Origin of the sequence: Streptomyces sp. NPDC088812 (assembly GCF_044750285.1) — a bacterium.
Classification (GTDB): Bacteria; Actinomycetota; Actinomycetes; order Streptomycetales; family Streptomycetaceae; genus Streptomyces.
On record NZ_JBIVJP010000017.1, the window covers coordinates 57,102 to 113,607 of the forward strand.

Below are 56,506 nucleotides of genomic sequence, written 5' to 3' on the forward strand. Positions count from 1 at the left end.
CCCGCGAACTCCCTGCCGCGGAACTCCGCGCCGCACGCGCCCCTCGCCTCGCCTCCCGGTCGTCCCTCCCGCGTCGTCCCACGGCACCGGGGTACTCGGGGCGCTCGACGCGGACGCGGTGAGAGGAGCGGACGGTGGGCAACGGGTCGGGCAGGAAGGTCGTGGTCACGGGCGCGACCGGCAATGTCGGCACCAGCGTGGTGCGGCGGCTGGCGGAGGATCCCGAGGTCGGGTCGGTCGTGGGGCTGGCCCGGCGCATCCCGGACTGGTCGCCGCCGAAGACGCGGTGGTCGGCGGTCGACCTGGCGTCGGAGGAGGCCGAACTGGACGGCCTGTTCGAGGGCGCCGACGCGGTGGTGCACCTGGCGTGGGCGTTCCAGCCGACGCACGATCCGGCGGTGACCTGGCGGACGAACGTGCTGGGGAGCATCCGGGTCTTCGAGGCGGTGGCCGCCGCACGGGTGCCCGCACTGGTGCACGCCTCGTCCGTGGGCGCGTACTCACCGGGGCCGAAGGACCACGCGGTGGACGAGTCCTGGCCGACCCACGGGTGGCCGGACGCCGCGTACTGCCGGGAGAAGGCCTACCTGGAGCGGACCCTGGACACCTTCGAGCGGGACCATCCGACCCTCCGGGTGGTGCGGATGCGCCCGGGCTTCCTGTTCCAGCGGGAGTCCGCCAGCGAGCAGCGCCGCATCTTCGGCGGCCGGTTCCTGCCCGGGCCGGCCGTCCGCCCCGGGCTGCTGCCCTTCCTGCCGGACGTCCCGGGGCTGCGGGTGCAGGTGCTGCACACCGACGACGCGGCCGAGGCGTACCGGCTCGCCGTGCGCACCGATGTGCGCGGCGCGTTCAACCTGGCCGCCGATCCGCCGGTCGACGCCGGGCTCCTGGGCGAGATGTTCGACGCCCGCCCGGTGCGCCTGCCCCGTACGGCCGCCCGTTCGGCGATCGCCGCCGCCTGGAACCTCCACCTGCTCCCCGCCTCCCCCCACCTCTTCGACGCGGTCCTGCGCCTGCCCCTGATGGACTGCACCCGCGCCCGCGTCGAACTCGGCTGGCGCCCCGAGCGGGCGGCGACGGACGTCCTGGAGGAGTTCCTGCGCGGGATGCGGGCCGGAGCGGGCGCGCCGACCGAGCCGATGCGCGGGCGGAAGGTGGGCTGACGGGCCTGGAACGGGCTCCTGGACCGCAGCGCACGCAGCGCTGATCCGGCGCCTGGCGTACACGGGGAGGACGTGTACGCCAGGCGTCGGATCAGGGGCCGTGGGCGTGAGGCTCTGGAGGTACCGGGGGCGGACGGGCCGCTCAGCCGGTCGGCTCGTCCGGGACCGGGTGTTCGGGGTGGACGGTGGCCGCCCGGGGGGCGCCCTTGCGGCCCGTGCCCGCTTCGTCCGTGTCGGGGACGTCGGCGGCGGATTCCTCGTCCGTCCCCTCGTCCTCGCCGGGAGCGACCTCCCAGGGGTCCTCGCCCTCGGAGGCCTGCTGGTCGGGCAGGTCGCGCGGGACCGGTGGGCCGTTCTCGCCGGGTCCTTCGAGACGGTGGTCGGTCACGGGAGCTCCCTTCGGGGTCGTAGGGCGGGGCTCACGCGAGTACCTCCGGCCCCGGCGGCGAAACGTCAGTGCGGGGCGCGTTCCGCCAGGGCCGTGCGCCAGGCGGGCGGCGGGCCGCCGGGCAGCGGCTCGGGCCGTCGGCCGCCCCGCGCGAAGAAGTCGGCGAGCGGCAGGATGGCGGCTCCCACCGTGACCGCGTCGGGGCCGAGCCGGCCCAGCTCGACGGTGACCTTCTCCGCCGGGTGGCGCAGGGCGTACGCGGTGGCGTGGCGGCGTACGGCGGGCAGGAAGCGGGTGCCGAGCCGGAGGCCGGCCCAGCCACCGACGAGGATGCGCTCCGGCTGGAAGAGGTTGATCAGGTCGGAGAGCCCCGCGCCCAGGTACTCGGCGGTCTCCTCCAGGACCGCGAGGGCGACGGGGTCGGGGGCGGCGCCGTCGGCCGGGTAGGCGGCGGCGAGCATCGCGGTCAGCGCGGTCTCCTCGTCGGCGCCCTCGGGCGGCCGGCCGCCCTCCTCGCGCCAGCGGGCCAGCAGCGCCTCGGCGCCCGCGTAGGCCTCCAGGCAGCCGAGTGCCCCGCAGCGGCAGCGGCGCCCCCGCACCCGGACGGTCAGGTGCCCCCACTCGACGGCCCGGCCGTGCTCGACGTCGGGGGTGACGAGGCAGGCGCCGACGCCGGAGCCGAAGAGGACGACGCAGGCGGTGCGGGCGCCGCGCCCGCCGCCGAACCACATCTCGGCCTGCCCGAGGGTCCGGGCGCCGTTGTCGATGAGGTACGGCACGGTGCCGGGCAGCGGGGAGCCCTCGCGGAGCAGTTCCTCCAGGGGGACGGCGTCCCAGCCGATCGTCTGGCCGTGCACGACGGCGCCCCGGTCGGGGGTGCGTTCGACGATGCCCGGGACGCCGATGCCGACGCCCAGGAGCCGCTCGGCCGCGATCCCCGCGGCGTCCAGCACCTCGGCGACACCGTCGCGGACGTGGCCGACGATGCCGTCGACCTCGTACCGCCGCTGCTCCAGGGGGCGTTCGGCGCGGGCCAGTTCGGTGAGGGTCAGGTCGAACAGCTCGATCCGCACGCGGGTCTCGCCGATGTCGACACCGATCATGTGTCCACTGCCGGGGGCGACGCGCAGGAGCGTGCGGGGCCGGCCGCCGTCGGAGTCGACGCTGCCGGCCTCCTCCACCAGTCCGTCGGCGACCAGGTCGGCCACGACGTTGCTGACGGAGCCGGAACTCAGGCCGGTGGCCGGACCGAGTTCGAACCGGCTCAGGGGCCCGTCGAAGTAGAGCCGTTGCAGGACGGCCGTACGGTTGGCCCGCCTGAGATCGCGTACCGTACGCCCGTTGCGCCCTGCCATGTGGCTCCTTTCACACCCTGCCCGACCTGCAACCTACCGCCGGCAGGGCTCGTCGCGACATTCACCCACCCCTTAGTTCACGCTGTGAGCCAAGGGGTCGAACGCCCTCTGCGACACCCGAGAAAACCATTGGCCCCTCTGTGGATCTACGATTACCGTAGGCACCTGCCTAGCATCCCTAGGTTTGCCCGGACCGCACCCCAGGAGGGTTCCCGATGAGGCCACTCACCGAGAAGGACATCCGCGACTCGTTCGTGAACTGCTCGAAAGGCGAGGCCAAACGGCTGGCCGTGCCGCGCGACCTCGACGAGCGCCCCTGGGACGACCTGGACTTCCTCGGCTGGCGAGATCCGGGCGCTCCCGACCGCAGTTATCTCGTCACCGAGCGGAGCGGCGGGCTCGTGGGCGTGACCCTGCGCTCCCCGTCCTCGCAGCGCGGCTTCCTGCACCGCAGCATGTGCTCGTTGTGCCTGACCACGCACCCCGGCGGCGGCGTCTCGCTGATGACGGCGCGCAAGGCGGGCACGGCGGGCCGCGAGGGCAACTCGGTGGGGCTGTACATGTGCACCGACCTGGCCTGTTCGCTGTACGTCCGGGGCAGGAAGAAGCCGGACGCGGGAGGCCGCTTCGAGGAGAGCCTCACCCTTGCGGAGCAGATCGCCCGGACCACCGGCAACCTGTCCGCCTTCCTCGACAAGCTCGACGCCCGACCCACCCGACCCGCCTGACCCACCCGACCCGCCTGACCCGCCAGGCCCGCCAGGCCCGCCAGGCCCGCCCTACGGTCCCCGCCCGGTGCGGCTGGTGCTCCCCGCAGTGGTACGGCAACCTGGCGAGGGTGGCCGGAAAACGCTCACACGGGCGTGCCGCTTCCCGCCGATGAGCCCTCACCGGGCGACGAATGAGACGTTCGAGGCACCTGAGGAACGGGAACTGGCCAAAGAATGGCAGACGTACGAGAACGTGCCGCACCGCTCGTGCGGCTGGTCAAGCGGCACCGGGAACCCGTGGTCGTGCAGGCGCTGCGATCCGCCGCGGCGGCGACGATCGCCTACGTCATCGCGCTGCGTCTGAGTCCCGAGGCCGCTCCGCTCACCGCGCCGCTGACCGCGCTGCTCGTCGTCCAGGTCACCCTGTACGCGACGCTCACCAACAGTGTGCGGCGGGTCAACGCGGTGGTCGCGGGGGTGCTCGTCGCCATCGCGTTCAGCCTGCTGGTGGGCCTGACGTGGTGGAGTCTCGCGCTGGTGATCGTGGCCGCACTGGCCGTCGGTCACCTGGTGCGCGTCGACGAGTACGTGCAGGAGGTGGCGATCAGCGCCATGCTGGTGCTGGGCGTCACCACGGTCGGGGACACGGCCTGGGCGCGCGTGCTGGAGACGGTGATCGGGGCCGTGGTCGGACTCGGCATCAACCTGCTGCTGCCGCCCCCGGTGTGGGTGGAGGAGGCCGGCGAGTCCATCGAGGGGCTGGCCCGCCGGGTGCGGCAGATGATGCTGCGGATCGGCGACCAGGCCTCCGGGCACACGCCGTTCGTGGAGGCGGCCGCCCGGCTGCACGAGGCGCGCCGCCTGGACCACGACATCGTCCAGGTGGACGCGGCCCTGCGGCAGGCCGAGGACAGTCTGCGGCTCAATCCCCGGGTGCGCGAGGGCGTGCTGCACCGGGTGGTGCTGCGCACCGGTCTCGACACGCTGGAGATCTGCACCGTGGTGCTGCGGGTGCTCGCCCGCACCCTCACCGACCTCGCCAAGGAACGCGAGCCCAAGCCGCTGTTCCCGGAGGAGACGGGCAACACCCTGGAGCGGCTGCTGTCGGAGATCGCCGACGCCGTGGTCAGCTTCGCGGTCCTGGTCACCACCCACGTCAGCCACGACGCGGACGCCGCCGAGGAGCGGCTCTCCGCCGAGCTGCGGCAGGCCGCCGCCACCCGGGACAAACTGGCCCAGCTGCTGCTGGAGGGGCTCCAGCACGACGCCCGTCAGTGGCAGCTGCACGGCGCGGTGCTCACCGAGGTCAACCGCATGATCGACGAGCTCGACACCGAGCACCGCACCCGCCGTCTCCTGGAGGAACTGGACAGCGCGACCCGCGAGCAGCGCGGCCGCCTGCCGTGGCTGGCCCGGCTGCGCGAGCGGATCCACTCCTACCTGCGCGTTCCCGACCGGCTGCGGCGGAAGCGGTCGAAAGCGACCCAGCGCTCCGGCTGACGACACGGCCTTCGGACGCGGGGCGGCGAGGGGCCGCCCCGGCTGCGAGGCGGTGACAGCCCGCCGCGACCGCGAGACGGTGGGAAGCCGCCCCGGCTACGAGGCGGTGACAGCCCGCCGCGACCGCGAGACGGTGGGAAGCCGCCCCGGCTACGAGGCGGTGACAGCCCGCCGCAACCGCGAGACGGTGGGAAGCCGCCCCGGCTACGAGGCGGTGACAGCCCGCCGCAACCGCGAGACGGTGGGAAGCCGCCCCAGCTGCGAGGCGGTGAGAGCCCGCCGCAACCGCGAGACGGTGGGAAGCCGCCCCAGCTGCGAGGCGGTGACAGCCCGCCGCAACCGCGAGACGGTGGGAAGCCGCCCCGGCTACGGGGCGGTGACAGCCCGCCGCAACCGCGAGACGGTGGGAAGCCGCCCCGGCTACGGGGCGGTGAGAGCCCGCCGCAACCGCGAGACGGTGGGAAGCCGCCCCGGCTACGGGGCGGTGAGAGCCCGCCGCAACCGGGGACCGGGAGAGGCCGCCCTGCCCACGAGGCGGTGAGCGGCATCCCGGGCCGCGGGCCGTGCCCGGGATTTTGCGCTCGGCGCTCCCGGCACGCCAGGGTGGTCGTCACCGGAGGGGACAACCGTGGCCCACGACGACCTCAAGGTGCGGAGCATGGGCAGTGGGACGGGAGCGGCGCGCGGCGGCCTGGGCAGGCGCCGTTTCTTCGCAGCGCTCGGGGCGTTCGGAGCGGCCACCGCGGGCCCGGCCGCCCTGACCGCCCTGACCGCCCTGGCCTCGCTGACCGGCTGCGCGCGCGACGCCTCCGGCGCCCCACGGGGCGAGGGGGAGACTCCGGGCGCCGCACCGCCCGGGTCGTCCCCCTCGCCCCGTGCCCCGGAGTCCGCAGCCACGGACTCCGGGGCCTCGCGGCGGTCTGTCGGCCTCCGCCCGCTGTACCTCGGCACCTACACGTCCGTCGAGGGCGGCGGCCGGGGCGTCGGGGTCGCCGCGTACGACCCCGCGTCGGGCCGGATCACCGGCCGGGGCACGGTCACGGGCGTCCGGGACCCGTCGTACCTCGCGGTGCACCCGGACGGCCGGACGCTGTACGCGGTCCAGGAGCGCGAGCGCGGCGCCGTGACCGCCGTACGCCTGTCGGACCGCACGGTGCTGGGCACCCGGTCGACGGGCGGGGCGCATCCCTGCCATCTGTCCGTGCATCCGGGCGGGCGCTGGCTGCTGAGCGCGGACTACGGCTCGGGCAGCGTCACCGTGCACCCGATCGACACCACGGGGGCGCTCGGCGCGCGCACCGACCGGGTCGTCCACGACCGTCCGGAACCGGGCCCCGGCCAGGACGGACCGCACGCGCACCAGATCCTCACCGCGCCGGACGGCGGTCACGTCCTCGCCGTCGACCTCGGCACCGACACGGTCCACACCTACCGTCTCGACGACGGGTCCGGCACGCTCGGCGAGGTCGCGCAGGCGCACACCCGGCCGGGCGCCGGCCCGCGCCACCTCGCCTTCCACCCCGGGGGCCGGTACGCCTACCTGGCCAACGAGACGGACGACACGGTCGCGGTCTGCGCCTACGAGCCGTCCACCGGCCGGCTGACGATCGGCGGGCCGCAGTCCACCGGGTCGACCACGGGCACCAACTACCCGGCGCAGTTCGCCGTGACGCCGGACGGCGCGTACGCCTACCTCGCCAACCGGGGCGACGACACGCTGGCGCGGTACGCCGTGGAGGCGGCCGGGGCCCGGCTGCGGCTGCTCGGCACGGTGCCGGTGGGCGGGGACTTCCCCCGGCAGATCGCCCTCTCGCCGGACGGGAGCCTGCTGTTCGCCGCGAACCAGCGCTCCGGCACGGTCAGCGTCTTCCGGGTGGACGCCGCCACCGGGGAGCTCCGGCGCGCGGGCGAGCCGTTCGCCTCACCCGTCGCCGTCTGTGCGCTGCCGCTGTAGGGCGCGCGTGCAGGAGGCCGAGCTCGCCTGGGAGAGCAGCACGTGCATGCGCTCGGTGAGCTGGCCGACGTCGTCGGCGGGGGCGTGGAAGGGCAGGCGTACGTCGCCGTGGGCGCGGGCCCGTTCGATGCGCAGCGTGAGGCCGTGCCGGTCGACGGCGAGCGGCTGGACGCGGACGGCACCGTGCAGGCTGTCGTGCCGGACGAGCCGGGTGAGCCGCTCCACGGCGTCGGGGTGGGCGTCCGCGAGGTGCGTGAGCAGGTGCGCCTCGGCGGTGGCCAGCGGGTCGGGCGCGGCGGCGGCGAACTCGTCGAGGTCGACGACGACCGCCCCGGAGGGTTGTTTCAGGACGACCCGGGTTGCGTGGAAGGCGAGAGCGCCGTCCTCCGGGGCGAACCAGCCCGCGAGCCAGAGCCGGGCGCGGATGCGGCTGCGGACCGGGACGGGCGCGACGTCCGCGAACTCCAGTACCGCGGACGGCTCGCCGCGCGGGGCGCAGATCGCCGCCGTGACCAGGGCGCTGTCCTCGGGCACGTCCAGGTGGACCCGCCCGTCCTCGCCGACGGTGTGCGCGCCGACGAACTCCTCGCGGCCGCCGTCCGCGGTCACCGCGCACGACCACGAGGCGGCGAGCACCGACCGGGCTCGCTCGGCCGCGGCGGGCGCGGCGAACCAGCTGTGGCTGTCATCCATCCCAGAACCTCCTTAGGTAAGCCTTGCCTAACCTATCGAAGATCCGCGAGAACGCCAACCGTGCGGGCCGCACCCGTCCCCTTCGTCACGTCGTCGGCACACCACGCCGGGCGTCATCCGGCCGGCGACACGACCCCCAGCAGCGCCCGCGCGCACAGCTCCCGCACCTGCTCCCGCGACAGCGCCGCGTCCGTCCCCCGGAGCCACTCCAGGCACACCGCCGTGATGAACGCCAGCCAGCCGCGCACCGCCAGCCGGACGTCGGCCCGCTCCCCGAGCAGTGGGCCGAACTCGGGGTCGGCGGCCAGGGCCGTGAGGATCTGGCGCTCCTGGGCCGCGAGGGCGCGCCGGTACACCCGGCGCACCGCCTGGTCGCCGGCCGCGTCGGCCCGGTGGAAGGCCCGGTAGCCGTGGGCATGGGCGTGGACGTACTCGAGGTAGGCGTCCAGCCCGGCGGTGAGCTGCTCGCGGACGGGGACGCCGGGGACCGCCGCCGTCATGCGCAGCATCCGCTCGCTCTCCCGCTCGACGACCGCGGCGAAGAAGTCCCGCTTGGTCGGGAAGTAGTGGTACAGCAGCCCCCGGGAGACCCCGGCGATCTCGGCGACCTGCTCGATCCACACCTCGTCGTACGGACTGTCCGAGAACAGGCGCGCCCCGACCGAGAGGAGCTGTTCCCGGCGCTCTGCGGTGCTGAGACGGCGCCGTGCGCGCTCCCCCTGGTTCGCGGCCATGCCCGCACCTTACTTGACGCCGGTTCAACAACCGGACGAGACTGGCCGCGCTATTGAACTGACGTACAACACGCTCAACTGCCGCTGGATCAAGGGAGATCGCGTCATGGCGGAGACGACGGCCGGCACCGGGACCGGGGCGACGGCCGGGAGGGAGGGGGGCGGCAGGACGGCCGGGGACGCACTGCCCAGGGGGTTCCGCGGCGCCGAGGCCGGGTGGCCGGAACTGCACCGCATCCCGCACCCGCCGTACCGGGTCCCGCTCCTCGGTGACGTGCTGGGCGCGAACCCGCGGACGCCCCTCCAGGACTCCCTGCGGCACGCCCGGCGACTGGGTCCGGTCTTCCGGCGCCGCGCCCTCGGGCGGGAGGTCGTCTTCGTGTGGGGCGCGCGGCACGCGGCCGACCTGGCGGACGAGACGCGGTTCGCCAAGCACGTGGGACTGGGCGTGGCCAACCTGCGGCCGGTGGTCGGCGACGCCCTGTTCACGGCGTACAACCACGAACCCAACTGGCAGTTGGCGCACGACGTGCTCGCTCCCGGGTTCAGCCGGGAGGCGATGGGCGCCTACCACCCGATGATGCTGGACGTGGCGGAGCGGCTGACCGCGCACTGGGACGGCGCGGCGCTCGCGGGGCGGGCGGTGGACGTGCCCGGCGACATGACCAAGCTGACCCTGGAGACCATCGCCCGCACCGGATTCGGGCACGACTTCGGCTCCTTCGAGCGCTCCCGGCCGCATCCCTTCGTGACCGCCATGGTGGGCACGCTCGGCTACGCGCAGCGGCTGAACACCGTTCCCTCGCCCAGGCTGTTGTGGCGCGCGGCGCGGCGCAACGAGGCCGACCGGGCCTGCCTCGACCGGACCGTGGACGACCTGGTGCGGGCCCGCCGCGCGGGCGGGCGCGGTGAGGGCGACCTGCTCGACCGGATGCTGGAGACCGCCCACCCCGACACCGGGGAACGGCTGTCGGCCGAGAACGTGCGGCGCCAGGTCATCACGTTCCTGGTCGCGGGCCACGAGACCACCTCGGGCGCGCTCTCGTTCGCCCTCCACCACCTCGCCCGGCACCCGGACGTCGCCGCCCGCGCCCGCGCCGAGGTGGACCGGGTGTGGGGGGACGCGGCGGCGCCCGGATACGACCAGGTCGCCCGTCTGCGGTACGTCCGCCGGGTGCTGGACGAGTCGCTGCGGCTGTGGCCGACGGCGCCCGCGTTCGCACGGGAGGCCCGTGAGGACACCGTGCTGGCCGGGGAGCATCCGATGCGCCGCGGGGCGTGGGCACTGGTGCTGACGCCGATGCTGCACCGCGATCCCGAGGTGTGGGGCGACGACGCCGAGCGGTTCGACCCGGACCGCTTCGAGGCGGGGGCGGTCCGCGCCCGTCCCCCGCACACCTACAAGCCGTTCGGTACGGGGGCGCGGGCGTGCATCGGGCGCCAGTTCGCGCTGCACGAGGCCACGCTCGTGCTCGGCCTGCTGCTGCGCCGCTACGATCTGCGCCCCGACCCTGACTACCGGCTGCGGGTGACCGAGCGGCTCACCCTGATGCCGGACGGTCTGCGGCTGCGCCCGGAGCGTCGCACGGCTCCCGCGGCTCCGGCCGGGGCGGAGGAGGGGTCAGGGCCCCGCCGTCCAGTGCGCGGGGCGGGTGAGTGACCGCGGCAGCCGGGTCCCGGCACTCCCCCGGGCCGCGGTGAGCTGCGGCTGGGTCAGGAAGATCGCGCCGGTGAGGTCGGCGTCCGTGAGGTCGGTGCCGCGCAGGTCGGCGCCGATGAGGTCCGCGCCGCGCAGATCGGCGCCGGTGAGGTCGGCGGCGGTCAGCCAGGCCCCCCGCAGGTTCGCCCCGCGCAGGTCGGCGCCCTTCAGGCGGGCGCCCATGAGGTCGGCGTTGCGGCGTTCCTTCTTCCGGCCGGGTAGGCCGGCGCGGGCCAGTTCGCTGGTCCTCAGCAGCAGGGCGTTGACGTGCTGGCGGTGGGCCGGCACGTCCAGGGCGACGAGGTCCCCGGCGGTGCGCCGGGTGAGCCGTTCGGTGTCGTCGAGCGCGCGGCGCAGCCGGGCGTGGAGGGGGCGGGCGGCGGGCAGGGCGAGTGCCTCGGTGAGGTAGTACAGCAGTTCGTGGAGGTGGCGGACCACCGGGAAGACCTCGGCCATGAGGCGGGCCTGCTCCCGGTCGGCGGTGCGCCGGTCCCGGCCGCCGAAGGTGACCTGCGAGACCTTCTGCCCCGCGCCGAAGCAGTCGTAGACCGTGCAGCCGGTGAAGCCCTCCTGGCGCAGCCGGGCGTGGATGCCGCAGCGGTGGTCCTGCCCGAGGTGGGGGCACGGCGTGCCCGCGTCCTTGTCGATGGCGAAGTCCGCCGAGCGGGCGAACGGCAGTGCCACGCAGCACAGCCCGAAGCAGTTCCCGCAGTCTCCGCGCAGGTCGCGGAGGTCCCCCGTTGGTTCTCGCATTCCGCACACCCTACTGAGCCGCGGCCCGCCGGCGCGGCCGCGGGGCGAGCCGCCGTCCGGGCGGTGCCTGCGCTCAGCGGGTGAACAGCTCGAACGCCACGGCAGGCCTGCCGCCGAAGCGCTCCCCCACGGAGTGCGCGGCCTCGGTCAGGAAGCCGCGCGCGTAGGTCTCCGGGTCCTGGTCGGTCAGCGCCTCGAGGTAGGTGCGGTGTGCGAGCAGGGAGGCCACGGCGCGCTCCAGGCCGGCCGTGGCGTCCACGGCGTGGGTGGGGGTGGCCGATCCGGCGACGGCGACCCAGCGGACGCCGGCCCACGGTGCGAGGCCCTCGTCGGCCAGCTCGGGGAAGATCCACCGGTTGCCGGCGTCCGCGGCCGCGTCGAGGGTGGCGCGGCCGACGGCCACGTGGTCGGGGGTGTTCCAGGCGACGCCGTCCCAGGTGTCGCGGTGGTTGAGGGTGATCACCAGTTCGGGGCGGTGTCTGCGGACGGCGGCGGCGATGTCCCGGCGCAGGGCCGGCCCGTACGCGACCACGCCGTCCCGGTGGTCGAGGAACTCCACCGTGGAGACGCCGACGGCGGCCGCGCTCGCCCGCTGCTCCCGCTCCCGCAGCGGTCCGCACTCGGCGGGCGGCAGTGTGTCGATGCCGGCCTCGCCGCGGGTCGCCAGCACATAGGCGACCTCGCGGCCGGCGTCGGTCCAGGCGGCGATCGCCGCCGAGCAGCCGTACTCCAGGTCGTCCGGGTGCGCCACCACGGCGAGGGCGCGGCTCCAGTCCTCGGGCAGGGGCTGGAGCCGAGGGGGTGTCGGCTCGGTCATGTCCGCACACTAACCAGGGCCGGCGGACCGTACACCCGCACGTCCCGGGCGGTGTCAGACCTCGTCGCGGGTGAGGGCCAGCAGCCGGTCGAGGACGCGGGGCCCGCCGGCCCGGACGCCGTCGTGCTCGAACTCGTCGGTGACCCAGGTGCGCAGGCCCCGGATCGCCCGGGCGGTGCGCAGGGAGTGGGCGGTGTCGACGTACAGGTCGTCGTGGTAGACCGCCGCCGCGACCGGGACCTCGTTGGCGGCGAGGCGGGCGGAGTCGTACAGCGGCGTCCAGTCGGTGCGGGCGGCGAGGAGTTCGGCGGTCTCGCGCAGCGGGCGCAGCGCCGGGTCGCAGTCGAACAGCCAGGGGTGGATCGTCTCACCGGTCAGCGGCAGCGGCCCGTCGCCGGCGAGCGCCTTCGCGGCGTCGAACTGGGGGAACTCCGCGCGCACCCGTTCGGCCGACCAGGCGGTGGGGCGGGCGTCCTGGCCGTAGATCGCCTCGTGCACGAGGGCGTAGAGGGGGTGGCCCGCGTAGGAGAGGAGGGCCTGGATCTCCTCCTGGAAGGCGTCCGACAGGGCGGGGCCGTGCGGGGTGGGGACGAAGGCGTCCTCCAGGAGGAAGTGCAGACGGTGGCTGCCCTCGCTGCCGCCGAGGAGGATGCCGAGGCTCTGGAAGGCCTCGACGGTGAGGCGGTAGCCGCCGGGCAGGGTCACCTCGTGCGTCAGGAGGTGGTCGGCGATCCGGCGGACCCGCTCGACGTCCTGGGGGTAGCGGGCGTAGTGCGCGGCGGTCTTGCGCTCCATGCGCGGGTAGGCGGCGCGGTAGACGTCGTCGGCGTGGGCGTCCAGGGAGGGCAGTCCGCCGGTGATGACCGCCGCGGCGAGGCCCTCGGGGGCGAGGGAGAGGTAGCTGACGGTGCAGAAGCCGCCGAAGCTCTGTCCGAGGACCGTCCAGGGGGCGCCGCCGGTGACCTCGCGGCGGACCAGCTCGCAGTCGCGGACGATGGAGTCGGCACGGAAGCGGGTGAGGTAGCCGGCCCGCTCGGCGGGGCCGCCGCGCAGCGGGAGCGTCTGGCGGTTGGCGGGCGTGGAGTGTCCGGTGCCGCGCTGGTCGAGGAGGAGGACGCGGTACTCCTTCAGGGCGCGGCCGAGCCAGGCGGGCCTGCCGACGAACCGGTTGGCGCCGAAGCCGGGGCCGCCCTGGAGGTAGAGCAGCCACGGCAGGTCCTGGCCCGCCTTGTCGCTCGCGACGACCTCCCGGGCGTACAGCTCGATCGTCTCCCCGGCCGGGTCGGCGTGGTCGAGGGGCACGGTGAAGCGGCGGTCGGTGAGGACGACGCCGGGCTGGCGGTAGCTGACGGACAACAGGGGCTCCCGGGACGATCGGTGTACGGGTGTCGTCCCAGTTCAGCACATGCGGGGGCGGCGGCGAAGGCCGGGGATCGGGAACCGCTGCTGAACGGCGGTTCAGCGGGCCGAGAGGCTGGAGCGGCGCACCACCAGCTCCGGCTGGAGCACCACCCGGCGGTGTTCGTGCCGGCCTCCGCCCGGCTCCGTCTCCTCCAGCAGCATCTCGGCGGCGAGCGCGCCCATGGTGACGGCGGGCTGACGGACCGAGGTGAGCGGGACCGCCGCGGCGGCCGCGAACTCGATGTCGTCGTAGCCGACGATCGCGAGGTCGTCGGGGACGGTGACACCGGCCGCGTACATCGCCTGGAGGACGCCGAGGGCGAGCAGGTCGTTGGCGCAGAACACGGCGGTCGGGCGGTCCGCGAGGCCGAGCAGGCGGGCGCCCGCGTCCCGGCCGGCGCCGACGTCGAGCCGCTCGGTGGGCAGTTCGCGCAGGTGCTCCGGGCTGAGGCCCGCCTCGGCGAGCGCGGTGAGGGCGCCGGTGCGGCGGTCGCGGACCTGGTTGAAGCCGGGCGGGCCGCTGACGTAGGCGATCGAGCGGTGGCCCGCGTCGATCAGATGGCGTACGGCGAGGGCGCCGCCGGCCACGTCGTCGACGGAGACCGAGCACTCGGCGGCGCCCTCGGCGACCCGGTCGACCAGCACGAACGGTATGCCGTGCCGGCGCAGGGAGTCGATGTTGCGACCCGTGGCGTCCGCCGGGGTGAGCAGGACGCCCCGCACCCGCTGTTCGGCGAAGAGGGACAGGTACTCGGCCTCCTCGCCGACGCTCTCGCCGCTGTTGCAGACCATCACGCCGAGCCCGGCCTGGCGGGCCGCCCGCTCGGCGCCGCGGGCGACGTCCACGAAGAAGGGGTTGCCCATGTCGAGGACGAGGAGCCCCATGATCCGGCTGCGGCCCGCGCGCAACTGGCGCGCGGACTCGCTGCGGACGTAGCCGAGCCGGTCGATCGCGGACAGGACCCGGGCCCGGGTCTCCGTGGCGACGGTGTCCGGGCGGTTGATGACGTTGGACACCGTACCGACGGAGACTCCGGCGGCACGGGCGACGTCCTTGATACCCACCGACTGGGCCATCAGGCAGGAACCTCCAGGGGAACGAGGAGCGGCGGGCGGGGGGCCTTCACATTACCCGTCATCCCGCCGCGCTCCGGACCGGTCAGGCGGGCAGCCTGAAGTCGACGACGTGGAGCGCCGAGGGGGTCGTCCCGCTCGACTTCTCCTGGTACATCACGGACAGGACGCCGTCCTGCGCGACGCGGGTCTCGTCGACGACGACCTCGCCGAAGGCGTTGAGGCCGCCGCCGTCGAACAGCAGTGTCCAGTCGGTGTGACCGGAGGCCTTCGACGCGCCGGCGATCCGGCCGAACGGGAGGATCGCGTAGGCGTTGTCGTAGGTGTCCAGGACCAGCTTGGTGCGCTGGCTGGAGTTGAGCGGGACCGGGATCTCGGTCTTCTGCCAGGTGCCGGAGGCATTCTTGCGGACGTGGAAGGCGCGGCCGTTGGCCGTGCGGTCGGCGACGTAGTCCGTCGTGCACTGGCCGAAGCGGCCGGGGACGTAGCTGATGATCGCGTGCGGGAGGCCGGCGGAGTCGGTGGACTGGCTCTCCTGGTTCATCAGGGAGTGGTCGGGGTTCAGCGGGTCGACGACGAGGCCGGCGTCGGTGACGGCGACCGTGTCCGTGCTTCCGGTGGTGCCGACGACCGTCCCGGCGTCGTTGCGCCAGGTGCGGCCGCGGTCGTCGGAGTAGACGTAGCCGGTGTCGTGGTTGGTGAGGCCGCCGCTGCTGCACATCACGGCGCCGTTCTGCTCCCGCCAGGTGAAGAAGGCGTGCAGCCGGCCGTTGCGGTCGTAGTCGATGCCGTGCAGGTACATGTTGCGGGCCGTGCTGGAGCCGTGCTCGCTGGTGTAGGTGCCGGTGGACGCGGACCACTCGCCGAGGGCGGTCCACCCCGTGCCGCCGTACTCGGCGAGGGCGTTGCGGCCGTTGCCGGAGACGGCGACACGGTAGCTCAGCTGGAGCCGGCCCTCGGGGGTGGAGACGAACTGCGGGTAGGTGAACTGGGAGGTGAGCGCCGTGCCGTCGAGGGTGGACTGCGGTGCGCCGAAGCGGCTCGCGGTCCAGCTCAGGCCCGTGGGGTCGTCCATCAGACCGGCCACCGACTTGACGTAGGTGAAACCGTCGCTGTGCGAGTCCATGTTCAGGTGGAGACGTCCGTCGATCTCGGAGACGCCCATGGAGATGACGTTGTGGGAGTCGTCGTAGCGGAGCGTGTGACCGACCTGCACGGTGGACCAGGTGGTCGCGCCGAGCGCCCGCCGGCCGACGACGGCGTTGCGGTCGGCCGTGTACCAGACGGCGTACTGGTGGCCCTTGTAGGTGAGCAGGCCGTTCTTCTGGAAGGAGTTGTTGTTGACCAGGCCGTCGTAGGAGACGAAGAAGACGGCCTGGCTGTCGAGCGTGGTGGTGCCGGTCCGGGTGACGGACGGACCGGGGACGGCGGCGCGGGCGGTACCGGAGGCGAGGGCCGGGGCGGCCACGGCACCGGTGAGGGCCGCGCCCAGCAACGTGCGTCGTTTCATCTCGGGCGACTCCGTCGTCGGTGGGGGGAGGGCGGGACGGGGGCGGATGGGGTCAGGGCGTCAAGAGATCAGGGGATCAGGGGATCAGGGGATCAGGCCAGGTGGAAGACCTCGGTGAGCGGTTTCATGGCCTCGTCGGGTCTGGCGCCGTCCAGCGATTCGAAGAACGGCGCCATCTCCGCCTGCCAGCGGGCGTTGACGTCGGTGGCTTCCATGCCTGCCTGGGCGGCCGCGAAGTCCTCGGTCTCCAGGTAACCGACCAGCAGACCGTCCTCGCGCAGGAAGAGCGAGTAGTTCTGCCAGCCGGTCGCCGAGAGCGCTTCGAGCATCTCGGGCCACACCGCGGCGTGCCGCTCGCGGTACTCGTCGAGACGGTCCGCACGGACCTTCAGCAGGAAGCACACGCGCTGCATCGACAACCCTCCGGTTTCAGGACTTCGCGGGACTAGAAGTTGAACTTGTCGATGTTCTCGGCGTTGAAGACGGTGGGCTTGCCGAGGCTGATCACGCCGTCCTTGCCGATGGTGTACTCGGTGCCGCCGGCCGTGAAGGTCTCGCCCTCCTTGCCGGTGATCTGGCCCGAGACGAGCGCCACGGCCGTCTGCGCGGCCAGCTCGCCGAGCTTCGCCGGGTCCCACAGCTCGAACGCCTCGACCGTGCCGTTCTTGACGTACTTGCGCATGTCGTTCGGGGTGCCGAGGCCGGTCAGCTTGACCTTGCCCTTGTACTTGGAGCCCGACAGGTACTGGGCGGCCGCCTTGATGCCGACGGTGGTCGGGGAGATGATCCCCTTCAGGTTCGGGTACTCCTGGAGCAGGCCCTGGGTCTGCTGGAAGGACTTCTGGGCGTCGTCGTCGCCGTAGGCGACCTTGACGAGCTTGATGTCCTTGTACTTGGCGTCCTTGAGTTCGTCCTTCATGAACTCGATCCAGGCGTTCTGGTTGGTCGCGGTCTGCGCGGCGGACAGGATCGCGATCTCGCCCTTGTAGCCGATCTGCTCGGCGAGCAGCTGCACCTCCGTGCGGCCCAGGTCCTCACCGCTGGCCTGCGAGACGAAGGCGTTGCGGCAGTCGGCGTTGGTGTCCGAGTCGTAGGTGACGACCTTGATGTCGTTGCTCATGGCCTGCTTGAGCGCGGTGCACAGGGCCCCCGGGTCCTGCGCGGACACGGCCATCGCGTCGACCTGCTGCTGGGTGAGCGTGTTGACGTAGGACACCTGGCCGGAGGTGTCGGTGCCGCTGCTGGTGCCGACCTCCTTGTAGGTGGAGCCCAGCTCCTTCAGGGCCGCCTCGCCGCCCTTGTCGGCCGTGGTGAAGTACGGGTTGTTCACCTGCTTGGGCAGGAAGCCGACGGTCAGGCCCTTCTTGGTGGCCGCGTTCGGGTCGGCCTTGCCGCCGGCGGCGGCCGCGCCCGAGCTCTCGTTCTTCACGTCCTCCTTGGTGGTGCCGCCGCAGGCGGTGGCGGCCAGGGCGAGGGAGGTGACGGCGGCGAGGGCCGCACAGGCACGACGGAGTGACGACTTGCGCATGACGGGTCCTTTACGAGGGTGAGAGCGGGGTTTCAGGCCGTCGGGGTCGAGGCTGCGGCCCTGCGGCCCGCTCTCGCGACGGAGATCTGGCGTGCGACCCGGGGGCCGAGCACGGAGACGACGAGCAGGACGCCGGTGACGACGATCTGCGACTGGGCGGAGACGTCCTGGAGGCTCATCACGTTCTGGAGCGCGCCGAGCAGGAAGACTCCCGCGAGGGCGCCGCCGAGCGTGCCCTTGCCGCCGTCGAAGTCGATGCCGCCGAGCAGCACCGCGGCGATGACGGAGAGTTCGAGGCCGGTGGCGTTGTCGTAACGGGCGCTGGCGTAGTGCAGGGCCCAGAAGATCCCGGTGAGGGACGCCATCAGGCCCGTCAGGACGAACAGCAGGAGCTTCTGGCGCTTGACGCGGATGCCGGCGAACCGGGCGGCCTCCTCGCTGGCGCCGATCGCGAACAGCGCCCGCCCGAACGGCGTGGCGTGCAGGGCCACGACGGCGATCGCGAGCAGTACCAGGAACGGCAGGAGGGCCTGGGGGACGAAGGTGTCGCCGATGCGTCCGGCCGCGAAGTCCAGGTACTGGGTGGGGAAGTCGGTCACCGAGTCCGAGCCGAGCACGATCTGCGCGATGCCCCGGTAGGCGGCCATGGTGCCGATGGTGACGGCGAGGGAGGGAAGGCCGAGCCGGGTGACGAGCAGGCCGTTGACCAGCCCGCAGACCACGCCGAGGACGAGGCAGATCGGGATGATCGCCTCGATGGTCAGGCCCTGGTTCCACAGGGCGCCCATCACCGCGCCGGACAGGCCGGCGGTGGAGGCGACCGAGAGGTCGATCTCGCCGGAGACCACCAGCAGCGTCATCGGCAGGGCGATCAGCGCGATGGGCAGGGTGTTGCCGATCAGGAACGACAGGTTGAGCGCGTTGCCGAAGCCGTCCACGAAGGAGAACGAGAACAGCAGCAGGACGATCAGGAGGGCGCCGACGACCGTGTCCCAGCGGATGGCGCGGTTCACCAGGGATCCGGACTCAGGCATGGCGGGCGTTCCTCTTCTTCAGAGCCGACGCCACCCGCAGCGCGACCACTCGGTCCACGGCGATGGCGAGGAGGAGCAGGATGCCGTTGATGGCGAGCACCCAGACGGAGCTGACGCCGAGGGCCGGCAGCACGCTGTTGATGGAGGTGAGCAGCAGCGCGCCGAGCGCGGCACCGTAGACGCTGCCGGAGCCGCCGGTGAAGACCACGCCGCCGACGACGACGGCGCTGACGACGGTGAGTTCGTAGCCGTTGCCGGTGCCGGAGTCGACGTTGCCGAAGCGGGCCAGGTACATGGCGCCCGCGAGGCCCGCGAGGGCGCCGCAGAACGTGTAGGCGACGAGGATCCGCTTGCGGACGGGGATGCCGGCGAGACGGGCGGCCTCCGGGTTGGAGCCGAGGGCGTAGAGCTCGCGGCCGCTGCCGAAGTGCTTGAGGTAGTAGGCGGTGCCGACCAGGACGACCAGCGCGATCAGCGCCAGGTACGGCACGGCGGAGATGCCGCCGGCGCCGAAGTCGACGAAGGAGCCGGGCAGATCGGCCGCGGTGATCTGGCGCGAGCCGACCCAGATGGAGTCGATGCCCCGGATGATGTACAGCGTGCCCAGGGTCACCACCAGGGCGGGCACCTGGCCGAGGCTGACCAGGAGGCCGTTGAGCAGGCCGCAGCCGATGCCGAGCAGGACGGCGAGGACCACGGCGACGACGGGGTTGCCGCCGCCCTGGAGGTAGGTGCCGGCGGCGAAGGCGGTGATGCCGAGGGTGGAGCCGACGGACAGGTCGACGTTCCTCGTGATCACCACCAGCGACTGGCCGGTGGCCACCAGGACCAGGATGGTCGCGTTCAGCAGCAGGTCCTTGATGCCCTGCTCGGACAGGAACTCGCTGTTGCCGGCCTGGGTGACGGCGATCATCACCAGGAAGACCACCAGGATGGCCAGTTCGCGCATCTTGAAGACGCGGTCGACCAGCCGGGTGCCGCTGGACTTGGAGATCTCGGCGGCGGGGGCTCGGTCGGGAGTGGTCACCGTCATGCGGCGGCCCTCCCCGTGGCTGCGGCCATCACGGTTTCCTCGGTGGCGTCGGAGCGGGGGATCTCGGCGGTGAGCCGGCCCTCGTGCATCACGAGCACGCGGTCGGCCATGCCGAGGATCTCGGGCAGGTCGGAGGAGATCATCAGGACGGCCACCCCGTCGGCGGCCAGTTGCGACAGCAGGCGGTGCACCTCGGCCTTGGTGCCGACGTCGATGCCGCGGGTGGGCTCGTCGACGATGAGCACCTTGGGGCCGGTGGCCAGCCACTTGGCGAGGACGACCTTCTGCTGGTTGCCACCGGACAGGGTCGAGACGGTGTCGGCGATCCGGGCGTACTTGACCTGGAGCTTGACCGCCCAGTCGAGGGAGCGGCTGCGCTCGGCGCCGCGGTCCACCAGGCCTGCCTTGACCGTGGTGCGCAGGCCCGTGAGGCCGATGTTGCGCTCGATGGACATGTCCATCACCAGGCCCTGGGCGCGCCGGTCCTCCGGGACCAGCGCGAGACCGGCGGACATCGCGGTGGAGGGCGCGCCGTTGACCAGCCCGCGCCCGTCGACCTCGACCTCTCCGGCGTCCCAGCGGTCGATGCCGAAGACGGCTCGGGCCACCTCGGTGCGGCCGGCGCCGACGAGACCGGCGAGGCCGACGATCTCGCCGCGCCGCACCTCGAAGGAGACGTCGGTGAAGACGCCCTCACGGGTCAGCCGGCGTACGCTCAGGGCGACTTCGCCGGGCTCGACGTCCTGCTTGGGGTAGAGCTCCTCGAGGTCGCGGCCGACCATGCGGCGGACCAGGTCGTCCTCGGTCATCCCGGCGAGCGGCTCGCTGGCGATCCAGGCGCCGTCGCGCAGGGTGGTCACCCGCTGGCAGATCTCGAAGATCTCCTCCAGCCGGTGGGAGATGAACAGCACGGCGGCGCCCTGCTCGCGCAGGGTGCGGACGACGTTGAAGAGCCGGGCGACCTCGCTGCCGGTGAGGGCCGCGGTCGGCTCGTCCATGATCAGGACGCGGGCGTCGAAGGAGAGCGCCTTGGCGATCTCCACGATCTGCTGGTCGGCGATGGACAGGCCGCGCGCCGGGCGGTCGGGGTCGAGGTCGACGCCCAGGCGGGCCATCAGGGCGGCGGTCGCCGCGTGGGTCGCCTTGTGGTCGATGCGGCCGAGGGCGCGCCGTGGCTGGCGGCCCATGTAGATGTTCTCCGCGATCGAAAGGTCGGGGAAGAGCGTCGGCTCCTGGTAGATCACGGCGATGCCGGCGTCGCGGGCGTCGCCGGGGCCGTGGAAGACTACGGGGCTGCCGTCGAGCAGCACCTGACCGGTGTCCGGTCGGTGCACTCCGGCGAGCGTCTTGATGAGGGTCGACTTGCCCGCGCCGTTCTCCCCGGCGAGGGCGTGGACCTCACCGGGAAACAGCTCCAGGGAGACGCCCCGCAGGGCGCGGACGGCGCCGAAGGACTTGGCGACGTCCTTGAGCGCCAGCACCGGGGTGGGTCCCGTGTCGGACGGGTCTGTCATGGAGGCTCCTCGACGACGCCGCTGACAGGTCCGTCACAACGTCGTGAAAGGTTTCAACTGGATTGCCGGGACGTTAGGCATGAGAGGCATGTCACGTCAATGGGTCCGGTCCGAAAAGTTTTCGATAGCCGAAGGTCACGCGGCGGTCACGGTGAGCGGGCCTGGACGCAGGGCTTGACACACCCTTCGCGGGCTCATAGCTTCCCCTCTTGAATCGTTTCATCCGGAGCAGCCGGAGCCTTCTCCGGAAGTCTTTCCGGACCGATGTGGCAGGGAGCCCTACGTGACCGACCTCGCCGCGGTGAAAGCCGCGCTGAAGACCCAGGCCGTCGAGACGCCGTCGTGGGCGTACGGGAACTCGGGGACCCGCTTCAAGGTCTTCGCCCAGCAGGGCGTTCCGCGCACCCCGCAGGAGAAGCTGGACGACGCCGCGCAGGTCCACGCGTTCACCGGCGTCGCGCCGACCGTGTCCCTGCACATCCCGTGGGACAAGGTGGAGGACTACTCCGCGCTCGCCAAGCACGCCGAGGACCGCGGGGTCCGGCTGGGCGCGATCAACTCCAACACCTTCCAGGACGACGACTACAAGCTGGGCAGCATCTGCGCCCCGGACGCGGCGGTGCGGCGCAAGGCCGTCGACCACCTGCTGGAGTGCGTCGACATCATGGACGCCACCGGCTCCACCGACCTGAAGCTGTGGTTCGCCGACGGGACCAACTACCCCGGCCAGGACGACATCCGGGGCCGGCAGGACCGGCTCGCCGAGGGCCTGGCCGAGGTGTACGAGCGGCTCGGCGAGGGCCAGCGGATGCTGCTGGAGTACAAGTTCTTCGAGCCCGCCTTCTACACCACGGACGTCCCGGACTGGGGCACGGCGTACGCGCACTGCCTCAAGCTCGGGCCCCAGGCCCAGGTCGTCGTGGACACCGGCCACCACGCGCCGGGCACCAACATCGAGTTCATCGTCGCCACCCTGCTGCGGGACGGCAAGCTCGGCGGGTTCGACTTCAACTCGCGGTTCTACGCCGACGACGACCTGATGGTCGGCGCGGCCGACCCGTTCCAGCTGTTCCGGATCATGTACGAGGTGGTGCGGGGCGGCGGGTTCACTGCCGACGTCGCGTTCATGCTCGACCAGTGCCACAACATCGAGAGCAAGATCCCCGCGATCATCCGGTCCGTGATGAACGTGCAGGAGGCCACGGCCAAGGCCCTGCTGGTCGACCGGTCGGCGCTGTCCGCCGCCCAGGCCTCGGGCGACGTGCTGGAGGCGAACGCCGTGCTGATGGACGCCTACAACACGGACGTGCGGCCGCTGCTGCGCGAGGTGCGCGAGGAGATGGGGCTGGACCCCGAGCCCCTGAAGGCGTACAAGGCGTCCGGGTGGGCGGAGAAGATCGTCGCCGAGCGGGTGGGCGGCGAGCAGGCGGGGTGGGGTGCGTAAGCCTCTGCCCGAATCCCCCCGTCGCGGGCCGCGGGCCGCACCCGGCCGGTCGCGCCCCCACGCGGCGGAGCCGCACGCCGGCTCGGCCCCGCGCCCCCTTCTCCACTCCCCCGCGTATCAGAACTGAGGAATCCGCATGACCACCCATCCCGAAGCCGCCGCGCTTCTCGCCCGTTCCCGCCGGCTCGGCGCCGACCCCCGCAACACCAACTACGCCGGCGGCAACACCTCCGCCAAGGGCACCGACACCGACCCCGTCACCGGCGGCGATGTCGAGCTGATGTGGGTGAAGGGCTCCGGCGGCGACCTGGGCACGCTGACCGAGGCCGGGCTGGCCGTGCTCCGCCTCGACCGGCTGCGGGCGCTCGTCGACGTCTACCCGGGCGTCGAGCGCGAGGACGAGATGGTCGCCGCGTTCGACTACTGCCTGCACGGCAAGGGCGGGGCGGCCCCGTCCATCGACACCGCCATGCACGGCCTCGTCGACGCCGCCCACGTCGACCACCTGCACCCCGACTCGGGCATCGCGCTCGCGTGTGCCGCCGACGGGGAGAAGCTGACCGCCGAGTGCTTCGGCGACACGGTCGCCTGGGTGCCGTGGCGGCGGCCCGGCTTCCAGCTGGGTCTGGACATCGCCGCCATCAAGGAGGCCAACCCGCAGGCCATCGGCGTGGTCCTGGGCGGGCACGGCATCACCGCCTGGGGCGCGACCGCCGAGGAGTGCGAGCGCAACTCGCTGCACATCATCCGCACCGCCGAGGCGTTCCTGGCGGAGAAGGGCAAGGCCGAGCCCTTCGGCCCCGTCCTCGACGGCTACGCCGCGCTGCCCGAGGCCGAGCGGCGCAAGCGGGCGGCCGCGCTCGCCCCGTACGTCCGGGCCGTGGCCTCGCAGGACCGCCCGCAGGTGGGGCACTTCAACGACACCGAGGCCGTCCTCGACTTCGTGGCCCGCGCCGAGCACCCCCGGCTCGCCGCGCTGGGCACCTCCTGCCCCGACCACTTCCTGCGCACCAAGGTGCGGCCGCTGGTCCTGGACCTGCCGCCCACCGCTCCGCTGGACGAGGCGATCGCCCGCCTCAAGGAGCTGCACGCCGAGTACCGCGAGGAGTACGCGGCCTACTACGAGCGCAACGCCGAGCCCGACTCCCCCGCCATGCGCGGCGCCGACCCCGCGATCGTCCTGATCCCGGGCGTGGGCATGTTCTCCTTCGGCAAGGACAAGCAGACCGCTCGCGTGGCCGGCGAGTTCTACGTCAACGCGATCAACGTGATGCGGGGCGCCGAGGCGGTGTCCACGTACGCGCCGATCGAGGAGTCGGAGAAGTTCCGGATCGAGTACTGGGCGCTGGAGGAGGCCAAGCTCCAGCGGATGCCGAAGCCGAAGGCGCTGGCCACCCGGGTGGCGCTGGTGACCGGCGCCGGCAGCGGGATCGGCAAGGCGATCGCGCACCGGCTGGTCGCCGAGGGCGCCTGCGTGGTGATCGCCGATCTCAACACGGACAACGCCGCCGCCGTCGCCGAGGAGCTGGGCGGGCCGGACAAGGCCGTCGCGGTGGGCGTCGACGTGACCTCCGAGGAGCAGATCGCCGCCGCCTTCGACGCCGCGGTGCTCGCCTTCGGCGGGGTAGACCTGGTCGTCAACAACGCCGGCATCTCCATCTCCAAGCCGCTGCTGGAGACGTCGACGAAGGACTGGGACCTCCAGCACGACATCATGGCCCGCGGCTCCTTCCTGGTCTCCCGCGAGGCGGCCCGGGTGATGATCGCGCAGCAGCTGGGCGGCGACATCGTCTACATCGCCTCGAAGAACGCCGTCTTCGCCGGTCCCAACAACATCGCCTACTCCGCCACCAAGGCCGACCAGGCCCACCAGGTGCGGCTGCTGGCCGCCGAGCTCGGTGAGCACGGCATCCGCGTCAACGGCATCAACCCCGACGGCGTCGTCCGCGGTTCGGGCATCTTCTCCGCCGGCTGGGGCGCCCAGCGCGCCGCGACGTACGGCATCGAGGAGGAGAAGCTGGGCGAGTTCTACGCGCAGCGCACCATCCTCAAGCGGGAGGTGCTGCCGGACCACGTGGCCAACGCGGTGTTCGCGCTCACCGGCGGTGACCTCACCCACACCACCGGCCTGCACATCCCGGTCGACGCCGGCGTCGCGGCCGCGTTCCTCCGGTGACGGCCGTGCACACGTACGCGGCGGTCGACCTCGGCGCCTCCAGCGGGCGCGTGATGGTCGGCCGCGTCACCCCGGACTCGCTGGAGCTGACCGAGGCGCACCGCTTCCCCAACCGGCCCGTACGGGTCGCGGAGGGGCTGCGCTGGGACGTGCTCGGGCTGTACGCGGGTGTGCTGGACGGGCTGCGGGCGGCCTCAGCCGCGTCCGGCGGCCGGCTCGACTCCGTCGGCATCGACAGCTGGGCCGTGGACTACGGCCTGCTGGACGCCGACGGGGCACTGCTCGGCAACCCGGTGCACTACCGCGACGCCCGCACCGAGGGCGTCGCGGAGAAGGTGTGGGCCACCGTGCCCGCCGCCGAGCTGTACGCGGCGACGGGCCTTCAGTACGCGCCGTTCAACACGCTGTACCAGCTGACGGCGGCCGCGTCCTCGGCCCAGTTCGCCCACGCCCGGCGCCTGCTGCTCGTCCCCGACCTGCTGGCGTACTGGCTGACCGGCGAGCAGGGCACGGAGCTGACCAACGCTTCCACCACCCAGCTCGTCGACCCGCGGACCCGGGACTGGTCCTACGACGTGGCGGCCCGGCTGGGCATCGACCTGAGCCTGTTCGCCCCGCTGCGGCAGCCGGGCGATCCGGCGGGTGTGCTGCGGGCGGAGGTGCTGGAGGAGACGGGACTCACCGGTCCCGTGCCGGTGACGGCGGTCGGCTCGCACGACACCGCCTCCGCGGTGGCCGCCGTGCCGGCGACGGGCGAGCGGTTCGCCTACATCTGCACCGGCACCTGGTCGTTGGCCGGCCTGGAGCTGGAGGCGCCGGTGCTCACCGAGGAGAGCCGCGCCGCCAACTTCACCAACGAGCTGGGCCTGGACGGCACGGTCCGTTACCTGCGCAACATCATGGGCCTGTGGCTGCTCCAGGAGTGCGTACGGGCCTGGGGCGACCCGGACCTGGGCGGGCTGCTGCGGGACGCCGCCGCGGTACCGGCGCTGCGGTCGGTGGTGGACGCCGGCGACGCCGCGTTCCTCGCGCCGGGCCGGATGCCTGAGCGCATCGCCGAGGCGTGCCGCGCCTCGGGCCAGCCCGTGCCCGAGACGCCGGGCGAGATCACCCGCTGCATCCTCGACTCCCTCGCCCTGGCCCACCGCCGGGCGATCGAGGACGCCCAGCGGCTGGCCGGGCACCCCGTCGACGTCGTCCACGTCGTCGGCGGCGGCACCCGCAACGCGCTGCTGTGCCAGCTCACCGCGGACGCCTGCGGGCTGCCCGTGGTGGCCGGCCCGACGGAGGCCGCCGCCCTCGGCAACGTCCTCGTCCAGGCCAGGGCGCACGGCATCGTCGGCGACCTCGCGGACGGGCGGCGACTGCTGACCCGTACCCAGCCCCTGACGCGCTACGAGCCGCAGGGCGACCCCGGTCACTGGCGCGAGGCCGAGGCCCGGCTCGCCGCCCGGTGACCGCCGGCCCCGGCTCACCGCGGTGAGCCGGGGCCGCCCCCGCATTCCTGTGCCGGAGCACCTCCCCCACTACGCTGACGCGGGTGGGGGTGCCCCCGGCACTCATCCGATGATCAACCCCTAGGAGCCGCGATGCGTGTCGCACTGTTCCTGACCTGTGTCAACGACACGCTCTATCCGGACACCGGCCGTGCCGTGGTGAAGCTGCTGACCCGACTGGGCGTGGAGGTCGACTTCCCCATGGGCCAGACCTGCTGCGGGCAGGCCCACTACAACACCGGCTACCGGCACCAGGCGGAGCCGCTGGCCCGGCACTTCTCCGAGGTCTTCGGGGAGTACGACGCGATCGTGACGCCGTCCGGCTCGTGCGGGGCGATGGTGCGGGAGCTGTACCCCAGGATGGGCGAACGGGCCCGGGCGGAGGGGCGCGGCGACGGCCTCGCGACGACCCTGGCGCCGGTGGTGCCGAAGACGTACGAGCTGACGGAGTTCCTGGTGGACGTGCTGGGGGTGACGGACGTGGGCGCCTACTACCCGCACAAGGTGACCTACCACCCGACCTGCCACGGGCTGCGCGGACTCGGACTCGGGGAACGGCCCCGGCGGCTGCTCCAGGCGGTCGAGGGGCTGGAGCTGGTGGAGCTGCCGGGCGCCGAGGAGTGCTGCGGTTTCGGCGGCACCTTCGCCGTGAAGAACTCCGACGTCTCCGCGGCGATGGGCGCGGACAAGGTGCGCAACGCGCAGTCGACGGGCGCCGAGGTGCTGTGCGCCGCCGACAACTCCTGCCTGATGCACATCGGCGGGACCATGACCCGGCTCCGCGCGGGCATCCGCCCGGTGCACATCGCGGAGATCCTGGCGAGCACCAAGGAGGAGCCGGCCGTATGAGTGGGACGTTCGTCGGCATGCCGGCCTTTCCCAAGGCCGCCCACGAGGCGGTCCGCGACGAGACTCTGCGCGGCAACCTGCGCCACGCCACCCACACGATCCGCGCCAAACGGGCGGCCGCCGTGACGGAGGTGTCGGACTGGGCCGAGCTGCGCGAGGCGGGCAAACGGATCAAGGACCACACGCTCCGTCACCTCGACCGCTACCTGGTCCAGCTGGAGGAGTCGGTCACCGCAGCGGGCGGCACCGTCCACTGGGCGGCGGACGCCGACGAGGCCAACCGGATCGTCGCCGACCTCGTCAAGGCGACGGGCGAGACGGAGGTCGTCAAGGTCAAGTCCATGGCCACGCAGGAGATCGGCCTGAACGAGGCGCTGGAGGCCGAGGGCATCAGCGCCTACGAGACCGACCTCGCCGAGCTGATCGTGCAGCTGGGCAAGGACCGCCCCTCGCACATCCTCGTCCCGGCGATCCACCGCAACCGCGGCGAGATCCGGGACATCTTCCGCAGCGAGATGAGCGAGTGGGGCCGGCCCGCCCCCGAGGGCCTCACCGACACGCCCGCCGAGCTCGCCGAGGCGGCCCGGCTGCACCTGCGCGAGAAGTTCCTGCGCGCCAAGGTCGGCGTGTCCGGCGCGAACTTCATGGTCGCCGAGACCGGCACGCTCGTCGTGGTGGAGTCCGAGGGCAACGGCCGGATGTGCCTGACCCTGCCCGAGACGCTGATCTCGGTCGTCGGCATCGAGAAGATCGTGCCCACCTGGCAGGACCTGGAGGTCTTCCTCCAGACGCTCCCCCGCTCCTCCACCGCCGAGCGCATGAACCCGTACACGTCCATGTGGACCGGCACGACCGACGGGGACGGCCCGCAGACCTTCCACCTGGTCCTGCTGGACAACGGCCGCACCGACACCCTCGCCGACGAGGTGGGCCGCCAGGCCCTGCGCTGCATCCGCTGCTCGGCCTGCCTGAACGTGTGCCCGGTGTACGAGCGGGCCGGCGGCCACGCCTACGGCTCGGTCTACCCGGGCCCGATCGGCGCCATCCTCACCCCCCAGCTGCGGGGCACCGGCAGCGACATCGACGCCTCGCTGCCGTACGCCTCGTCGCTGTGCGGGGCCTGCTACGACGTGTGCCCGGTGGCCATCGACATCCCCGAGGTGCTGGTGCACCTGCGGGAGCGGGTCGTCCAGGGCGGGCCGGTGACGCGGGAGGGCAACAAGGTGGTGCTCAAGCCCGCCAAGGGGCACGCCGCCGAGCGGGCGGCGATGCGGGCGGCGCGCTGGGCGTTCGCCCGGCCCGGCGTCCTGCGGACCGGGCAGCGGCTGGCGTCCCGCACCCGCCGGCTGCACCCTCGCACGCTGCCGGGGCCCGGCAAGGCGTGGAGCGGCACGCGGGACCTGCCGGCGGTGCCCGCCGAGCCGTTCCGCGACTGGTGGCAGCGTACGGACGGCGGGAAGGGAGCGGCGAAGTGAGCGGTGAAGTGAGCAGCAGGGAACGGGTCCTGGGCCGGGTCCGGCGCGCCCTCGCGGACGTGCCGGCCGACGACACGCCGTACGAGCAGGCGATCACGCGGGACTACGTGCGCGAGCACGGGCGGCGGAGCGTCGCGGAGACGGTGGACCTGCTGGCGGAGAACCTGGCGGACTACCGGGCGATCGTGCACCGCTGCACGGACGAGGAGCTGCCGCTCCTGCTCATGCGGCTGCTGGCCAAACACGACACCGTGCTGGTGCCGCCGGAGCTGCCGCCGTACTGGATGAAGGCCGTCGATCCCACGCGCATCCACGATCGCGCGGCCAGTACGCCGGAGGAACTGGACCGCGTCGACAGCGTGGTCACGGGGTGCGCGGTGGCCGTGGCGGAGACCGGGACGATCGTGCTGGACGGCTCGCCCGACCAGGGCCGGCGCCGCATCACGCTCATCCCCGACCACCACATCTGCGTCGTCCGGGTCCCCGACCAGGTCGTCTCCTCCATCCCCCAGGCCCTGGAACGGATCGACCCCACCAGCCCGTCGACCTGGATCTCCGGTCCGTCGGCGACCAGCGACATCGAGCTGGACCGGGTCGAGGGCGTGCACGGCCCGCGCACGCTGGAGGTCGTCCTGGTCGGCTGAGCGGTCCCGTCGCCGCCCGCGTCGTCACCGCCCGCGTCGTCGCCGCCCCGCGACGGCGCGGGCGGTGTCACAGGTCGCGGTGTTCCAGGGGCTCCTGGGCGGGGCCCTGGATCACCCGGCCGTCCACACCGAACCGCGAGCCGTGGCACGGGCACTCCCAGGCCCGCTCCGCGCGGTTGAACGCCACCAGGCAGCCCAGGTGGGTGCAGCGCGCGGAGAGGGCGTGGAGCTGTCCCGCCTCGTCGCGGTGGACCGCGCGGCGCTCCCCGCCGACCCTGACCACCGCGCCGTCACCGGGGGCGATCTCGTCCACCGCGGGGCCGGCCGCCGCCGGCAGCCGGTCCTCGACGAAGTGGCGTGCCACATCGGCCTGTTGCTTGAGGAAGGCCGCGCCCTCACGGACGACGGACGCGATGCGGCGGGGGTCGTACAGGTCGCTCCACGGGCAGGCGCGGCCGGTGATCTGCTCGCTGAGCAGGCGGCCCGCCATGATGCCGGTGCTCATTCCCCAGCCGCCGAAGCCGGTGGCCACGTACACGTTCCTGGTGCCCGGGTGGAAGGGGCCGACCAGCGGGACGGAGTCGGTGGAGTCGTTGTCCTGGGTGGCCCAGCGGTGGGTGAACTCCAGGCCGCCGAAGCGTTCGGTGGCCCAGCCGGCGAGCCGTGCGAAGCGCTCCTCGACGTCTCCGCCCGTGCCTGGGGTGAAGTGCTCGCCGGTCACGATGAGCAGACGCCGGCCGTCCGCAAGGGGTGCCGTGCGCACCGAGCGCGTGTGCTGCTCCTGGGTGATGTACATGTCGTGCGGGGCCCTCGCGGCGTCGACGGGGGCGGTCAGCACGAGTTCCCGGCGCGGGGAGAGCCGGCTGAAGAGCAGGGCGCGGTCGAAGGCCGGGTAGTGGGTGGCGATGACGACGGACTGGGCGGTCACCGTCGTCGCGGACGCGGGGGACTCGACGGTCAGCTCGCAGGGTCGGCCCTCGTGGAGGCCGGTGACCCGGGTGTGCTCGTGGAGGGTACCGCCGAGCCGGCGGATGTCCTCGGCGAGCGCCAGCAGGTACTTGCGGGGGTGGAACTGGGCCTGCCCGTCGACCCGGACCGCGCCCGCGACGGGGAACGGCAGGTCCGTCTCCGTCACGTACTCGGCGGGCAGCCCCGCCTCCCGCGCGGCCTCCGCCTCGGCCTTCAGCCCGTCGGTACGGGCCGGGTCCTCGGCATAGGTGTGGGCGGCGGCGTCCTCCCACTCGCAGTCGATCCCCAGTTCCTCGACGGTCTCCGCCGCGTGCCGGACGGCGTCCGTCTGGGAGCGGGCGTACAGCCGGGCGGCCTCCGGGCCGCGGGTGCGCCGCAGGCGGTCGTAGACGAGGGTGTGCTGGGCGCTCAGTTTGGCCGTGGTGTGGCCGGTGACGCCGGCCGCGATCCGGTGTGCCTCCAGCACCGCGACCGACCGGCCGCGCCGGGCCAGCTCCCACGCCGTGCTCAGCCCGGCGATGCCCGCGCCGACGACGGCGGTGTCGACGGTGAGCGGTCCCTCCGGCGGGGGCGCCGGAGCACCGGGGGGCACGGTGTGCAGCCAGTACGACCCGTGGATGTCCACCTGCTCGTTCATGGCGGCCGGGTTCCCGGCGCCGGGCCGGTCACACGAGGGACCGGCCCGGCGCGGCGCGCTACTGATTGGGCCTCGCGACGCTGATGTCGCCGAGGGCCGAGTCCGGGTCGCGTTCCACCGCCAGGTCACCGAGGGAGACGATGCCGACCGGCCGGCCGTCCTCGACGACCGGGACCCGGCGCACCGCGTGCTCGCGCATCATCTCGACGGCGTGGTCCAGGTCCTCGTCGGGGCTCACGGTGACCAGGTCCTCGCTGCACGCGGTGACCACCGTCATCTGCTCGAGGTCCCCGCCCTCGGCGAGGGCCCGCACCACCAGGTCGCGGTCGCTGACCAGGCCGCGCAGCTCGTCGTCGTCCGTCACCAGAACGACGCCGATGTTCTCGTCCCGCATGATCCTGGCCACGGCCGACACCGACGCCTGCGGCTCCACCGTCACGGGCTCGGCGGTCATGATGTCCCGTACGTGCTGGGTCACGGCGTCCTCCTTCCGGTCGGGGCGGTGCCCGTCACCGCCTCTCGGCGACCGGGTACCCGACGCGCGCGAGCGCACCCGGCAAGGGCGGGACGCGGTCACGGCCTGCTGTCCCTCCCGGACACGTTCCGACCCCGCGGAGGTTCCCCGAGGCCCGGGACAGCCACTTCCGCGAGGCCCGGGGCAGCCACTTCCCCGAGGCCCGGGACAGCCACTTCCCCGAGGCCCGGGACAGCCACTTCCGCGAGGCCCGGGACAGCCACAGGACAGGCCGACCGCGCCCGCCCGAACCCCTCAGCCCTCCTCGGACCTCGCGTACTCGTCGGCCATCTGGCCCGCGAAGTCGTACACGACCGTCGGCTCGTCGCCCACGACCCAGGCGTCATGGCCGGGCGCGCACACGAACACGTCGCCGGGGCCCAGTTCCCGCTCGGCGCCGTCGTCCATGCGGAGGTGCATACGGCCCTGGACGACGTAGCCGTTGTGGTGGACCTGGCAGGTGTCGGTGCCCGCGAGCGGTGCCACGGACTCCGACCAGCGCCACCCGGGCTCGAAGGTCGCCACGGCGAAGTCCAGCCCGGACAGGTGTACGGCTTCGAGGTGACCGCGCGGGAAATCACGCCGTTCGTCCGGTTTGTCGAGCGTCTTCACTTCCAGCATGACGCGCCTCCCTTCCGGCCGCGTCCGACGGCGGCCGGCCCGGTCTCCCCGGCGGCCTGGACGTCACCGATGGGGTCCGGGCCTACACCGCCCATCGTCCGCCCGCATTTAGGGGGCCGCCATCCGGGTGACGCGCGCCGCGCCGGGAGCGGTGGCTCGGGCGCCGTCACCCGGAGGGGGCGGTGGCTCGGGCGCCGTCGCCGAGGGGGCGGCGGCTCGGGCGCCCGGGGGCCGTGGTGCGGGCGCCGTCACCCCGGGCCCGGGTCAGGTGCCGCCGCAGAGCCGCGCGAACCGGTCCGTGTCGATGTTGCCGCCGGAGACGATCACGCCGACGCGGTCCGGCAGCGGGCCGGCCCGGCCGGAGAGCAGGGCGGCCAGTCCGGTGGCGCCGCTCGGCTCGACGACGATCTTCAGGCGCTCGAACGCGAACCGCATGGCCGCGCGGATCTCGTCGTCCGAGACCAGGGCGATCGCGTCGACGAGCCGCCGGTTCACGGAGAAGGTCAGCTCACCGGGCGTGTGCAGGGCCTGGCCGTCGGCGATCGTGTGCGGCACCGGGATGCTCACGCGCCGGCCCGCCGCCAGCGACCGCCTGGTGTCGTCGCCGGCCTCGGGCTCGACGCCGATCACCCGGATCCGCGGGTCCCTGTCCTTCGCGACCGTCGCACTGCCGGCGATCAGCCCGCCACCGCCGACCGGCACGAGCAGGGCGCCCACCTGACCGGCCTCCTCCAGGAGTTCGAGCGCGGCGGTGCCCTGACCCGCCATGACGTGCGGGTGCTCATAGGGCGGGATCAGGGCCAGACCACGCTCGGCGGCCAGCGCCTCGGCGATCGCGACCCGGTCGCCGGTGTAGCGGTCGTACGTCACGATCTCGGCGCCGTACGCCTCGGTCGCCTCCCGTTTGGAGCGCGGAGCGTCCTCGGGCATGACGATCACCGCGGTGGTGCCGAGCTCCCGGGCGGCGAGGGCGACGGCCTGGGCGTGGTTGCCGGAGGAGTAGGCGGCGATGCCCCGGGCGAGCTGTTCGGGGGGCAGCCGGGAGGCCGCGTTGTAGGCGCCGCGGAACTTGAAGGCGCCGACGCGCTGGAAGTTCTCGCACTTGACCAGCACCTCCGCGCCGACGCGTCCGTCGAGGGTGCGGGAACGCAGCACGGGGGTGCGGTGGGCGACGCCCCGGAGACGGGCGGCGGCATCGTGGACATCGGCCGCGGTGATCGGCGCGGAGGCGGTCGTCACGGGTGTACTCCCTCGGAGGTGTCGGGTTGTCGGGTTCCGAAGTGTCGGTTTCACAGTGTGGGCTCGAAGGTGTCGAGCTCGAAGGTGCCGGAGTCCACGGTGTCAGGTTCACGGTGTCATGTTCACGGTGTCGGGCACCTGCCATCCTTCCGTCCGGGCCCCGGCGCCGCCCCCTCCGGGTTCCTTCCCAGAGGAGCACCGATCAAGGGGTGGCATCGCCAATTGCCGTGTCCCTAGGATGGGTTGCCGACCGCGTCGGCCCAAGGCGCGCCTCGGAACTGGGGGAAGAGATGCAGCCCGGCAAGCCGCTGACCACGAGGATCGACGCCACGGTTCCGACCGCCGCACGCATGTACGACCACTATCTGGGCGGCAAGGACAACTACGCCGCCGACCGGGCGGCGTGCGAGCAGCTCGACAAGGTCGTCCCGAGCACCCGCGCCCTCGCCCTGAACAACCGGCGCTTCCTCCAGCGGGTCGTCGGGACGCTCACCCGGGAGTTCGGCGTCCGCCAGTTCCTCGACCACGGGTCCGGCCTGCCCACGCAGGACAACGTGCACCAGGTCGCCCAGCGCGTCGACCCGACCGCGCACGTGGTCTACGTGGACAACGACCCGATGGTCCTCGTGCACGGCCGGGCCCTGCTGGAGCAGGACGAGCGCACCACCGTCATCCACGCCGACATGCGCGAGACCGAGCCGATCTTCGACCACCCCGAAACCCGGCGGCTCATCGACTTCTCACAGCCGGTCGCCGTGCTGTTCAACTCGGTCTTCCACTGCATCCCGGACAGCGAGACCGACGGCCCCGCCGCGGTGGTCCGCCGCGTCGTCGAGCGTCTGGCACCCGGCAGCTACCTGGTGATGTGCCAGCTGGTCAGCGAGGACCCCGAGGTCCGGGCCTTCGTCACCGACTTCATGGACCAGGCCACACAGGGCCACTGGGGCCGGGTGCGTCAGGAGAAGGACGTCGCCGCGCTGTTCGAGGGCCTGGACGTCCTGGATCCGGGACTGGTGGAGGTCTCCACCTGGCGGCCCGACAACGAGGTGACGCCCCGGCAGCTCACCCAGGAGTGGATCGAGTTCGGCGGAGTCGGCCGCCTGCCCTGAACCGGCGGGCCCGTTCAAGGGACGTCCGGGTGAGAGGCGGGTCACGGAACCGGGCAGGTGACCGGTCACGGGGCCGGGCAGGAGGCCGGTCACGGGGCCGGGTAGCGCCGCTCCATCGTCTCCCTCAGCAGCGCGAGGGACTCCCGCGGATCGAGGGCCTCGTCGGCCAGCCGGTCCAGGCTGACCCGGTACTCCTCCGTCTCGTCCCGGTCCTCCAGGAAGGTCGCGCTGCGGATCTGCTCGAGATAGACCACGTCGGGCAGGTCGGATCCGCCGAACCGCAGATAGGTCACCGGGATGGCCGGCGCGGACGCGTGCGTCACGTCCAGCGGCACGACCTGGACGGTGACGTTCGGCCGCCGGGCCATCGCCACCAGGTGGGCGAGCTGCTCGCGCATCACCTCCCGGCTGCCCAGGACGCGCAGCAGCACCGACTCGTCGACGACGGCCCACACCTGCGGCGCGTCCGGCCGGTCGAGCAGCTCGCGGCGTCGCGTCCGCAGCTCCACCCGGCGCTCGACCTCCCGCGCCGACGCCGTCGGCAGTCCGCGCTGCACGACGGCACGCGTGTACTCCGGGATCTGCAACAGGCCCGGCACGTACTGGATCTCGAAGGTACGGATCGCGGTGGCCGCCTCCTGGAGTCCGACCAGGCGGTCGAACCACTCGGGCATCAGCCGCTTGTCGTACCGCTGCCACCAGCCCGGCTCGCCCGCGCGCCGCAGCAACTGCAACAGCACGGACGCCTCGTACTCGTCGGTCCCGTACAGCTCCAGCAGGGCACGGACGTCCGCCTCGGTGGGCGGGCGGCGGCCCTTGCCCGCCTCGATCCGCGACAGCTTCGCCGGGCTGAATCCCAGGGTCCGCGCGGCCTGCTCCTGGGCGAGGCCGGCATCCTCCCGGATGCCCGCCAGCTGCACACCGACCAGCATTTTCAGCAAGGTCGGGGCGGGCTCGGCCCGGTTCAGATACGGTTCGAGGCGGGAGGCACGAGGTGAATCGGCTGACATCCTGACTCCCCGTTGACCGGCAGACGACAGACCGCATTATCGCATCCGAAGGCCTCCGGCCGCACGGGGCACAGGAGTTGAACCCGCACGCATGCCCCATGGCACAGGGGTCGCCCGGCGGCGGACGGGCGTCCCACGGCAGGCGTCCGCCCTACAACAGGTGGTCGAACTCCCCGCCCTTCGCCCCGGCGACGAACGCGGCCACCTCGGCCGGTGTGTAGACCAGGGCCGGGCCCTCGGGGTCACGGGAGTTGCGCACCGCGACGTCTCCCCCCTCCAGCACGGCCAGCTCGACACAGTTGCCCTCGGCGTTGCTGTGACTGCTCTTGATCCAGCGGACGTCCAGCTCGCTCGCCCGCACTCCGTTCGGCACTGACGACACAGCACTCTCCTCGCTAGTACGCGCAATTTCCCGTGAAATTGCACGAGGACATCGTCAGCGTGGATAATAACGGTGTCGTCAACCGCAGTCCCCCCGCCGAACCGTCCTGACGTCGCCTCAGGGAGATGCCGTGTCATCACCTGCGCAGTTCCGGAGCCCCGAGTCCGTCCGCGACTCGGCCAGAACCGCCACACTGCACCTCACGGGCAGCCGCCAGGGCTTCTGCGGGGCACGGGACTTCACCCACCGCACCCTCGACGGCTGGCGCCTGGACCACTGCACCGACGACGCGCTCACCGTCGTCACCGAACTGGCCGCCAACGCCGTCCTGCACGCCCTGCCGGACCTGCCCGCCGACGACGCGGACGTACGGCTCAGGCTCACGCTGCGCCGCTCCCACCTGGTGTGCGCCGTGACCGATCCGAGCGACGAACCGCCCGTCTACCCGCACACCGTCGACCCTCTGCTGGAGCACGGCCGCGGACTGCGCATCGTCGACGCCCTCGCGGAGCACTGGGGCTGGACCCGCCGCTTCCCCGGGGGCAAGACCGTGTGGGCCATGCTGCCGACCCGTTCCCACACCTGACCATGACTCCTTCCCCAAGACATGTACCGCTCGACCGCCTGGCCCACGTGCCGTGGCCCGAGATCAAGGACTCGACCGGCTGCGCCGCGGCCATCCCGTTCCTGCTGACCGCCGTCGCCCGCGGCGACGCCGACACCGCCGGCTCCGCGCTCGGCCAACTGCGCCGACGCATCTGCCAGTACGGCTTCGTCGTCGGCCAGGCCACGGCGGCGACCGTGCCCTTCCTGTGGGAACTCGTCCGGCTGCCGCAGGTCACCTGCCGGGTGGAGATCCTCCACCTGCTCAAGAGCATCGCCGCCGCCCGCCAGTGGGAGACCACGGCCGCCGCCTACCCGAAGCTCCTGCGCCGCCGCGACAACTACGTGGAATGGGAGCGTGAGGCCCGGCACGCCGTCCGCGCCGAGCGCGGCACACTGCGCCACCTGCTCGACGAACCGGACCGGGAGATCGTCCGCGCCAGCAGGGAACTGGCCGCCACGCTGACCGACTGACACGGCCCCGCCCGCCGGGCGCCGCATCACACCGGGCGCCGCATCACACCGGGCGCACCTCGCCGTACGGCCCCTCCGTACGACCCGGCGTACGGAGGGGGCCGAGCGCTCGGGAACGGACAGCTGTGCGGTGACGGGGGCGACGCCCCGAGGAACACCGCTCGGCGGGCACCGCCCGTGTGCGCCAGCTAGGTTGTCCGCCATGAGCAACCTTGACCGCGCCCCCGTGCCCAGCGTGTGCGGCGGCCGCGGATTCGTCGTCGCCGAGCCCGTCCGCGAGCTGTTGAGCCCCCGGCACGTGAAGCTGGGAGAGGCGACCGAGGTGCGGCGGCTGCTGCCGAACCTCGGCCGGCGCATGATCGGCGCATGGGCCTTCGTCGACCACTACGGCCCCGACGACATCGCCGACGAGCCCGGGATGCAGGTCCCGCCGCACCCCCACATGGGCCTGCAGACCGTCAGCTGGCTCCACGAGGGCGAGGTACTGCACCGCGACTCCACCGGCAGCCTCCAGACCGTCCGCCCGCGCGAGTTGGGGCTGATGACGTCGGGGCGGGCGATCAGCCACTCCGAGGAGAGCCCGAAGGCGCACGCCCGCTTCCTGCACGGCGCCCAGCTGTGGGTCGCGCTGCCGGACCAGCACCGGCACACCGCGCCCCGGTTCGAGCACCACCCGGTCCTGCCGACGGTCACGGCTCCCGGCCTCACCGCCACCGTGATCCTCGGCGACCTCGACGGCGCGACCTCGCCCGGCACGGCGTACACCCCGATCGCCGGGGCCGACCTGGTGCTCCGCCGCGGCACCGACGTACGGCTGCCGCTGGTCCCCGACTTCGAGTACGGCGTCCTGGCCATGTCCGGCGAGGTCCACGTGGACGGCGTGCCCGTGCTGCCCGGCTCGATGCTCTACCTCGGCTGCGGCCGCACCGCCCTCCCCCTGCGCGCCGAATCGGACGCGGGGCTGATGCTGCTCGGCGGCGAGCCCTTCGCCGAGGAACTGGTCATGTGGTGGAACTTCGTCGCCCGCTCCCAGGACGAGATCGCACAGGCTCGCGAGGACTGGATGAAGGGGACACGTTTCGGCGAGGTCAGAGGGTACGACGGAGATCCGCTGCCCGCTCCGGAGCTGCCGGCCACGCCGCTCAGGCCGCGGGGAAGAGTGCGCTGACCTGGACGGACCAAGTCTCCGGTCCAGGCGGTCCGAGGCCGGCGCACCGCCCTCGCCGCGATGGGGGTCTCCGGTGGCACGGGCCCTCGAACGCTTCCGCGGCCGCATCTGCTCAGCGGTCCACGATTCCCAGGTGTGAGCATCTGTGGGCGGCTTTGGTCGGACGAATGCCGACCCGACGCTGACGTCACTGATGACTCATCAGACGATCGCGACGCGAGGTGTTCACTCACGGGGACACCGACGTGGGAACGGACCGGTCGCGCGGAGCTGTCATCTGATACCGGCCCCCCGGAACCGATCGGTGCTCGTCCAACACGGCGTCGCCAGCGAGGATCTGCGCGAGCTGCCGGGCCCGGTGATACGGGTGCGGACCGGGCGGCGGGGGCCGATGATCCGTGCATCGTCGGACCCGATGGCTTCTTCGGCCTCGGCGCGCGCCCGGTTCGGCGATCGGACACAGCCGGCACCGGCACCTGCCGTGGTGGCGCCGATGCGTTCGCGGGGACCGATGACGCGGAACCCGGCCCACCGGCGCAGGGCCAAGCCGACGGTTGCCCGCAGCGCCGATGGAGGCGGCAGAGCGGTCAGCGGTTCCAAGTCCTCCACCCCGCGGCCGCGGGCTTCGGGGTGGACGGTGCTCGACGACTCCGGCGTACGCACACCGGTCGGGAACCGGAACCGCAGCCGCCCAGCCCAGCAGCCGTCCGCCGTCGTCCAGGGCGACCACACGGTGGGCGGCAGTTCGGCGGTGTCGAACGCCCTCCGGCTCGGGGCGGTGGTCTCGAAGGCGGCGTGGCGCTCGTCGGTGCCCAGCCGGTAGATCGTCAGGACCTGTTCGGCGTGCTCGGGCCGCAGGGGCGCGATGCGAACGCCGGTCTCGGTGGCGTTCACGCCGCTGCCTGGTGCTGTGTCCAACCTGCCACGCGCGGCCCACCGGCGCATGGGCCGAGTGGCCCCTGTGCGCGGGTGGGCTGCTCTCGCCGGAGCACTGCCAAAGAGCGAGGTGACGGCGCCGTCCGGCGACTCGGGGGGCACGACGCCGGGCCATCCGTCGGACCGCGATCGTGTGGGGCTGCCGGAAGCCCACCCCTGCCGTGCCGTGCGGGGTGCGTCATGGGGGTTCCTCCTCGGCTTCTGCCGGGTTCCTCCTCGGCTTCTGCCGGGGCTCCCGCCCCGGAACCGGACGCTCGTGCCGGGCGGGGCGCTGCGCTGCCGTCGGTCACGTGGGCCACCCGGCGGCCTGTCGGGTGATCGGCCGGGGCGCACCCATACCTTCGATGTCCTGTTCGGCGGCGTTCAGCAGCTTCTGGGCCAGGTTGTTCAGGGCCCTGCCCGCCGCCAGCTCGTCGCCGATCTCCGGTACGTTCCTGTCCGCCGGATGGCAGTGCGCGGCCCCCTGGCCGGTGAGCGCCGTGGCACCGGTGTCCAGGACCACGCGGGCCTTCGTCGTCCCCTCGTCGTCCTCGAAGACGTGGAGACGAACCTTCCATTCCATGGTGTGCGGCATCACTTTCCTCCTCGTCCCGGTACGGATCGATGTGATCCGGATGGGGTTCGTTCGGGGACCGGGGGTGGTGCGTCGGCGGCCGGCATCTGCTCCTCGGCAGGCAGAAGTCCACGACCGGGTGCCCGGCGGCCGCGAGGACACAGTGATCGGTCGTCGTCGCATCGGACATCGACGTCATCTCCTCGGCTCCCGCCCGCTCACCCGCCCCGAAACCGCCGTCCGGTCGCCCGCCCGCTCACCTGGCCGTCACCGGCGGAAGCGCGCGGACCACGAAGGCTCCACCAGGTCCCATTCGGCGTCCCACCGCGCGTACCTCCTCCGGTCCAGCACCCACCGCATGCCGATCCCCGCGGCGTAGACCCCGGCGGCCACGCCGAACGCCGCCATGCCGCCCACGAACCAGCCGGTGGTCTTCGCGTCGAGCGGGCTCGTCGGCGCGGTGGTGACGGCCCCGTGCCGGTCCACCCACACCCGTACGGCGGTCCCCTGGTGCGTTCCGGACTCCACGTAGGCGGTTCCCGTCCGCACGACGCCATGGCCGTCGGTCCAGCGGACCCGGGCCGGTCGGCTCGCCATGTCGCCGTCGCGCCCGGCGTCCGCCGTCAGCCGGGCGGTGACCTGCTGTCGTTCCGCGGCCTGGGCACGGACAGTGCGCATGGACGAGTCGTACGCCGTCAGTCCCGCGCCGACCGCTGCCGCCGGCAGTCCGAGGACGAGGACGAACATCAGCAGACGACGGAACCAGGCTTCGAACCTGTCGGAGGTACGTCTCAGGGGGTTCGTTCCCTTCGGCGCGCGGTCGTTGCGCGCCGGGTGCGGACCGGATGTGTACGGCGAACCGTGTGCGCTCATGAGTCGGCCTCCAGCAGGTCGCTGGTCCGTTCCCCCACCGTCTTGTTCCCATCATCGAACAGCAGGGCACTTCGGGCACAGGGCCGAACGTCCCTGCGGGTCCGGTTCCCCGCCCCGAGAAACCGGCCGCAGAGCCTGGTCCGTCCTCACCTGTCACGATCACGTCCGACACCGATCCCGTCGGACGGCTCGTGGTCCCCGGCCACGGCACACAGGAGATGGAGCGGGATCTCGTGCCCGACCGCCTTACCGGCGGCCCGGTCCACCGCTTGCAGGCTCGCCTCGGACCCGTCGACGTCGACCACCAGGGGAGTCGTCACCGGGACCTCTCCTCCCGTGCCGGTCCTCGGCCCCTCCCGCGCCACGGTCCACATGCGCGAGGAAGGGGATCGGGGTGATCGAAGCAGGACTACGGCCTGCCCGGCCCGGTCACCATCACCCCCTACGACGAGGCGCCCCTGAGCTGACCGACGCCCGGCGGGCAGGAGGCACCGTTCCCGGTGCTCAGGAGAAGGAGAAGGGGAGGCACTTGATCCGGTGGCCGCCGCGAGCTCTGATGACTGGGCGACGATCTTTCGGAGGGGGCCTTGCGGTGACATGGTCGACGGGGTTGCTCGGATTCGCCGCCGGGCTGCTGATCTCGGTGGCGACAGCCCCGGTGGGCGTCTCCGGTGCGATGTTCCTGCTGCCGGTGCAGCTGAGCGTCCTGGGGGTGCCGAGTCCGGCGGTGACGCCGACGAACCTGCTGTTCAACGTGGTGGCCGGCCCTGGTCCGCTGCTGCGCTACCGCAAGGCCGGACGGCTGGGCGGACCGTTGGCCCGTCTGCTCGTCGCGGGCACGGCCCCCGGAGTGGTCATCGGGGCGGTGATCCGCGTGTTCGCCGTCCCGGGCCCGCGGATTTTCCGGCTCCTCATCGCGGCCCTCCTGCTGCCGCTCGGGCCGTGGTTGTGGCTACGCACCCTGCGCCCACCCCACGGGCACCGTGCCGGGCAGCCCTCCCACCGCACCACGACCGCACTCGCCCTGGTCGTCGGCGTCGTCGGGGGGATCTACGGGATCGGGGGCGGCTCCCTGCTCGGGCCGATCCTCGTCGGGCGCGGCATGCCGGTCGCCACGGTGGCGCCCGCCGCCCTGGCCTCCACCTTCGTGACCTCCGTGGTGGGCGCGGCCACCTACGCGCTGCTCTCCTCGACGGCCACCGGCGACATCGCCCCTCACTGGCTGCTGGGCCTCACCTGCGGCCTGGGCGGCCTGGTCGGCGGGTACCTCGGAGCCCGCCTCCAGCCCCGCCTCCCCGAGAACGCGCTCCGGCTCCTCCTGGGCGCCGTCGCCGCCGGAATCGGTGCGCTCTACGGCGTTCAGGCCCTGCCCTGACGGTGAGGCGTGGGCCCGGCCGCGCAGAAGGGCCCCCACGAGCACGTCCCCGTGGGAGCCCTTCCTTCCACTGCCTGCGCGTGCCGGTGAGAAGACGATCACGAGCAGGACATCGGTGTGCGCCGCTCGGCGGTCAGGGCGCGAGCAGCAGGCTGTCGCCGCGCTCCTTGGCGGCGGCGTAGCGCCTGGCCACGTCCTGCCAGTTGACGACCTGCCACATCGCCTCGATGAAGTCGACTTTCTGGTTCTTGTACTGGAGGTAGAAGGCGTGCTCCCAGGCGTCGAAGACGAGGATCGGGGTGGAGCCCTGGCCGACGTTGCCCTGGTGGTCGTAGACCTGCTCGACGATCAGGCGTCCGCTGAGCGGCTCGTAGGCGAGGACGCCCCAGCCCGAACCCTGGGTGGTGGCGGACGCCTTGGTCAGCTGGGCCTTGAAATTCCGGAACGAGCCGAAGGACTCGGCGATCGCGTCCGCCAGCTCGCCCGTGCCGTCCTTCTCCAGCGGCTCGCCGCCGCCGTCGCCGGTCATGTTGTGCCAGTAGATGGAGTGCAGGATGTGGCCGGAGAGGTGGAAGGCCAGGTTCTTCTCCAGGCCGTTGATCGAGCCCCACGACTCCTTGTCCCGCGCCTCGGCGAGCTGCTCCAGGGTGTCGTTCGCGCCCTTGACGTACGCCGCGTGGTGCTTGTCGTGGTGCAGCTCGATGATCTCGGGGCTGATCACCGGGGCGAGCGACGCGTAGTCGTACGGAAGCTCCGGGAGCGTGTAAACCGCCATGTCCAACGTCCTCACCTTATTGCGAATGACATGCAGGTGCAGATTAACAGTAGGAGCGTGGGAGCGTCAGGACGACGGCGCAGCCCGCGTCAGGACGGGCCGGGGCGGCCCGGCAGGTGCCGGCTCCGGAGTTCCTCGATCCAGTGGGCGGCTTGCTCCGGGTCGGGAACCACCGCAACGTCCGCGGGCACCGGCGGCCTGCGCACCACGACCACCGGAATCCCCGCCTCGCGGGCAGCGGTCAGCTTCGGCGCGGTGGCCGCTCCCCCGCTGTCCTTCGTCACGACGACGTCGATGCGGTGGCGGCGCAGCAGGTCGCGTTCGCCGTCGAGGGTGAAGGGACCGCGCTCCAGCAGCACGTCCATGTGGAGCGGGTGCGGGGGCTCGGGAGCGTCGACGGACCGGACGAGGAACCAGAGACCGTCCGAGGCGGCGAAGGCGGCGAGGCCCATCCGCCCGGTGGTGAGGAGCACGCGCCGGCCGAGGGCGGGCAGCAGCCGCGCCGCGTGGTCCAGTGAATCGGCCTCGTGCCAGTCGTCGCCCTCGGCCGGGACCCAGCCGGGGCGGCGCACGGCGAGCAGGGGAACACGGGCGGTGGCGGCGGCGCGCGCCGCGTGGAAACCGATCGTCCCGGCGAAGGGGTGGGTGGCGTCGACGAGCGCGTCGACCGCGTGCTCGCGCAGCCACGCCGTCAGCCCCTCCGCTCCGCCGAAGCCGCCGACGCGGACCCGGCCCGGAGGCAGTCGGGGGCTCGCGACCCGCCCGGCCAGGGAGCTGGTCAGTTCCAGACCGGGAACGCCGTGGAGCAGCTCGGCGAGACGACGGGCCTCCGTGGTCCCGCCGAGTACCAGTACGTGCACGAGAGTACGGATCCGTTCAGGAGCGGTGATGCGCGAGGCGCCGTCGGGGCTGAGGCGAGGGGCCGTCGCCGGGCCCCACTCTGGCACACCGCGGATGACCGGCTCGTCGGGACGGGAGGCGTGGGTGACGACGGCGCCATGGGCGCGACAGGGTGACCGGCCGTGCCGGGCCCGGAGGCCGGCGGCCCTCGTGCGGGACCGCGTCGAACGGGGCGGGTGCGCGTGGACCGGCCGCCGGTGCCTGGCGGGGTCGGTCAGCCGTCGGCCAGGGTGAGCGTGAGGATCGGCGGACTCACGCTGTTCTCGCGGGAGTTGAGGATCACCGCGAGTCCGGGAGCGTCCTCGGCGAGGGCCAGCGACACCCGTCCGCCGGCTTCCTGGACGACGTGGGCGGTCACGTCGAAGGTGAGGGTGGACTTGGTCGTGGTGGCGACGCCGCTCGACAGAGCCGTGCCCAGGGCGGGCTTGGAGTCCCAGGTGAGCCCGGACTCGGTCCACCCCGTGTCGGTCACCGGGTGCGCGGTGAGCGTGGCGGAGGTGCCGCCGGAGTCGGAGACGTACCCGTACACCGAGAGGGTGGCGGCGGTGATCGTGCCGAGGACCGGCGAGGTGTCGAAGGTCAGGTAGGCCTGCCGGTTGTAGCCGCTGCCGCTCGCGTTCTTGATCACCAGGGTGGTCGCCGTGCCGTAGGCGGTGCCGGCGTACGACCCGTCGCGGACGTAGGCGTCGGCGACCGGCGCCAGCGCGGCGGAGGTCAGGGTGAAGGCCGCCTCCCGGGTGGCGCCGGCCGTGCCGGAGAGGTCGACGGACAGGGTGAGGACGGGCGAGGCGGAGACGACGGTGATCGCGTCGTCCGCGTCGACCGGGGTGCCGGCCACCGAGAGGGTGACGGTGACCGTCCCCGAGGCCCGGGTGGGGTCGGAGACCCCGATCGTCAGCCGCCCCTCGTGCTGCCGGGTGATGACGGAACAGGGCGCCGAGACGGTGATGCCGCCCGCGCTGCCCGCGGCGAAGAAGTTGACCGCGATCACCCCGCTCGTCTCGTCCCGGACCGCGTGCGCCCCGGCGGTGTTCGCCAGGACGGTGACCGTGGGTGCGGCGGCCCGGGCCTCGGTCCGCGCACGGCTGAAGCCCGGCAGCAGCACATAGGCGTAGGAGGCGGCCGAGGGCGCGGTGCCGTGCGGCAGGCAGAGGGAGACGTACTGCCGGGTGAGCTGGTCGGCCGTGCCGTTCAGGGTGTTGATGCCGCTCCAGGTGCCGGTGCGGTCCGTACGGGCGGCCTGTACGGTGGCGCCGCCGGGGAAGAGGTAGCCGCCCACCTCCTCCAGGTGTGCCCAGGACGACACGGTCACGGTGTCCGACCAGCCGGCGGTACCGGACACGGCGGTGCCGTCCACGGTGAGCGCGTTGCCGCCGGACTCGTGCAGATTGCGGTTCTCGACGACCGTCACCACCTCGGCGCCGCTGCCCCCGGTGATCGCCGAGCCGACGCAGACCACCGCGTCGTCGAGCAGGAACCAGGACTTCCGCGCGGTCAGCGTGGACCCGTACTGCCGGAAGTCCATCCCCGCGCAGCCGTACGCGCCGGCCAGGCTCGCCCCGCCGCACCAGGTCGCGGCGGACCGGGTGCCGGTGCCGGCGCCGTCCGCGAGGGCGAGGGTGTCGACCGTGGTCCCGGGCAGCCGGTAGGGGTCGGCGGTGGGCCAGTAGCCGTCGGTGTGGTGGGTCAGGTCGGAGGCCAGGTAGAGGTAGCCCATGCCGTCGCCGGTGTGCCAGCCGTGCAGGTTCTCCCCGTTGATGGACTCGTAGCGCGCGGTCCGGGACGAGGACATGGCGAGGGCGTAGGCCCAGCCGTCCCTGCGGTGCACCACCCGGTCCATCGACGGGAACTGCACGTGTCCCTCGCCCTCCTCGGCCGCCGGCACCGAGGAGTCCTCCAGCACCGGGCGGGCCAGGGCGATCCCGGCGACGCTCGCGGTGGCCGCGAACGGCGCGACCGCCTCGCCCCGGGTGATCCAGCCCTTGGCCAGGCTGCGGAAGCGGGCGGCCTGTTCGGCGTCGGGCGCGGACTCGGCGGCGCGCAGCACCGACTGGGTGATCAGGTTGCCGTCGTAGAAGTCGGTTTCGGCGGGGCGGCTGATCGCCCGGCCGCGTACCGCGTCCATGCACAGCCCGTTCCACACCCAGGGGCGGAAGGCCGTGTCCACCGAGTCGAAGACGTTCGCGGTGGCCGGGTCGGTGACCGCCCAGTCGGAGCCGTCCGTCAGCTGGAACAGCACGCCGAGGCCGCGCAGCATCACCATGCCGTAGGTCCCGGTGTAGGGGATCCAGGTGTGCTGGACGAACGAGCCGTCGGCGTAGAGCCCGTCGCCCGAGGTGACGTACGGGAAGACGTCGGAGAGCGCGGCGACGGCGGCGCTCAGCCGTTCGGAGCTCGCGCCGAGCACCCCGCGCAGGGCGACCACCTGGCAGAGGTCGACCCGGTTGGCTCCGGTGGAGGTGGTGCGGTCGGTGCCGTACCGGTTCAGGGTCGGGTCCGGCACGAAGTGGTCGACCGCGGCGAGCAGCGCGTCCAGCCGCGCGGTGGACAGCGACGGCCGCACCAGGACGGCGGCGTTGAGCAGGGCCTGTGGCGAACCGACCTCCCACTCCCACCAGTTGCCGGTCTCGGTGGTGGACGCGCCGTAGATCTCGGCGCACAGGAAGTCCAGGCCGTCCGCGATCGCCTGGCCGAGCGACGCGTTCTGGTACAGGGTGCGTCCGCTGCCGTCGGTCGCGGCCGTGCCGGGGGTGGCGTACGCCGTCGCCAGCGAGGCGAGTCGCTTGCTCGTGGTGGTCATGGTGGCCGGGGTGGTGAGGACGAGGGGGAGGTCCGGCCAGAGGGAGGGGGTGGTGGAGTCCGGGGCGAGGGTGTTCCACAGGGTGGTGGCGGTGTCGGAGACGGCGGTCAGCGCGGTGGTGTAGGCGTCGTCGCCGGGGTCGATCGCACCGCCGGTGAGGATCTCCGCCCACAGCAGGCGCAGGGTCTCGTACGGGTCGGAGGTATCGGTGTCGTCGGCGTGGGCGGGTGCCGCGCCGGGGCCGAGGGGGAGGGCGCCGGCCAGACCGGCGAGCGCCAGCGCGGTGGCGGTGAGGAACCCCCGGCGGCCCAGGGGCGCGCCGGGGGACCCGACGGGGGATGGGGTGACCTGCGGGAGCTTTTCGGACACGGTGACACTCCGTTCGCAAGGCGTGGGATGTTCCGGGGGGTGGCGGGCGGCGGGCGCGCGGAGGGGAGGAGACGGCGGGACGGGGCGGGTGCCCGGGGAGACGGTCCCCCCGGGAACGGCAGAGGGGGCCGGCGACGCGATCAGGAGCGGGCGGCGGGCTCCCGGACCGGCCGGTCGAGCAGACGCAGCAGACGGGCGGTCTCCGCGGTGACCGCGTCCCGGCCCGCGCCGAGGTAGCGGCGCGGGTCGACGGAGCCGGGACGGGCCTTCAGGTCCGCCCGGACGGCACTGGTGAAACGGGAGTTGAGATGAGTGGAGATGTTGATCTTCGTCATCCCGGCGGCGACCGCCGCCACCAGGCCCGCGTCACCGACCCCGGAGGAGCCGTGCAGGACCAGCGGCACCGGGACCGCCGCCCGCAGCGCGCGGATCAGCGTGAAGTCGGGGGCCGCGTCCCGGGTGAGCATCGCGTGCGAGGTGCCGACGGCGACGGCCAGCCCGTCGACCGCGGTGGCGGCGACGAACGCGGCGGCCTCGGCCGGGTCGGTGCGCACACCGGGGGCGTGGGCGCCGTCCTTGCCGCCGATCTCGCCCAGTTCGGCCTCCACCCACACCCCGCGCCGGCGGCAGCGCTCGGCCAGGGCGGCGGTCGCGGTGACGTTCTCGGCGTAGGGAAGGGCGGATGCGTCGTACATCACCGACGGGACGCCGAGCGCGACGGCCTCCTCGACCAGCGCGGGCGACACGGCGTGGTCGAGGTGGACCGAGACCGCGACCCGGGCGTCCTCGGCGGCGGAGAGCGCGGCACTGGCGAGCGGGCGCAGGGCACCGTGGTAGCGGACGGTGTTCTCGCTGATCTGGAGCACCACCGGGCACCCCGCCTCCTCGGCGGCGTCCACGATCGCGGTGACGTGTTCGAGCTGGATCACATTGAAGGCGCCGAGCCCGCGGCCCTCGGCGGCGGCCGTGGTGGCGAGCGTTCCGGTTCCCACGAGGGGCATGGGGATCTCCTGGTCCTTACGAGAGGGGCACGGCGGCCGGGTCGGCCGGCCGGGGCGTGGGGACGGCGGTGACGGCGGGCAGGGCCGTCACGGCGGTGCGGGACAGCAGATCGCGGTAGGCCGGCGCGTCGAAGTCGCCGGCCAGCGGGGCCCGTACGGCGGCGGCCGACAGCGCCACCGCCGCCCGCAGCCGCTCCGGCCACGGGGTCCGATCGGCCAGCCCGGCGGCCAGGGCGGCGACCGCCGCGTCCCCGGCGCCGGTCGGGTTGCCGGCCAGGCGCTCCGGTGGACGGGCCCGCCAGACGCCGTCCGGGGCGACCGCGAGCAGGCCCTCGGCGCCGAGCGAGACGACCACCGACCGCGCCCCGGCCCGGCGCAGGGTCTCGGCGCCGGCCCGGACGTCCTCGGCGCCGACCGTCTCGCGCAGCTCGGCCGCGTTCGGTTTGACCAGGTCGGGGCCGGCGGCCAGGGCGGCGAGCAGCGGTGGCCCGGTGGTGTCGAGGACGACCGGGACGTCCGACCGGCGCGCGGCGGCGACGAGTTCGCCGTACGCGTCCTCGGACAGGCCCGGCGGCAGGCTGCCGGAGAGCACGACCGCCCTGGACCGGCCGAGCAGCCGCGCGAAGTGCCGGGTGAACGCGCGCCATTCGGCCGCGCTCACCTCCGGCCCCGGCTCCAGGAACACCGCGGCGTCCCCGGCCGCCTCCTCGACCACGGTCACGGTCTGCCGGGTGGTCCCGGCGATGGCGGTCAGCGCCTCGGCCATCCCGGAGGCGGCCAGGTCCCGGCGCACCGCGTCCCCGGCCGGGCCGCCGGCCAGCCCGGCGACCAGGGCGGGCCGGCCGAGCGCGGTCAGCACCCGGGCCACGTTCACGCCCTTGCCGCCCGCCCGGTGCCGGGCGGTGGCGAGCCGGTGGCTCGCACCGGTACGGATGCGGTCGACCGTGTAGGTCACGTCCACGGCCGCGTTGAGGGTGACGGTGGTGATCGTCATACGGCGACCGCCAGGTCCAGGGCGAGCAGGGCGGCGCCCTGGCAACCGGCCCGGTCGCCCAGCGCGGCGAGCGCCAGCGGGGGCGGGCGGTGGAAGGAGAGCCGGCGGGCCAGCGCCTCGCGCAGCGGATCGGTCAGGTCCGCGCCCGCGCGGGCCAGTCCGCCGCCCAGCACGACCAGTCCGGGTTCGCACAGCACGGTGTACGCGGCCAGTCCGTCGGCCAGCGCGTGCACGGCGGTGCGCCAGACGCGCCGGGCGACCGGATCGCCCGCGCCCGCCAGTTCCCGTACGCGTTCGGCGGTGACGGCGTTCTCCTGCTCGTGCCCTTGCTCGTGCCCCTGCTCCTGCCCGCGCTCCTGCGCACGCCCGGGTTTCCGCGCCGGTGCCCGCCCCTGCCGTCCAGCCGCGCCGGTCTCCGCGCACCCGCTCGCTTCCGCGTAGCGCCGGGCCACCGCCGAGGCCGAGGCGAGCGTCTCCAGACAGCCCCGGCGTCCGCAGCCGCAGCGCGGGCCGCCGGCCCGCAGGACCAGGTGGCCGAGTTCACCCGCGCCGCCCCGGCTGCCGTCGAGCACCCGGCCCTGCCGCACATGGGCGGCGGCGACACCCGTGCCCAGGGCCACGAACAGGAAGTCGTCGTGGCCCGAGCCCGCTCCCAGCCGGCCCTCCGCCAGCGCGCCCGCCCGCACGTCGTGGCCCAACGCGACCGGCAGGCCGAGCCGTTCGGTGAGCAGGGCGCGCAACGGCAGGTCGCGCCAGCCGAGGTTGGCCGAGTAGCGCGCCACACCGCGCTCGGTGTCGACCAGTCCGGGAACCGCCACCCCGGCCGCGAGGGGCGCGCGGCCCGTCGACGCCACGCAGGTCTCGGCGAGTTCGGCGGCGGTCGCGGTCACCCGGTCCAGCACGGCCAGGGGCCCCGCCTCCCGCCGGGTCTCCCGGCGCACCGAGCGCACCACCGCGCCGTCCCGCGCCACCAGCGCGGCCTTGATGCCGGTCCCGCCGAGGTCGACGGCGACCACCAGTCCGGGCGGCGGGCCGCCGCGCGTCGTCATAGGGGACATCGCCGGGTCCTCCGGTCAGCCGAGGACGACGGAACGGGTCAGGCCGCGCGGCCGGTCCGGGTCCAGTCCGGCCGCCTCCGCCCTGGCCACGGCCAGCCGCTGGGCGCGGATCAGGTCGGCGAGCGGGTCGAGTCCGCCGGAGTGGACCAGGGCGGCACCGGTGCGGGCGATGTCCTCGTCCAGTCCGGCGGGCACCTGCCCGAACACCCAGACGGCGCGGCCCGGGGCGGCGATGCTGATCGGGCCGTGGCGGTACTCCATCGCCGGGTAGCTCTCGGTCCAGGAGCCGGCCGCCTCCCGCATCTTCAGCGCGGCCTCGTCGGCGAGTCCGCAGGTCCAGCCGTCGCCGAGGAAGGTGAACTGCTCCGCCGCGACCAGGGCCGGGTCCACCGGTTCGAGCAGGGTGCCCCGGGCGTCCTCGACCGCCCGGCCGAGGTCCTCGCCGAGGTGGGCGCGGAGCAGGGCGAGGGCGGTGGTCGCGAACCGGGTCTGCACGACGGACCGTTCGTCGGCGAACGGCAGCACCACGACCCGCCCCGCCGCGGCGGCGACCGGGGTGGCCCCGTCGGCGGTGATCGCGGTGACCGGCGTGGCGGCGCCACCGGTCCTGCCCTGCTCCTCGATCAGCCGCAGGACTTCGGTGGTGGTGCCGGACCGGGTGAGGGCGAGGATCCGGTCGTAGCGGCGGCGGGCCGGGAACTGTGAGGCGGCGAAGGCGTCGGTCCGGCCGTGGCCGGCCTCCTCGCGCAGGACGGCGTAGGAACGCGCCATGTACAGCGAGGTGCCGCAGCCGACCACGGCGACGTCCTCGCCGGGCTGCGGCAGCGCGTCGGCGGCCTCCACGGCGGCCTCGGCGGCGCGCAGCCAGCACTCGGGCTGGGTGGCGATCTCGTCCAGGGTGTGCGACACGGGGGTTTCCTTTCAGGAGGAGGAAGACAGGGGGCGGCTCGTCCGCGCCGGGCGGTCCCGGCGTCGGCGGCCGGGGGAACGGCGGCGCGCAGTCGCCGTACCGCGCACGTCCGCCTCCGGGCCGGGGAAGTTCGCGTCCGGGAGGACCCGGACGCCCGCCGCCCCGGCCGCCGGGTCGGCCGGCTCGGCCGGCGCGTGGAGGCAGGCGGTGTCGGTCAGGGGGCCGTCGGCGGCCCGCACGTACCCGGCCGGCCACGGGGCCCGTACCCCGGCGTCCCGCGACAGGGCGGTGACACGGGCCCGTTCGGCGGCTGGGGAGGCGGGGGTGAGCAGGCCCTCGGGCGGGTCGCGGCGCAGTTCCACCCCGGTGCAGCCGTGGGCGCGGGCCGGCCGGGTCACCTCCCGCACGCCGGCGTCTGGGCGGCCGGGCGTGCCGAACGCCGGCTCCCGGGAGACGGGAGCCCCTTCGGTGGGCTCAGCCAACGGGCACCTCCACCGGACCGCCGAGGACCTGGCGTTCCCCGGTGGCGCAGGCGGCGTACACGGCCTCGACGGTCCGGACGACCCGGCGGCCGTATGCGGCGGGGACCGCGCAGGGCCGTTCCCCGCGCACCGCCCCGGCGAACGCGGCGAGCTGGTCGCGGAAGGCGGCCGGGACGTCGTCCTCGGACTCGGCGGCCAGCAGCACGGGGGCGGAGCCGTCGTCGGGGTGGAGCCGGGTGCCGACGCCACGGGAGACGAGAAGGGTGCCGCGTTCGCCGATCACGGTGAGTTCGTCGCGGGGCGGCAGCAGGGCGCTGGTGACGGTGATGTGGCCGGCCGTCCCGTCGGCCAGCTCCAGCCGGGCCAGGACGTCGGTCTCCACGGGCAGTCCGCCCCGGGTCGCGGCGGTGGCGGTGACCGCGACCGCGCGGCTGCCGGTGAGCCACAGCAGCCGGTCCACGCAGTGGGTGCCGATGTTGATGAACACACCGCCGCCGGAGACGGCCGGGTCGAAGAACCAGGCGGGGCGGCTGCCGGGACGGTAGTCGGTGGCGCGCCAGTCGTGGACGGCGAGGATCCTGCCGATCACCCCCGCGTCGACGGCGGCCTTGGCAGCGGCCACGGGCGGCAGGAAGTGCTGGATGTGGCCGACGAACAGCAGCACGCCGGCGGCGTCGCAGGCGGCCTCCATCAGGGCGCAGTCCTCGGTGCTGGTCGCCATCGGCTTCTCGACCAGCACATGCAGTCCGGCCCCGGCGGCGTCGGTGACGATGCCGGTGTGCAGGGCGTGGGGGGTGTTGACGACGACGGCGTCCACCAGCCCGGAGGCGATGAGCGCGCGGTGGTCGGTGAAGGCGGAGGCGTCCAGGGGGCCGGCCACGCGGCGGGCGGTGCCGGCGTCGAGATCGCAGACTGCGGTGATCCGCACGCCGGGGGTGACGGCGGCCGCGTCGGCGTGCAGGACGCCGACGGCGCCCGCGCCGATCAGGCCGAGCCGGATGTCGGTCACGGAGTGCTCTCCTCGAGGGTGGGGACCGGTGGCGGGGCGGGCGCCGCGACGGCGGCCGCGCCGGTACCGGTGGGGGTGAGTGCGGCCCGGGCGGCGGCGGCCGCCGCTCCGCAGGACTGCCGGACGGTGATGGTGGGGCGGAGCAGGACCCGGCCGCCGGGCCGGGCGGGGTCGTCCAGACGCCGCAGCAGGGTCCGGGCGGCGATCCGGCCCAGCTGCTCCTTGGGCGGGGCCACCGCGGTGAGCGGCAGGTCGGCGAGGTCGGCGATTTCGTCGTCGTAGGCGACCAGGGCGAGGTCGCCGGGGACGGTGAGGCCGGCCCGGCGGGCGGCGGCGAGCAGCAGGGCGGCCTGCCGGTCGCCGAAGCAGACGGCGGCGGTGGCGCCGGCCGCGCGCAACGCGGCCAGGCAGCGGTCGGCCACCGCCGGGCTCCACTCCTGGCGGGCGGCGCGGAACTCGGTGCTGCTCGCGCCGAGTTCGCGTATCGCCTGGTGGAATCCGTCGGCCACCGGGCCGGTGGTGGGGCTGAAGTCGCGCAGCACCAGGCCGAGCCGGCGGTGGCCGAGGGCGGCGAGGTGGCGGACGGCGTCGTAGGCGCCGGCCTCGTGGTGGGTGCAGACGGAGGTGTTGGTGTCGGCGAGGGAGGTGGCCCTGCGTTCGACGAGGACCGTCGGCACCGGCATGGCGGCCAGCCGGGCCAGGCAGTCGGCGGCCGGTACGGGCCCGTGGAGGGTGGGGACGACGAGCAGCCCGTCGACGCCCGCGTCCAGCATGTCCCGCAGGTCCTCGGCCTCGCGGGCCTGGTCGTAGCCGGAGCAGGCGAACAGCAGCCGGGCGCCGGCGGCGGACAGGGTCTCCTCGATGCCGTGCAGGACCTTCGGGTAGTAGAACGCGGTGTCGGGGACGATCACGCCGACCAGGGCCCGGCTCGGGGCGGGCGTGTCCGGCGGCACCACGAAGGTGCCGGAGCCCTGGCGCCGTACCACCAGTCCCTCGGCGACCAGTTCGTCCACGGCGCGGCGCACGGTGGAGACCGAGGTGCCGCTGGTGTGGGCGAGTTCCTTCTCGGTGGGCAGCCGGGAGTCGGCCGGCCAGACGCCCTGGAGGAGCCGCTGCCGCAGTTCGGCGGCGAGCCGGCGGAACTTCAGGTCGCGGGTCGCGGTGTCGGTGTCGGTGTTCACGGTCGTAGGTCCCCCCGGGATGCGGCTCACTTGACGGAGCCGACGGTCATTCCCTCGATGATCCGTCGGCCCAGCCAGATGTAGGCGGCGAGAACCGGGAGGACCACGATGGCGACTCCGGCGAACAGGCCGCCCCAGTCGGCACCGTTGTACTGCATCTGCTGGAGCAGTCCGAGGAGGGCGAGGGACAGGGTCTGGTGGTCGGTGCTCTGGACGAAGACCAGCGCGAAGACGGTCTCGCCCCAGTGCTGGATGACGTTGAGGATCAGCACGGTGACCAGTCCGCCGCGCGCCAGCGGCAGCATGACCTGCCAGAAGGTGCGGAAGGGGGACGCGCCGTCGAGGGCGGCGGCCTCCTCCAGTTCGACGGGGAGGGTGGTGAAGAAGCCGGTGAGGAAGAACACCGCGAACGGCAGCGAGGTCGCCACGTAGACCACGATCAGCCCGAACAGGCTGTCGACCAGCTGGAGCTGGTTCATGACCACGAACAGCGGCAGCATCACCACCTGGGCCGGGATGCCGAGACCGAGCGCGAAGAACAGGGTGAACGGTCCGCTCAGGCGGGTGGTGACGCGGCTGAGGACGTACGCGGCGGGTGCGGCCAGCAGCACGGTGAGGACGGCGGTGCCGCCGACCACGGCCAGGGTGTTGGCGGCGGCCCGGCCGAACAGCCCGCCCGTCCACGCGCGGGCGTAGTTGTCCCAGTGGAAGGTGTCCGGGAGTGCCCAGGGGGAGCTGAAGATGTCGTCGGCGCTCTTCACCGAGGACAGCAGCAGCCATAGTCCGGTCAGCACGTTGAAGGCGGCGAAGAGCCAGACCAGGGGGACTCCGGCGACACGGCCCGCGGTGAGGCGGCGCAGCCGGCGGGTGAGCGGGCCGGGGCTCCGGCCGGGACTGACGACGGCCATCGGGGGGACCTCCGTGACGACGGGATGCGGACGTGGGGCGGGAGCGGGACGGGCCGGGGTCAGAACTGCACGGAGTCGCGGCGCATGACCCGGCGGACGAGGACGACGAGCACGCCGACCAGGGCGAGCATCACCACGGCACTGGCGGCGGCCGAGCCGTAGCGGGGGACGCCGCCGGAGGCGAACGCCTCGCCGTAGGTGTAGAGGGCGGTGTTCCAGACGCCGGTGTCGGGCATCTGGCCGGCGGCCCCGGCGAAGGCGTAGATGAACTCGAAGACCTTGACCGCGGAGATGGTCCACAGCACCGCGCACACCCCGACCACGTCCCACATCAGCGGGAGGGTGACGTGCCGGAACTTCTGGAGGGCGTTCGCCCCGGCCAGTTCGCAGTCCTCGTACAGCTCGGGCGGGATCTGGTCGACGGCGGCCATCAGGATGGTGGTGTAGAAGCCGGTCGACGTCCACACCAGCCCGACCATGATCACCGAGAACAGGTGCTCCTGGCCGAGCCAGTTGGGCGGCTCGGACACCCCGGCTGCCCTGGCGACCGCGTTGACCAGGCCGTCGCTCTGGAAGAGGAAGCCCCACAGGATGGCCAGCACCACGCTGGGCACGATGTTGGGGAAGAACAGGATCGACCGGGCGGCTCTGCGGCCCTTCATGTCGCGCAGGAACATCGTCAGCACGAACGAGACCAGGAAGGTCACCGCGCCCACGCCGAGGATGATCCACAGGGTGTTGGCGAAGGCGTGGTGGAAGGTCGGGTCCTGGAACATCCGGCGGTAGTTGTCCAGACCGACGAAGGTCATCGGGCCGGCGCCCGCCCACTCGTTGAGGCTGAGCCACAGCGTGTACAGCGAGGGTCCGGCGAAGAAGACGACGTAGACCAGGACGGCCGGCAGCAGCAGCGGCCAGAACAGCCGGCGGCGGCGGGCGGTCAGGGGGCTCGGCCGGCCCGCCGCTCGGACGGGGGCGGGGCGGCGTCCGGTGCGGGCGCGGCCGGGCGCGGTGACCCGGGCGGTGTCGGTGGCGCTCACGCGGCCGTCTTCCAGTAGCCCGCGGAGTCGTCGGCCAGCTTCGCGGCGAAGGCCTTCGCGGTGAGGCCGCCGGTGAGGAACGTGGTGTTCAGCGGCTGGAACACCTTGGTGTACCACTCGGCCGCGGTCTCCTTCACGCCGTCCAGCGTCTTCACGACCTCGCGGGACTCCAGGGCCTTCTGCGCGTCGGCGAGTTCGGCGGGAGCGGCGATGTCGGCGCGCGGGGTGAGGTTCTTGGCCTGGGTGGAGATGCCCGCCAGGTGTTTCTTGGCGAAGAAGTAGGCGAGGAACTTCTGCGCGGCGGCGGCGTTGCGCGCCTTCTTCGGTATGGAGAAACCGATGAGGGAGATGTCCTGTGAGGCGTCCCCGTCCGAGGCGAACGCCGGGAAGGGGAAGGACCGGTAGGTGAAGTCGGAGCCCGCGAACTCCGCGGTCTCGCTCGGGGTGAAGGTGCCCAGCAGCAGGAAGTCCGACCTGCCCTTGGCCCACTTCTGCTGCACGGCCGGCCACTTGGAGCCGTCGTACCCCTTGGTGAAGTCGCCGCCTGCGACCAGGTCCTCGATCTTCGACAGGGCCGCCACGAAGCCGTCGGCCTTCAGCAGCGCGCCGCTCCGGTCGGTGGCCGCCTTGCCGAACGCGCCGGGGCCGAGGCCGCGCAGGACCGCGTAGTACGTCCAGTAGGCCGTGTAATCGGCGATGTCACCGTCCAGGGCGAGCGGCCCGTCACCGCGCCCGCGGCGCCGGACGGCCAGCAACTCGCTGAAGTCGTCCCAGGTCGCCGGGGGGTTGGCGGCGACGTCGGGCAGGGCGTGACCGTCGTACCAGATCTGGGTGGTGACCACCTCGTACGGCAGTTGCCACAGGACGCCGTCGGTGGTGTTCAGGTCGGTGTACTTCGCCGGGACGACACTGCCGACGGTGTTGCCGCTCTCGCCGTGGATCGCGAGGTCGAGCACGGGGCCGAGGTCGAGGGCCTGGCCGGTGGCGTACAGCTGGGCGTAGGCGAACCGGTCGGAGGAGTCCACCAGGTCGGCCGGGACGTTGGAGGTGTTCAGGGTCGGTGCGAGCTGCTGGACGACCTGGCGGCCCTTCCACTCCACGCTCACCTCGACACCGGTGTCCTCGGTGAACTGGTCGATCGCCGCCCGCAGGACGTCGGCCTGCGGTTCGTCCTGCTTCCACATGGACCAGTAGGTGAACGAGGAGGAGCCGTCCCCGGTGGCCGATGAGCCGTTGCCGCAGCCGGTGGCCAGCCCGGCCGTGGCGGCGAGGGCGGTCCCGAGGACGGAACGCCGGCTGAGGGAACGGGCGACGAGGGGACTCCGGCCGAGGGGCCGGCCGTGCTCCCGGGTGACCGCGGGCGTTCTTTCAGCGAACATGGGCGCGCTCCTGTGGTGGTGGCCGGTGATGGCCTGAAGCGAGAGGAGGAATGACCAAATGATTGGTTCCGGTCCATGCGGCAGTCAACGGGAGTTATCCGTAATGAATTGCGTATGACTCCGCGACCATGCCGGTGCATTCGGAGCGCTCGCGCATCTCTTCACACTCCGGCGCCCAACGCCGCACCGTATTCATATGGTTGAAACAGTTGACTGGGAGACTGCTTCGCGCCAAGGATTTCGGGCGTCTCGACACCCGACACCACCCGTTCGTTCCACCGCTGCCTCCGCCTGCC

At 73.3% G+C, this 56,506-nt stretch carries 54 protein-coding genes; 17 read left to right on the plus strand and 37 right to left on the minus strand.

Annotated features, from left to right (window positions below; genetic code table 11):
• Window positions 1-134: 134 nt before the first annotated feature.
• Complete coding sequence (locus ACIP67_RS27490; RefSeq protein WP_401695521.1) at window positions 135-1,163, plus strand: SDR family oxidoreductase; 1,029 nt, start codon at window positions 135-137, stop codon at window positions 1,161-1,163.
• A gap of 142 nt (window positions 1,164-1,305) precedes the next feature.
• Here the strand turns inward: ACIP67_RS27490 and ACIP67_RS27495 are convergent, their stop codons facing one another.
• Window positions 1,306-1,551: a hypothetical protein gene (locus tag ACIP67_RS27495; protein ID WP_401695522.1), complete on the minus strand. Its 246-nt coding sequence runs from the start codon at window positions 1,549-1,551 to the stop codon at window positions 1,306-1,308.
• A gap of 65 nt (window positions 1,552-1,616) precedes the next feature.
• Window positions 1,617-2,906, minus strand: a complete 1,290-nt coding sequence (locus ACIP67_RS27500; protein ID WP_401695523.1) for an ROK family protein — start codon at window positions 2,904-2,906, stop codon at window positions 1,617-1,619.
• A 215-nt stretch (window positions 2,907-3,121) separates the two neighbouring features.
• Between ACIP67_RS27500 and ACIP67_RS27505 the strand changes: the two genes are divergently transcribed.
• From ACIP67_RS27505 to ACIP67_RS27520, 4 genes are all read left to right on the plus strand, one after another.
• Window positions 3,122-3,634 (plus strand): FBP domain-containing protein, encoded by a 513-nt coding sequence (locus tag ACIP67_RS27505; protein WP_401695524.1) that lies wholly within the window; start codon window positions 3,122-3,124, stop codon window positions 3,632-3,634.
• Window positions 3,635-3,850: 216 nt separating this feature from the next.
• Complete coding sequence (locus tag ACIP67_RS27510) at window positions 3,851-5,116, plus strand: aromatic acid exporter family protein (protein WP_401695525.1); 1,266 nt, start codon at window positions 3,851-3,853, stop codon at window positions 5,114-5,116.
• A 52-nt stretch (window positions 5,117-5,168) separates the two neighbouring features.
• Window positions 5,169-5,657 (plus strand): hypothetical protein, encoded by a 489-nt coding sequence (locus tag ACIP67_RS27515; protein WP_401695526.1) that lies wholly within the window; start codon window positions 5,169-5,171, stop codon window positions 5,655-5,657.
• Window positions 5,658-5,774: 117 nt separating this feature from the next.
• Window positions 5,775-7,070: a lactonase family protein gene (locus tag ACIP67_RS27520; RefSeq protein ID WP_401695527.1), complete on the plus strand. Its 1,296-nt coding sequence runs from the start codon at window positions 5,775-5,777 to the stop codon at window positions 7,068-7,070.
• Here the strand turns inward: ACIP67_RS27520 and ACIP67_RS27525 are convergent.
• The gene (locus ACIP67_RS27525) at window positions 7,038-7,763 is read right to left on the minus strand and encodes a DUF2470 domain-containing protein (RefSeq protein ID WP_401695528.1); all 726 of its coding nucleotides are present in this window, start codon (window positions 7,761-7,763) and stop codon (window positions 7,038-7,040) included. The two genes, ACIP67_RS27520 and ACIP67_RS27525, sit on opposite strands and share 33 nt — an antisense overlap.
• A 113-nt stretch (window positions 7,764-7,876) precedes the next feature.
• Window positions 7,877-8,497: a TetR/AcrR family transcriptional regulator gene (locus tag ACIP67_RS27530; protein ID WP_401695529.1), complete on the minus strand. Its 621-nt coding sequence runs from the start codon at window positions 8,495-8,497 to the stop codon at window positions 7,877-7,879.
• A gap of 106 nt (window positions 8,498-8,603) precedes the next feature.
• Here ACIP67_RS27530 and ACIP67_RS27535 point away from each other — a divergent pair, with 106 nt between their 5' ends.
• Complete coding sequence (locus tag ACIP67_RS27535) at window positions 8,604-10,157, plus strand: cytochrome P450 (RefSeq protein ID WP_401695530.1); 1,554 nt, start codon at window positions 8,604-8,606, stop codon at window positions 10,155-10,157.
• Here the strand turns inward: ACIP67_RS27535 and ACIP67_RS27540 are convergent.
• From ACIP67_RS27540 to ACIP67_RS27585, 10 genes are all read right to left on the minus strand, one after another.
• Complete coding sequence (locus ACIP67_RS27540) at window positions 10,119-10,949, minus strand: pentapeptide repeat-containing protein (RefSeq protein WP_401695531.1); 831 nt, start codon at window positions 10,947-10,949, stop codon at window positions 10,119-10,121. The two genes, ACIP67_RS27535 and ACIP67_RS27540, sit on opposite strands and share 39 nt — an antisense overlap.
• Before the next feature lie 73 nt (window positions 10,950-11,022).
• Complete coding sequence (locus tag ACIP67_RS27545; protein WP_401695532.1) at window positions 11,023-11,766, minus strand: PIG-L deacetylase family protein; 744 nt, start codon at window positions 11,764-11,766, stop codon at window positions 11,023-11,025.
• Between the two features lie 54 nt (window positions 11,767-11,820).
• Entirely contained in the window at window positions 11,821-13,122 is a 1,302-nt protein-coding gene (locus ACIP67_RS27550) for an alpha/beta fold hydrolase (RefSeq protein WP_401695533.1), read from the minus strand.
• A gap of 102 nt (window positions 13,123-13,224) precedes the next feature.
• Complete coding sequence (locus tag ACIP67_RS27555; protein WP_401695534.1) at window positions 13,225-14,244, minus strand: LacI family DNA-binding transcriptional regulator; 1,020 nt, start codon at window positions 14,242-14,244, stop codon at window positions 13,225-13,227.
• 82 nt (window positions 14,245-14,326) lie between these two features.
• Window positions 14,327-15,751 (minus strand): BNR repeat-containing protein, encoded by a 1,425-nt coding sequence (locus tag ACIP67_RS27560; protein ID WP_401695535.1) that lies wholly within the window; start codon window positions 15,749-15,751, stop codon window positions 14,327-14,329.
• A gap of 92 nt (window positions 15,752-15,843) precedes the next feature.
• Entirely contained in the window at window positions 15,844-16,164 is a 321-nt protein-coding gene (locus ACIP67_RS27565; RefSeq protein WP_385063815.1) for an L-rhamnose mutarotase, read from the minus strand.
• A 32-nt stretch (window positions 16,165-16,196) separates the two neighbouring features.
• Window positions 16,197-17,279 carry a rhamnose ABC transporter substrate-binding protein gene (rhaS, locus tag ACIP67_RS27570; RefSeq protein ID WP_401695536.1) on the minus strand — a complete coding sequence of 361 codons (1,083 nt, stop codon included), beginning with the start codon at window positions 17,277-17,279 and terminating at the stop codon, window positions 16,197-16,199.
• A 32-nt stretch (window positions 17,280-17,311) separates the two neighbouring features.
• Window positions 17,312-18,313, minus strand: a complete 1,002-nt coding sequence (locus ACIP67_RS27575) for an ABC transporter permease (RefSeq protein WP_401695537.1) — start codon at window positions 18,311-18,313, stop codon at window positions 17,312-17,314.
• Window positions 18,306-19,346, minus strand: coding sequence for an ABC transporter permease (locus ACIP67_RS27580; RefSeq protein WP_401695538.1), 1,041 nt, complete (start codon window positions 19,344-19,346; stop codon window positions 18,306-18,308). The genes ACIP67_RS27575 and ACIP67_RS27580 overlap by 8 nt, the downstream gene beginning before the upstream one ends.
• On the minus strand, window positions 19,343-20,860 hold the full coding sequence (locus ACIP67_RS27585; protein WP_401695539.1) for a sugar ABC transporter ATP-binding protein: 1,518 nt from the start codon (window positions 20,858-20,860) through the stop codon (window positions 19,343-19,345). Before ACIP67_RS27585 ends, ACIP67_RS27580 begins: the two co-directional genes overlap by 4 nt.
• 283 nt (window positions 20,861-21,143) lie before the next feature.
• On the opposite strand from ACIP67_RS27585, the gene rhaI reads away from it, so the two are divergent.
• From rhaI to ACIP67_RS27615, 6 genes are all read left to right on the plus strand, one after another.
• A complete protein-coding gene (rhaI, locus tag ACIP67_RS27590) occupies window positions 21,144-22,304 on the plus strand; it encodes an L-rhamnose isomerase (protein WP_401695540.1) in 1,161 nt (386 codons plus the stop codon).
• A 136-nt stretch (window positions 22,305-22,440) separates the two neighbouring features.
• Window positions 22,441-24,480: a bifunctional aldolase/short-chain dehydrogenase gene (locus ACIP67_RS27595; protein WP_401695541.1), complete on the plus strand. Its 2,040-nt coding sequence runs from the start codon at window positions 22,441-22,443 to the stop codon at window positions 24,478-24,480.
• A gap of 5 nt (window positions 24,481-24,485) precedes the next feature.
• On the plus strand, window positions 24,486-25,937 hold the full coding sequence (locus tag ACIP67_RS27600) for a rhamnulokinase family protein (RefSeq protein ID WP_401695542.1): 1,452 nt from the start codon (window positions 24,486-24,488) through the stop codon (window positions 25,935-25,937).
• Window positions 25,938-26,069: 132 nt separating this feature from the next.
• On the plus strand, window positions 26,070-26,825 hold the full coding sequence (locus tag ACIP67_RS27605; RefSeq protein WP_401695543.1) for a (Fe-S)-binding protein: 756 nt from the start codon (window positions 26,070-26,072) through the stop codon (window positions 26,823-26,825).
• A complete protein-coding gene (locus ACIP67_RS27610; protein ID WP_401695544.1) occupies window positions 26,822-28,300 on the plus strand; it encodes a LutB/LldF family L-lactate oxidation iron-sulfur protein in 1,479 nt (492 codons plus the stop codon). The genes ACIP67_RS27605 and ACIP67_RS27610 overlap by 4 nt, the downstream gene beginning before the upstream one ends.
• A gap of 8 nt (window positions 28,301-28,308) precedes the next feature.
• Window positions 28,309-28,944 carry a lactate utilization protein C gene (locus ACIP67_RS27615; protein ID WP_401695670.1) on the plus strand — a complete coding sequence of 212 codons (636 nt, stop codon included), beginning with the start codon at window positions 28,309-28,311 and terminating at the stop codon, window positions 28,942-28,944.
• A 67-nt stretch (window positions 28,945-29,011) separates the two neighbouring features.
• Here ACIP67_RS27615 and ACIP67_RS27620 read toward each other — a convergent pair whose 3' ends face one another.
• The 4 genes from ACIP67_RS27620 to ACIP67_RS27635 all read right to left on the minus strand — a co-directional run bounded on the left by ACIP67_RS27620 (window position 29,012) and on the right by ACIP67_RS27635 (window position 32,924).
• Window positions 29,012-30,550, minus strand: coding sequence for an FAD-dependent oxidoreductase (locus ACIP67_RS27620; RefSeq protein WP_401695545.1), 1,539 nt, complete (start codon window positions 30,548-30,550; stop codon window positions 29,012-29,014).
• A 58-nt stretch (window positions 30,551-30,608) separates the two neighbouring features.
• On the minus strand, window positions 30,609-31,028 hold the full coding sequence (locus tag ACIP67_RS27625) for a CBS domain-containing protein (RefSeq protein ID WP_401695546.1): 420 nt from the start codon (window positions 31,026-31,028) through the stop codon (window positions 30,609-30,611).
• Window positions 31,029-31,319: 291 nt separating this feature from the next.
• Complete coding sequence (locus tag ACIP67_RS27630; RefSeq protein ID WP_401695547.1) at window positions 31,320-31,685, minus strand: cupin domain-containing protein; 366 nt, start codon at window positions 31,683-31,685, stop codon at window positions 31,320-31,322.
• 264 nt (window positions 31,686-31,949) lie between these two features.
• Window positions 31,950-32,924, minus strand: coding sequence for a pyridoxal-phosphate dependent enzyme (locus tag ACIP67_RS27635; protein WP_401695548.1), 975 nt, complete (start codon window positions 32,922-32,924; stop codon window positions 31,950-31,952).
• A 290-nt stretch (window positions 32,925-33,214) separates the two neighbouring features.
• Here ACIP67_RS27635 and ACIP67_RS27640 point away from each other — a divergent pair, with 290 nt between their 5' ends.
• Window positions 33,215-34,033 (plus strand): SAM-dependent methyltransferase, encoded by an 819-nt coding sequence (locus tag ACIP67_RS27640; RefSeq protein WP_401695549.1) that lies wholly within the window; start codon window positions 33,215-33,217, stop codon window positions 34,031-34,033.
• Window positions 34,034-34,122: 89 nt separating this feature from the next.
• Here the strand turns inward: ACIP67_RS27640 and ACIP67_RS27645 are convergent, their stop codons facing one another.
• Entirely contained in the window at window positions 34,123-35,043 is a 921-nt protein-coding gene (locus tag ACIP67_RS27645; RefSeq protein WP_401695550.1) for a helix-turn-helix domain-containing protein, read from the minus strand.
• Between the two features lie 151 nt (window positions 35,044-35,194).
• Window positions 35,195-35,425 carry a DUF397 domain-containing protein gene (locus tag ACIP67_RS27650; RefSeq protein WP_401695551.1) on the minus strand — a complete coding sequence of 77 codons (231 nt, stop codon included), beginning with the start codon at window positions 35,423-35,425 and terminating at the stop codon, window positions 35,195-35,197.
• Window positions 35,426-35,555: 130 nt separating this feature from the next.
• Here ACIP67_RS27650 and ACIP67_RS27655 point away from each other — a divergent pair, with 130 nt between their 5' ends.
• From ACIP67_RS27655 to ACIP67_RS27665, 3 genes are all read left to right on the plus strand, one after another.
• Window positions 35,556-36,011, plus strand: coding sequence for an ATP-binding protein (locus ACIP67_RS27655; RefSeq protein ID WP_401695553.1), 456 nt, complete (start codon window positions 35,556-35,558; stop codon window positions 36,009-36,011).
• 2 nt (window positions 36,012-36,013) lie between these two features.
• Window positions 36,014-36,502, plus strand: coding sequence for a hypothetical protein (locus ACIP67_RS27660; protein ID WP_401695554.1), 489 nt, complete (start codon window positions 36,014-36,016; stop codon window positions 36,500-36,502).
• Between the two features lie 202 nt (window positions 36,503-36,704).
• A complete protein-coding gene (locus ACIP67_RS27665) occupies window positions 36,705-37,670 on the plus strand; it encodes a pirin family protein (RefSeq protein WP_401695555.1) in 966 nt (321 codons plus the stop codon).
• A gap of 273 nt (window positions 37,671-37,943) precedes the next feature.
• On the opposite strand, the gene ACIP67_RS27670 is transcribed toward ACIP67_RS27665, so the two are convergent.
• The 4 genes from ACIP67_RS27670 to ACIP67_RS27685 all read right to left on the minus strand — a co-directional run bounded on the left by ACIP67_RS27670 (window position 37,944) and on the right by ACIP67_RS27685 (window position 40,352).
• The gene (locus ACIP67_RS27670; RefSeq protein WP_401695556.1) at window positions 37,944-38,564 is read right to left on the minus strand and encodes a GNAT family N-acetyltransferase; all 621 of its coding nucleotides are present in this window, start codon (window positions 38,562-38,564) and stop codon (window positions 37,944-37,946) included.
• A gap of 328 nt (window positions 38,565-38,892) precedes the next feature.
• Window positions 38,893-39,180, minus strand: a complete 288-nt coding sequence (locus ACIP67_RS27675) for a DUF1876 domain-containing protein (RefSeq protein WP_401695557.1) — start codon at window positions 39,178-39,180, stop codon at window positions 38,893-38,895.
• A gap of 246 nt (window positions 39,181-39,426) precedes the next feature.
• Window positions 39,427-40,032, minus strand: a complete 606-nt coding sequence (locus ACIP67_RS27680) for a hypothetical protein (RefSeq protein WP_401695558.1) — start codon at window positions 40,030-40,032, stop codon at window positions 39,427-39,429.
• A 146-nt stretch (window positions 40,033-40,178) separates the two neighbouring features.
• Window positions 40,179-40,352 (minus strand): hypothetical protein, encoded by a 174-nt coding sequence (locus ACIP67_RS27685; RefSeq protein WP_401695559.1) that lies wholly within the window; start codon window positions 40,350-40,352, stop codon window positions 40,179-40,181.
• Between the two features lie 272 nt (window positions 40,353-40,624).
• Between ACIP67_RS27685 and ACIP67_RS27690 the strand changes: the two genes are divergently transcribed.
• The gene (locus tag ACIP67_RS27690) at window positions 40,625-41,407 is read left to right on the plus strand and encodes a TSUP family transporter (protein WP_401695560.1); all 783 of its coding nucleotides are present in this window, start codon (window positions 40,625-40,627) and stop codon (window positions 41,405-41,407) included.
• 133 nt (window positions 41,408-41,540) lie between these two features.
• Here ACIP67_RS27690 and ACIP67_RS27695 read toward each other — a convergent pair whose 3' ends face one another.
• From ACIP67_RS27695 to ACIP67_RS27755, 13 genes are all read right to left on the minus strand, one after another.
• Window positions 41,541-42,182: a superoxide dismutase gene (locus ACIP67_RS27695; RefSeq protein WP_401695561.1), complete on the minus strand. Its 642-nt coding sequence runs from the start codon at window positions 42,180-42,182 to the stop codon at window positions 41,541-41,543.
• Between the two features lie 89 nt (window positions 42,183-42,271).
• Window positions 42,272-43,042, minus strand: a complete 771-nt coding sequence (locus ACIP67_RS27700) for a cobalt-precorrin-6A reductase (protein WP_401695563.1) — start codon at window positions 43,040-43,042, stop codon at window positions 42,272-42,274.
• A 254-nt stretch (window positions 43,043-43,296) separates the two neighbouring features.
• Window positions 43,297-46,251 carry a polysaccharide lyase family 8 super-sandwich domain-containing protein gene (locus ACIP67_RS27705; protein ID WP_401695564.1) on the minus strand — a complete coding sequence of 985 codons (2,955 nt, stop codon included), beginning with the start codon at window positions 46,249-46,251 and terminating at the stop codon, window positions 43,297-43,299.
• A gap of 140 nt (window positions 46,252-46,391) precedes the next feature.
• A complete protein-coding gene (locus ACIP67_RS27710; RefSeq protein ID WP_401695565.1) occupies window positions 46,392-47,252 on the minus strand; it encodes a class II fructose-bisphosphate aldolase in 861 nt (286 codons plus the stop codon).
• Window positions 47,253-47,268: 16 nt separating this feature from the next.
• The gene (locus ACIP67_RS27715; protein ID WP_401695566.1) at window positions 47,269-48,246 is read right to left on the minus strand and encodes a 1-phosphofructokinase family hexose kinase; all 978 of its coding nucleotides are present in this window, start codon (window positions 48,244-48,246) and stop codon (window positions 47,269-47,271) included.
• Entirely contained in the window at window positions 48,243-49,304 is a 1,062-nt protein-coding gene (locus ACIP67_RS27720; protein ID WP_401695567.1) for an ROK family protein, read from the minus strand. Before ACIP67_RS27720 ends, ACIP67_RS27715 begins: the two co-directional genes overlap by 4 nt.
• A gap of 15 nt (window positions 49,305-49,319) precedes the next feature.
• The gene (locus ACIP67_RS27725; protein ID WP_401695568.1) at window positions 49,320-50,213 is read right to left on the minus strand and encodes an SIS domain-containing protein; all 894 of its coding nucleotides are present in this window, start codon (window positions 50,211-50,213) and stop codon (window positions 49,320-49,322) included.
• Window positions 50,214-50,225: 12 nt separating this feature from the next.
• A complete protein-coding gene (locus ACIP67_RS27730) occupies window positions 50,226-50,696 on the minus strand; it encodes a hypothetical protein (RefSeq protein WP_401695569.1) in 471 nt (156 codons plus the stop codon).
• Entirely contained in the window at window positions 50,689-51,705 is a 1,017-nt protein-coding gene (locus tag ACIP67_RS27735) for a Gfo/Idh/MocA family protein (protein WP_401695570.1), read from the minus strand. The genes ACIP67_RS27730 and ACIP67_RS27735 overlap by 8 nt, the downstream gene beginning before the upstream one ends.
• The gene (locus tag ACIP67_RS27740; protein WP_401695571.1) at window positions 51,702-52,886 is read right to left on the minus strand and encodes a LacI family DNA-binding transcriptional regulator; all 1,185 of its coding nucleotides are present in this window, start codon (window positions 52,884-52,886) and stop codon (window positions 51,702-51,704) included. The genes ACIP67_RS27735 and ACIP67_RS27740 overlap by 4 nt, the downstream gene beginning before the upstream one ends.
• A 26-nt stretch (window positions 52,887-52,912) precedes the next feature.
• Window positions 52,913-53,794 carry a carbohydrate ABC transporter permease gene (locus ACIP67_RS27745; RefSeq protein ID WP_401695572.1) on the minus strand — a complete coding sequence of 294 codons (882 nt, stop codon included), beginning with the start codon at window positions 53,792-53,794 and terminating at the stop codon, window positions 52,913-52,915.
• Between the two features lie 59 nt (window positions 53,795-53,853).
• Window positions 53,854-54,831: a carbohydrate ABC transporter permease gene (locus tag ACIP67_RS27750; RefSeq protein WP_401695573.1), complete on the minus strand. Its 978-nt coding sequence runs from the start codon at window positions 54,829-54,831 to the stop codon at window positions 53,854-53,856.
• Window positions 54,828-56,210, minus strand: a complete 1,383-nt coding sequence (locus ACIP67_RS27755; protein WP_401695574.1) for an ABC transporter substrate-binding protein — start codon at window positions 56,208-56,210, stop codon at window positions 54,828-54,830. Before ACIP67_RS27755 ends, ACIP67_RS27750 begins: the two co-directional genes overlap by 4 nt.
• Between the last annotated feature and the right edge of the window lie 296 nt (window positions 56,211-56,506).

Coding starts and splice junctions, on each gene's coding strand:
- ACIP67_RS27500 (WP_401695523.1), bottom strand. CDS start 2,906: ATGGCAGGGCGCAACGGGCGTACGGTACGCGATCTCAGGCGGGCCAAC.
- ACIP67_RS27505 (WP_401695524.1), top strand. CDS start 3,122: ATGAGGCCACTCACCGAGAAGGACATCCGCGACTCGTTCGTGAACTGC.
- ACIP67_RS27510 (WP_401695525.1), top strand. CDS start 3,851: ATGGCAGACGTACGAGAACGTGCCGCACCGCTCGTGCGGCTGGTCAAG.
- ACIP67_RS27520 (WP_401695527.1), top strand. CDS start 5,775: ATGGGCAGTGGGACGGGAGCGGCGCGCGGCGGCCTGGGCAGGCGCCGT.
- ACIP67_RS27525 (WP_401695528.1), bottom strand. CDS start 7,763: ATGGATGACAGCCACAGCTGGTTCGCCGCGCCCGCCGCGGCCGAGCGA.
- ACIP67_RS27530 (WP_401695529.1), bottom strand. CDS start 8,497: ATGGCCGCGAACCAGGGGGAGCGCGCACGGCGCCGTCTCAGCACCGCA.
- ACIP67_RS27535 (WP_401695530.1), top strand. CDS start 8,604: ATGGCGGAGACGACGGCCGGCACCGGGACCGGGGCGACGGCCGGGAGG.
- ACIP67_RS27540 (WP_401695531.1), bottom strand. CDS start 10,949: ATGCGAGAACCAACGGGGGACCTCCGCGACCTGCGCGGAGACTGCGGG.
- ACIP67_RS27545 (WP_401695532.1), bottom strand. CDS start 11,766: ATGACCGAGCCGACACCCCCTCGGCTCCAGCCCCTGCCCGAGGACTGG.
- ACIP67_RS27555 (WP_401695534.1), bottom strand. CDS start 14,244: ATGGCCCAGTCGGTGGGTATCAAGGACGTCGCCCGTGCCGCCGGAGTC.
- ACIP67_RS27560 (WP_401695535.1), bottom strand. CDS start 15,751: ATGAAACGACGCACGTTGCTGGGCGCGGCCCTCACCGGTGCCGTGGCC.
- ACIP67_RS27565 (WP_385063815.1), bottom strand. CDS start 16,164: ATGCAGCGCGTGTGCTTCCTGCTGAAGGTCCGTGCGGACCGTCTCGAC.
- rhaS (WP_401695536.1), bottom strand. CDS start 17,279: ATGCGCAAGTCGTCACTCCGTCGTGCCTGTGCGGCCCTCGCCGCCGTC.
- ACIP67_RS27575 (WP_401695537.1), bottom strand. CDS start 18,313: ATGCCTGAGTCCGGATCCCTGGTGAACCGCGCCATCCGCTGGGACACG.
- ACIP67_RS27580 (WP_401695538.1), bottom strand. CDS start 19,346: ATGACGGTGACCACTCCCGACCGAGCCCCCGCCGCCGAGATCTCCAAG.
- ACIP67_RS27585 (WP_401695539.1), bottom strand. CDS start 20,860: ATGACAGACCCGTCCGACACGGGACCCACCCCGGTGCTGGCGCTCAAG.
- ACIP67_RS27595 (WP_401695541.1), top strand. CDS start 22,441: ATGACCACCCATCCCGAAGCCGCCGCGCTTCTCGCCCGTTCCCGCCGG.
- ACIP67_RS27605 (WP_401695543.1), top strand. CDS start 26,070: ATGCGTGTCGCACTGTTCCTGACCTGTGTCAACGACACGCTCTATCCG.
- ACIP67_RS27610 (WP_401695544.1), top strand. CDS start 26,822: ATGAGTGGGACGTTCGTCGGCATGCCGGCCTTTCCCAAGGCCGCCCAC.
- ACIP67_RS27620 (WP_401695545.1), bottom strand. CDS start 30,550: ATGAACGAGCAGGTGGACATCCACGGGTCGTACTGGCTGCACACCGTG.
- ACIP67_RS27630 (WP_401695547.1), bottom strand. CDS start 31,685: ATGCTGGAAGTGAAGACGCTCGACAAACCGGACGAACGGCGTGATTTC.
- ACIP67_RS27640 (WP_401695549.1), top strand. CDS start 33,215: ATGCAGCCCGGCAAGCCGCTGACCACGAGGATCGACGCCACGGTTCCG.
- ACIP67_RS27645 (WP_401695550.1), bottom strand. CDS start 35,043: ATGTCAGCCGATTCACCTCGTGCCTCCCGCCTCGAACCGTATCTGAAC.
- ACIP67_RS27660 (WP_401695554.1), top strand. CDS start 36,014: ATGACTCCTTCCCCAAGACATGTACCGCTCGACCGCCTGGCCCACGTG.
- ACIP67_RS27665 (WP_401695555.1), top strand. CDS start 36,705: ATGAGCAACCTTGACCGCGCCCCCGTGCCCAGCGTGTGCGGCGGCCGC.
- ACIP67_RS27675 (WP_401695557.1), bottom strand. CDS start 39,180: ATGCCGCACACCATGGAATGGAAGGTTCGTCTCCACGTCTTCGAGGAC.
- ACIP67_RS27680 (WP_401695558.1), bottom strand. CDS start 40,032: ATGAGCGCACACGGTTCGCCGTACACATCCGGTCCGCACCCGGCGCGC.
- ACIP67_RS27695 (WP_401695561.1), bottom strand. CDS start 42,182: ATGGCGGTTTACACGCTCCCGGAGCTTCCGTACGACTACGCGTCGCTC.
- ACIP67_RS27710 (WP_401695565.1), bottom strand. CDS start 47,252: ATGCCCCTCGTGGGAACCGGAACGCTCGCCACCACGGCCGCCGCCGAG.
- ACIP67_RS27715 (WP_401695566.1), bottom strand. CDS start 48,246: ATGACGATCACCACCGTCACCCTCAACGCGGCCGTGGACGTGACCTAC.
- ACIP67_RS27720 (WP_401695567.1), bottom strand. CDS start 49,304: ATGTCCCCTATGACGACGCGCGGCGGCCCGCCGCCCGGACTGGTGGTC.
- ACIP67_RS27745 (WP_401695572.1), bottom strand. CDS start 53,794: ATGGCCGTCGTCAGTCCCGGCCGGAGCCCCGGCCCGCTCACCCGCCGG.
- ACIP67_RS27755 (WP_401695574.1), bottom strand. CDS start 56,210: ATGTTCGCTGAAAGAACGCCCGCGGTCACCCGGGAGCACGGCCGGCCC.